Source organism: Acutalibacter sp. 1XD8-33, assembly GCF_003612555.1.
Taxonomy (GTDB): Bacteria; Bacillota; Clostridia; order Oscillospirales; family Acutalibacteraceae; genus Acutalibacter.
This window is the reverse complement of sequence record NZ_RAZF01000009.1, coordinates 1-57671: the sequence shown is the minus strand read 5'-3', so window position 1 is coordinate 57671 and position 57671 is coordinate 1. Positions and strand designations below refer to the sequence as shown.

Genomic DNA, 57671 nt, shown 5'->3' with positions numbered 1-57671 from the left:
TTGACACTGCGGACAGCCTGCGGGCCTATTACCGAGATTATAAGTTCCCCCAGGCGGGGCTGAAAATCGAAAAGACCTGGCAGGAGGGAAAAGACTTGCTCGTTACAGTTTCCGCAACTGGTTACACACCGGTGGCCTATCTGCGTGTGCCGGACGACCGGGTTCACTATAGCGATAACTATTTCAAGCTCTATCCAGGCGAGACAAAGACTATCCGTCAGGAAGGCTGCACGGAACTGCCTCAGCTTCTGGCGGCAGAGATGACTCCCAACGTCTGAGAGAAAAAGGCGAAAAAGGAATCCAGCGGCAGCATGCAAGGCAGCTAATATTTTTGTAAAAAGACTGCTGATATAGAAAAACAATAAAAAAGCCAGCCGGATCAGTTACAATAACTGACTCGACTGGCTTTTTTATCAGGGGAAAGCGCTCTCCCTGTCAGATATGGTGATGCTCTCAAATGGCAACACATGCTGTGGGAAAACCGGAACTTTATTGGGCGGGATTCTGGACTGGAACGCCGTTCACAGGCAAGGCTTGACCGCTTTGGGAGTTCCAGGAGGAGCCGGGAACTCCGCCTATGTTGGAGGAGGGCAAAATAGAGTAGACAAGATAGGCTCCGCCCAAAAAGAGAATTTCCACCCAGAGAATGAGGATCATCAGCACGACAAGGATGGTGCGCACCACGCCCAAACGAGGGGGAGGCGGCTGCCGGGAGAAGGGAGGGGCAGAGGAAAGAGGCTCATTCTTTTGGGGTTCAGTGTACATGAGAGGCACTTCCTATCAGAGAGATTTTCGCGGAATTTCGTGGCCAAATTCTGAGGGATGGATTCTTGCTGCAAACTTTCTATGCCCACTTCGTGGATGAGGAAAACTCCGAATGCATATTCTGCATATATTATAGTATAAATCTGCTTGGAGAAGTCCGGTGCTTTTCCGCAGGAAAAGAGAGATGCTTCGCATCTCAGGGCTTCTCCTAATGTATGCTTTGCATACATTATAGCACAAAAGCGCGAAATTTGCAACGGTGTTTTCCGCATAGATCGAAATCCGGATCCTCTAAAAAGAAGGGCCGGCGGCCGCAAGTCTGCGGTTGCCGGTCCTTTGAAATTGCCTTATACAGCGATTGGAAACTTAGCGGGCCAGATAGCGGTCGTAGGCGGCCTGGGTGATCTCAATGGCCCGCTGCACGCCGTGCTGCTCCAGCTCGGCCACGTAGGAATCCCAGTTCTGCTCAATGTCCAGAGCGCCGCTGATGAATTTGGCGGTGTTCTCCTTCACGCAGGTGCTGATATCAGCATACAAAGCCGCACGCTCGGTGGACTCTTCCTGGGTCAGGGAGATGCTGGGCAGACGCCAGTCGTCTTTGGCGTTGGTGGTCCAAACGGTGTAGCAGGTCTGATCCTTCTCAGGCACGCCGCCCAGTTCCCGGGTCCAGTCGGACCAGTTGGCAACGCCAGCGGAGGGGCACAGGTAGCTGTCCATGGTTTGGGCCAGGGTCCAGCCATTCTCATTGTTGGTAATCTTCTCAGTATAGACGGGCTTGCCGCCTTCAAAATTGAAGGTATCTCCCTCGCGGCCGTAGTTGGCCAGCAAGGCGCCTTCCTCGGTGAACAGGTAGTCCAGCCACTTCATGGCAACTTCCCAGTTCTCGCATTCAGCGGAGATGGCGGTGTTGCCGGAGGTATAAGAGTCGCGCAGGCGGATATGAAGCTCGTCGCCGGCGTTCTTCACGGGAGGATTGATGGGAGCCCAGTTCATGTTCTTGTCCTCAGAGGACTCCTCGTACAGGGAGGGCATGGTGTACACGGCGGGGATAGCTCCGGTTTTGCCGGTGACCACCGTGGCCATGTCGGCGGTGCGCTGATCGGTGGACATGAAGTCGGGGTCGATAAGCTTTTCCTCATACCACTGATGCATGATGGTTACATACTCTTTCCATGCCTCGTTGTAGGGGCCGTAGGTAACCTTGCCGTCGGCGTTCAGCTGCCAGCCGTTGAGCACGCCTAGGCCGGCGGACATCATGCCGAACTCGCCGTCACTACCGCTGAAGTTCAGGGTTAGGGGAGCGGTAGCGCCCTTATCGTCTTTGAACGCGGTGAGCACGTCATGCCACTGGTCGTAGGTCTGGGGAGTATCCAGCTTCAAGTCGTCCAGCCAGTCCTGGCGGATCCACAGACCCAGCCAGGGACCTTGCTTGGTCTGGCGCAGCTCATAGACAGCGCCCAGGCGGCCAGAGTCGGTGGTGGAAAGGAGCTCATAGTTGATATCAGACTTCCGGATGGCCTGATAGTTGGGCATGTACTCATCCACCTTGTCGGTCAGGTCCATAAAATAGCCGTCGTCAATGGCGGCATCCACACCCTCAGAGTAGTAGGAAGCGCCATAGCAGATCAGGTCGGGGAGGGTGCCGGAGGCGATCATCAGATTGAAGTTGGTCTGGTAGTCCGCAGAGGATACCATCTCAAAGTCCAGATGCACACCGGTGCGCTTTTCCATCTCCTGATAGAACTCGTTATCATTGTAGTCGGTGGTGACGATGGCAGCGTTGGTGCTGGCAGAGACGAAATAGCTCAGCGTGGTGGGCTCGTCAACGATAGGCAAGGTAAACTCGCCGGTGGGGGCGGCCTCTCCGCCGGACTCGGTGCTGGCCTCGGAAGATTCCTCAGAGCCGGATTCCTCCGTCTGGCTGGAGCTGCTCTCAGAGCCGGATTCGGAGCCGGAATCGGAATTCCCGCAGGCCCCAAGGGCCAGCACCAGAGCCAGGCTCAGCAGAAGAGCAATGATTTTTTTCAGGCTTTTCATGTTGGTTTTCCTCCTAGAGAAATTTTGTATCTGCAAAAGCAACAATGGCTGTTTGCACAAAGCCGTTATCCCTTAATGGCGCCGATCATCACGCCGGATTCAAAATATTTCTGGACAAAGGGATAGAAAATAAACATGGGCACGGTGGATACCACGATGGTGCAGTACTTTACTAACTGCTTGTAGAGCACTGCGTCGGCGGAATCTCCTGAAGAGGAGAGCACGCTGATGTCGATGTTGGAGTTGCTGTTGTTGGTGGTCACCAGAATCTCCTTGAGTACCAGCTGCAGGGGGTACTTGCTGGTGGTGCGCAGGTAGATCATGGCGCTGAACCAGGAGTTCCAGTTGCCGATGATGTAGTAGAGGATCACGGTGGCCAGGGTGGCCTTGATCAGAGGCAGCATAATCTGGAACAGAATGGTGAACCGGCCCGCACCGTCCAACATGGCGGATTCCTCCAGGCTGTCCGGCACGTTCTGCAGGGCCGTGCGAACCAAAATTAAGTAGAAAGCGCTCATGCAGTTGGGCAAAATCAATGCCCAGCGGCTGTCAAACAGGCCCAGATTCTGGGTGACAAGGATGTATAGAGGCACAATGCCGCCGGAAAACAGCATTGTAAATGAGATCAGAAACATGATGGGATTGGCCCAGAGAAAATCTTTGCGGGAGAGGGCGTAGGCCGCCATCACCGTGAGGAACATGCCCAGGGCGGTGTTGCCGAACACATAAATCAGAGTATTCAGATAGCCGGTCCAGATACGGCTGTCATGGAATACCAGCTTATAGCCGTTGACATTGAATTTTTCTATCTTCCAGATCAAGCCTGTCTGGTTCATCACCCAGCCCGCGTCGGAAAAGGAGGCGCAGATTACATGCCATACCGGAAGGATACACACCACGATAATCAGGGCGAAAAACAGGCAGTTGATTCCGTCAAAGATTCTGCTTCCCGCAGATTTGTTTTTTACCATAGCCATTGCGGCAGTTCTCCTTTCTTCAGTTAGAATAAACCGGACTCCGTATATTTCTTGCTGAAGGCGTTGGCAAACAGCAGCAGAATGAAGTTAATCACCGAGTTGAACAGGGAAACTGCGGTGGAGTAACCATAGTTAGCCTCCTGCAGGCCTTTGCGGTACACAAAGCTGGAGAGAATATCCGCCGTTTCGTATACCTGGGGGTTGTAGAGCAGGATCGTCTTTTCATAGCCAACAGAAAGCATCTGGCCTACCCGCAGGATAAGCATAATCATGATGGTGTCGATGATCCCCGGAATGGTGACCCGCAGGATCCTTTGCAGGCGATTGGCACCGTCAATTTCCGCAGCCTCATAGAGGGTTTGGTCGATGCTTGAGAGGGCCGCCACATAAATGATGGAGTCAAAGCCCAAGTTCTTCCACAGGTCAGAAACCACATAGATAGTCCGCCAGTTGGAGGGGTTGCCCAAAAGGTTATCGTAATTGCCGGTGATACTACCGATAAACGAGGTAATGGCACCGTCGGTGGAGCAGAAATCAATAATAATGCCCGCCACAACTACCATGGAGATAAAGTAGGGCATATAAGAGATCGTCTGGATAGTCTTGCGGTAGCGTTTGCTGCGCAGCTCATTGAGCAGAAGAGCGAAGAGGATGGTCAGAGGGAACTCAATGCCGATCTGCAGCAGGCTTAGAATCAGTGTGTTGCGGATGGTCCGTCCGGCGAAGGCGGAGCCAAAGAAATCCGCAAAATTCTCCATGCCTACAAAGGGGGAGTCGAAAAATCCCAGCTTTGGCTTAAAGTTCTCGAAGGCCATCAAAAGGCCGCCCATGGGGATGTAGTGGAAGATAATGTAGAAGGCCACGGCAGGCAGCACCATGACGAAGAGAGGCCAGTTCTTTTTGAAGTCCCTCTTGATGTTGGGCCATGTGAACTTGCGCGATTTGCGCAGCGGCTCAGATGCAATAGTGGAGTTTTGCATAACACCTTTCCTTTCCTGCTGTTTCGCTGGGCCAAAGCGCCGGTATACCGGCACCGCGCTCTGGGAACAGCTGTAAATTTTGATTCTATATTAACAAGATGTTTCTAAACTGTAAAGTGCCAGATTTTTGTATGAGGATCCGCGCAAATTTTGGTATTCTTCCGGTAAAGGTGCATTTTTTTGCGGGATTTCCAGGTCTGTGCGCAAAAAAAGAGAATGGCAGGGAGCGCTTTTCCAAACACTCCCTGCCATTCTTGGTCATAATAAATTCTTCAAGAAATTCCAGCGCTTTTTGCGTACTGTCCTGGCGTGATTCCCTCATATCGCTTAAAGGCTCGAATCAGGGACCTGGGGTCCACATAGCCGGTACGCTCTGCGGTCTCGCGAACGCTTAGGCCTTCGGTCAATAATGTTTTGGCGGTTTCCAGCCGGACCGCATGGAGCTCATCCAGTAGACCGCCTCCTGTGGCCGCCTTGTACTGGTGGCTCAGGGTGGACAGGTTCATGCCCAGATAGTCAGCGATCATGCTGGCGTTCAGGGCCGGGTTTTGATAATTGGCACGGATATAGTCCCTCACTTTGCTGGTCAGTTCTTTTTTGATTTGAGAGAGTTCCGATTGGGCCCCCCCTTCCCAGGAAATGCCGTTGAACAGGGAGAGAAGATCCTCCTCCATTTCCCGGGCGGTTGTTTCATATCCTTGGAATCGTCCGCTCCTGGTGGTACCGTCCAAAACATAGGGGAGAAGGATTTCCACAACATCCCCATACCGCCGCCGGAGTTTTTCCACCGACAGGCTCCTGTCGGAAAGATCCTCTTGGAGGATCTTTCGTAAACAACTCTCTGCCCGCAGTTTTTTCCCAGCTGCCAGGTACTCTGTCAAAGCCTTCTGCCGTGAGAGGAACTCCCGATAAGAAGCGAAATCCTGGTTTTCCGGCAAACCATTGACCGGGCAGACTCCCCGATCCCGACTGTGCCCCCAGAAATTGTCATGACGCAGAGCCTGGTAAACAGTCGCCCATGCCTGAGGCGCATCCTCCAGATGGGTGCAGGTGTCGCTTATGTAACAGACCAGCCCCATGGAAAGAGAATGTTCCGCCGCAAAATGAATCTGGACCGCTTCCTCATAGGTCAGGGCTTTCTGAACCAGTACTGCGGCGCACTGACGGAACTGCAGGCTGACGCCCCCGCTTTTGTCCAACAGGATCTCATCTAGGCATTCCCGCAGCCGCCGGAACACTGCCTCCTGAGAAGTTGTTTTTTCCGCCGGGGCAAAGGCCAGAAGCTGATAGGGCTGGCCTTCCTCCAGATATTGGGACAGGCCGGAAGAACTGGTTTGAAGGCCCAGCAGATACTGCACCAAGGCGGCGCTTCTGGCCTGTTGGGCAGATTGTTCCATCTGTGTTTCCAGGCTGGCTTTCTCTTGGGCAAAGCTCACCAAAGCGGATTCCAGCTCCGCAATGGACCGATACTCCGCCTGAGAGAAGCCTGGCTCCATAAAGGGCAGAATATTTTTAATCGGACGGTAGGTGCGCCTGCTCCAGAAAACCGCCAAAAGCACGCTTACGCCGAAGATTACAGCCACTTCCACCACCAGCTGGAACCAGATAATCCGCAGTTCCTGGTAATAGGCGTCCCGCCGGGTGAGAAAGCCATAGCGGACGCCGCTTAAACTGGAGTGATACTGGGAGTAGACATACCGCTGGCCCTCCAGATCCAGCTCCCCCTGGTCCGCTTTGCTTTGAGCGATGAAATCACAGGCGGCCGGAGCGCGGCTGCCGCCGCAGATCAGTTTATAGGCTTCATCAGTGACAAATGCTTCGAAGTCCGCTGTGTTCCAGGGAGAGAGGGTTCTATCCAGCTGCATGATGATTCCTGTACAGAAAAGAAATTCCCGGCTTCGTGAGTCATATTGGCTGCGTAGAACCAGAATCCAGCCGCCCCCATCCTTTTTATAAATGGTGGTGATATGTTCCGAGGAACTGCCGCCATCCAGTACCGGATAGAAGCTACTTGGGTCCAGCTGCAGGTCCCAGGGAAATAGATCTGTCGCCTGGGGATGGTAGGTCCGCCGGTCCGTAACCAAAAAACCGCTGCGGGCGAAATAGCAGAATCCCCGGTAAAATCCGGCGTTTTGACTGGTCGCCGCAGCGAGGCTTCCGCTCAGTTCACATAGGTCGAAAAGCTCCTCTGCATGCAGCGTGGTTTTTTCTGCCAGTCGGGAGGCCAGGGCGTTTCTGGAAAAGAGAGAGATAAGACTGGCCGCGTTTCCCAGGTTTTTATCGATTTCCTGTCGGACTGCCTGTATGGAACTCTCCTGGTTTTCCATGATAGATTCCTGCATCCGATGTTCCAGCCCGCCGATGGTAACCAGGGACAGCAGTAGCGGCACAAGGCACACGCATAGATAGGAAGCAAGGAACCTTCTGTATATTTTCATCTGTCCGCCTCCTTTCCGGAAATTTCAGCCTGCATGCGTGTAATATATTTTACTATACAGGAAAATCCGCCGGAATGCAAGAAATATCCGGGCAAAAAGTACAGAAAAACCGTTTTAGAACAGAAAAACCGGCAGATATCGATTTCCCAGCAGGCGGCTTTGCTGTCCAGTTTCAAAAAATCGGTATATTCCGATTTAGTAAGTTAATTTAAGAACCGATAAAGCGGTTCTTAAATTCGGCGGCTCAGGAGGTGTTCCCTCCTCGCCTAGTTAAAAAGATTCTTTTGAACTTAATAAACTATAATCCTTTTTTAAACCGGATGTCACTAAATTTAAAAAAGAACCCCTGGATGCCTGTTTGGTATCCAGGGGTTCTGGCTGATGACCGCTGCGCTTACTCCAAAGTGGAAGCCACCTTCTTTAAATGCTCGATAATTTCCAGGTGCTGGGGGCAATGGCCCTGACAGGCACCGCACTGAATACAGTCGCTGGCCTTACCGCCCTCGCCTACGGCGTTTTTATACTGGCCTTTGGCTCGTTTTTCGTCGCCATAAAGAATAAGCTGGTTCATGGCGGAAAGGAGGCCGGGAATATTGATCTTCTGGGGACAGCCGTCCACACAGTATTTGCAGCCGGTGCAGGGGATGGTAGGCAGGCTGTGGAGCACCTCCACCACCTGTTCCACTACCTGGCGCTCACCATCGTTCAGTGGCTTGAAGTCTGCCATATAGCTTAGGTTGTCCGCCATCTGGGCTTCATCGCTCATACCGGAAAGCACAGTGATCAGGCCGTCTAGGGAGGCCGCGTAGCGAACCGCCCAGGAGGCGATGGAGGCTTCGGGGTCAGCTTTCTTGAAAATCTTCTGAACTTCAGGGGTCATAGTGGCCAGTGCGCCGCCCTTGACAGGCTCCATGATGATCACCGCCTTGCCGTATTTGCGGGCAACTTCATAGCATTTCCGGGACTGCACCCCTTCACTGTCCCAGTCGGCATAGTTAATCTGCAGCTGGACAAACTCAGCCTCCGGGTGCTTTTGGAGAATATCCTCCAGCACTTCGGCGGAATCGTGGAAAGAAAAGCCGATATGCTTAGCCCGGCCTTCCGCCTTCAGGCGCTTGATAAAGTCCCAAGCACCCAGTTTGTCGGCCTTTTCGGCGCTCTCCTTGCCCAGGGCGTGGAGCAAGTAAAAGTCGTAGTATGTAAGCCCGGCACGATCCAAGGATTCCTGGAAGATCTTCTCCATCTCATCCTGGCCCTTCAGGTCCCAGATGGGCAGCTTGGTGGCGCACTGAAAGCTGTCCCTTGGGTAGCGCTCTACTACCGCCTCCTTCAGGGCAACCTCAGATTTTCCGCCAATATAGACGTAAGCAGTGTCAAAATAGGTGAAGCCCTTTTCCATGAAGGCGTCCACCATTTTTTTGGTCTGCTCAATGTCAATTTCTTCCCCGTTCATAGGCAGACGCATAAGTCCAAAGCCCAATTTCTTAATGTTCTCGCCGAGATACTGTTCAGCCATAGAATCATCCTCCTGTAGGTTTGTAAATCCATTATACAATATGGAGCAAGGTCCAAGTCAAGGGAAGAATGCAAAGTTTGCAAAAATTTATCGCAGGCTTCGTAGATCCTCCGGGGTGCAAGACCGGGCGCCGTAACGGGCCTGCTCATACAGATTATGGAGCAGCGGAATTTCTAGTCCGGCGTGCTTTTCCAGCTGAGTGGGGGTCAGGCTGGGAGAGGGGAGCTGGGGGCTGGACTTTTCAATGGCGCGGCGGTAGCGCCGGCGGATGGCGGCGTTGGGAGAGCGGTCCCAGAAGGAGGGCCTGCGTATTTTTCCAAACCCTTCCTCTCGGCTGCCTGACTCGTCCTGGTCCTCCTTAGTGAGGGATTGCACAAAGTCCCGGCTGCCATCGGTATAGCTCCGCCCGAATTCCTTGAAGAGCTTCCACACTGCGATGATGGCGACCACCAGAAGGCCGGCCAGAATAATCCCCAAGATCAGGTTGGTGACAAAAGGGGGGATTTGCCAGGCAGGCTCCAGGTTTTCCAAAAAATCTATCTGTGCCTGATAGCTGTTGTTGGCGGGAGGGTCCTCCGCCAAGCGGTATACGTGGGAGCCGCGGTCCTTGAAATCCGGCAGAATGATGCGGAAGCCGCCGGAGCTGCCCAAAGCCTGGGGCAAGAGGAGCGCGGCGGAAAAGAGCAGGTCGGCAAATACAGCCCCACCCGCGATTCGTTGAATGCGCCGGGCAGGCAGGTTGCGCATGTCCTGGTTCAGGGTGAGGTAGTCATCGATTCTGCTCAGCCCTCGGAAGCCTAAGCAGAGCAGAAAGTAGAGGGCCGCGCCCAAAAGGGAGAGGCGCTGTAAAGAGGGGAGAGCCATTCCCGCACTGAGCAGAAAGGCCCCCAGAAAGACCAGCAGTATCCAGTAGGTGGGTGCGTCGAAGAAGGAGCGCACCGGAGGCCCTCCTTCCGCCTCCTGCATCCGGTTTTCGCCCGGAACAGGGCCATGAGCGCCGTCAGTACAGGGCCGCCCGGGTGACCGATGAGAATCCAGCTGAGACCGCAGAGCAGGGCTGAGGCCAGCAGAAACTGCCACATGACGGGCAGACGTTTTGCGGCGTAGAAGCACAGAGCGCTGGGGAGCGCGAAGAGAATTCCCCGCCAGAAAGCGCTTTCCGGGGAGGCGTAGGAAATTCCCAGAAGAGAAATGGAGCTGAATGCGACGGCAAAGAGGATTCCTGCCACCAGGCCGCAGTGGAACCGGGCCAGCAAACGCAAGACCAATTGCCGGGGCGCGGCTTTGAGAATATGCGTGATTTTTTTCATGATAATTTCTCCTAGAACTCCATCCACTGGATTTCTACATTAGGGTATCCCAGCAGTTCCTGGCTGTTTTCTTTGGAAGTCCCCAGGCCGCAAGGAATGATCCGCAGCCCCTGCCCTTTGCCCACGGCCAGGGAGAAGGCCTCGCCCAGGTCCCCCCGCAGATTACGTGAGATTAGCACCAACAGGTCGCCAGACTCAGAGCCGGATGGAGGCAGGCATGAGCACAGGGGAGGCAGGTCCGGGCCGGATTGCAGGCAAGCCAATTTTTTCTGCAAAAACAGTAGGCTTCCCGCACCCGCCACGGATTCCAACCGCCAGACCTGGCCGGTCTGTACGTCGTGGCCGTTGCTGTAGAGCCCAAGCTCAATCCCCTCCCGGAGCAGCCGCCGGGCCAGGGTGCAGGCAATCCGTACTCCGGCCTCGTTGAGGAAATCCCCTTGATGCCCCCCGACCTCCATGTCGATGGCCAGCACCACCCGCTGGGACAGGGTAGACTCGTGAAGGTTTACCAGCAGCTGTCCGGCCCGGGCAGTGGCTTTCCAATTGATGTACTTCATGGGATCTCCCCGGGAGTACTCTCGAAGCCCGCCAAACTCGAAGGGATCGTCGCAGATCCGCTTGCGGCTGAGCACCGCACCCATAATCCGGGAATAGGGAATCTGGATTTGAGTGGCGGAAACCGGTCGGGGCAACACGTAAAAATCCGTATTCTGGGACCGGGAAGAGAGATATTTCCGGGTGAGAAACAGGTCCTGTGCCGCGACGCCCGCCTCGTCAATCCGGAAATACCCCCGCCCAGCGCACTTGAATTCCAGGGTGCGGGTAATCCTCTGCCGCATGGAGACGGCAAACACGTCCCGGCGGTAGGTCTGGTCGCTGAGGGAGGCGTTTTCTCCGCCACCGAACCGCAGTCGCCGGTCCATATGGAAGCTGATCTCCAGCACCGGCAGGGGGAGAAGGTTTCGGTTGACGATCACCTCCGAGAGAGTGGAGGTGTCGCCCTCCACAGCATAATCCTGGGTAAAGGCGATGCGGCAGCCAAGCCCTCGCTGCCAGAAGCGGTTATAAAGAATCCGCAGTCCCCAGAATCCCAGGGCCAATACCGCGCAGATGATAAGAATGGGCGCCATTGAATGCCCTCGCTTTCAAAAAATGTATTTTTAAGAGTAATACTGTGTGGCTACGGCAGGGAGGGGCTTCGAGTCTCGCCTGCCGGCTCGGTCAGCGACGGGAAATCGCCACTGGCGATTGTCCCCCCCCCCTTTAAAAAGGTGGACGAAATTTTTACCCTGGACGGCTTTGGCCGGTCTAGCTGGCCGAAACTTGGCAACGCCAAGTTTACAGCTGGTCAGGGGTCTGAGGGTGAAACCCTCAGCTGCCAGAGGCCAAAACATACTCTCAAAATCTATAGGTTTGGACGCAATGCGGGGCGCCCGCAGCCGCCTCCAGCAGCTGGGCTCCCTTGCGTGGAGAGGCCCTGGCTATTTTTCCCAGTTCTCTGTGGGCACAGGCACAGAATTCAACAGCTCCAGAGCTGCCTGCTTCTGGCTCTGAGAACCCATAGCCCCGCTGACGGAAAGCCTGTGGGCGATCACAGGCTCCGCCACGGCCTTGACATCTTCAGGGGTGACGAAGTCCCGGCCCTGAACCAGGGCAAAGGCCTGGCAGGACCGCAGCAGCGCCAAGCTGCCCCGGGGACTTACCCCCAGTTCCAGACCGCCGCGTCCCCGGGAGGCCTGGGCCAGGGCGGCTATGTATCCCAAAAGGATCTTGTGGACAAAGATTTCCCGGGATTTTTTCTGCAAGGCCGTGATGTCCTCCTGAGTGCACACGGGCTCCAGCTCCTCCAGGGGCTCGGCGTCCCGGAAGCGTTCCAGGATGGCCACCTCCTGGTCCTGGGTGGGGGGCGCCATGGAGATCCGCATGAGGAAGCGGTCCAGCTGGGCCTCGGGCAGAGGATAGGTACCCAGGGTTTCCACCGGGTTCTGGGTGGCGATGACGAAGAAGGGAGGCGGCAGGCGGCGGGTGACGCCGTCCACTGTGACCTGCCCCTCAGCCATACACTCTAGCAGGCTGGACTGGGTCCGGGGGGTGGCCCGGTTGATCTCGTCCGCTAGGAGGATGTTGCAGAACACCGGCCCCGGGCTGAACACGAAGGCCCCCTCCTGCTGGTCGAAGAAGTTCAGCCCGGTCACGTCGGAGGGCAGCAGGTCCGGGGTGAACTGCACCCGGCCGAAGTCAGCACCCACAGATTTTGCCAGGGCTCGGGCCATGACAGTTTTCCCCATGCCGGGCACGTCCTCCACCAGCACATGGCCTCCGGCCAGAAGGGCGGCGAGCATCAGATCCGCCACCCTCTCCTGGCCCACCAGGACCTTGGCGATGTTGACTTTTATAGCCTGCAGAACAGTTTCCATGTGGTTATCCTCCTGTGATTATTAAAAAATGCAGTTCTTGGAAAAATGCGTGAGTATTCGTGGGCCTCCTTTGAGAAAAGTAAGACGTTCGCTGCGCGAAGTCTACGAAACTTTTACCCTGGTTAGTTGTATGCGATAAAGCTAGACACATTGCTAGGTCCAGGGGTAGCGTAACCCCTGGCGTGGTGTGGAGCAGCGCTCCACGACCTTGCCGTACGTAGGAGGTGAGCGTTCTGCCGGATACTTGGCAAAGCCAAGTATTGCAGACTAAGCCACGAACCGACCGAACCGGCGGGCGAGACCGTTTCATTACCCCCGAAGGCCCACGAATACTCACATAACTATTTTCCGCAAGAGATCTATTGCTTCAGTAGTTCCTTGACGGCGGCGATATTTTCCCGCTCCACGGCGATGAGGCGCTGGGTTTTGGCCTTCAGCTCCGCCCGGCGGGGTAGTTGGGCATAGGCTTCCACGATGGCATTCCACAGCCAATCTTCCTTCATGTTTTCTAGATCTTGATATTTCCCATAGCCCAGATACCGCAGGTAAGAGCCAATCTTTGGATCATAGCTTACGCCCACCAGGGGCGCGCCGCTCAAGGAGGAGAAAATCAGCCCGTGCAGGCGCATGGAAACCACCACGCTCATGTGCCCTAGAATGGAAATTAGCAGCTCGGGGCTGGGCGTGCCGGAGAGGAGGATGCCGGGCGTCTGCATATATTCCAGCACTGTTTGGGCGGCAGCCTCGTCCTGGAAGGCGTTGATGGAGAGAAACACCGGCTCCAGGCCCAGCTCCATCCGAGCCCGCTGGGCGCATTTTGCCAGAATGGGAGCTTTTTCTGAGAAGCCCCGCCAGGTCCGCAGCAAAAAACAGATATACTTCCCGTCTGGGTCCAGATTTTGGGAGCGGAAAAACCGCTGGCACTCTTCCTCCGAGGCGGGGGAGAGGATCAGCGCCGGATCACTGCTGAGGACCCGGTGGGGCCGGGTGCCCCCGTAGCTGTCCAGCTCCCGGAGGGAGTCCGGCTCCCGAAGGGTGATCACGTCCACCGAGCTGTTCAGCACCCGGCGGACCAGCCGCAGGTTCCGTTTGCCGTGTACCGGGCCGATGCCGCAGCCGTACATGTCCACCTTGTTGCCCAGGCGCTTGGCGGCCCAGAGGGTCAAAAGATAATACCAGAGGCTGCGGTGGCTGGTGGCGTTCTGGATCAGGGTGCCGCCGCCGTTGATATAGAGCCGGGACTTCCCCATGGCCCCCAAGATTTTCGGCAGGTTGAAAGTATAGATGGAGTTCACCCGGTAGCGCTGCTTGATGCTCTGGGTGTTCTTGGCAAGCACCGTCAGGGGCACATAGCGGTCGGTTTCCCGCACCGAACGGATGATAGACTTGAGAATGGCGTCATCCCCGGCGTTGCCATGGCCATAGGCCCCGCAGATCACCACCCCGTCCCGGCCAGTATGGGCGGCCTTGCGGGCCTCCTCCGCCAGAATGCGCTGGTAGATCTCCAGCTGGCGGCGCACCATGCTCTCAATGGAGTACTCCGCCTGGGCCTTTTCATAGAGTTTGTCCCCCAGCAGGCGGCGGCGGGGCTCGTCTCGGGCCAGCTCCACCAGGCGGTGGGCTAGAGCCTCGTGGTCCCGGGGCTGGAAGAGGATGCCCGTCTCCCCATCTTGGATGAGGGCGGGGATGCCTCCCACGGCGGTGGATACGGTGGCCTTGTGCATCCGGGCCCCCTCGGTCAGGGAGTAGGGGAAGCCCTCGGAGAGGGAGGTGAGCAGGGCGATGTCGATGGCGTTGAAGAAGGAGTTTACGTCTTTGACCCAGCCCGCGAAGCACACCCGATCTGTAAGGCCCAGCTGCCCGGCCAGCTGCACCAGATTTTCCTTTTCCTCCCCGTCCCCGGCGATGGCCAGCTTCAGGTTGGGCTGCTGATCGCAGGCCAGCCGCATGGCCCGCAGCAGGGTGGGGATGTCTTTTACCGGGGAGAGCCGGGCCACAATGCCCGCTACCACGTCTCCAGGCTCCACGGCAAGGCCAATGGACCGGAGGAACTCCTCCCGGGGAATGCACTGGATGGGGGTGGAGAAGTCGATGCCGTTTCGGATATTCTCGATGCGGTCGGCAGGGAAGTTTCGCTGGATAAGCAGGTCGGTAATGTTGTCCGACACGCCGATATAGTAGTTCATCCGCCGCAGGGCCCAAAGATTGGTGGTGCCATAGCTCAGCCGGGCTACGGGCCTGCCCAGGTAGTCCAGTCTGTAGTCGCTATGCACGGTGGTGACCACCGGAGCATTCACCGTGCCCTTGAGCAGGTTGCCCATGAGATTGCCCCGGGCCCCGTGGCAATGGATGATGTCGATCTTCTGCCCGGCTACCAGCTTTTTCAGCTCCCGCAGCCCACGGATGGGGTCCCCGGTCTCGATTACGTGGATGGGCACGCCCATCTTGGCCGCGTCGTCGGAGAACTCCCCCTTGCGGAAGCACACCAGCTGGGCGTCGATGAAATTGTTCAGCTCCCGCAGCAGGTGGAGCACATGGGTTTTCGCGCCGCCGGTGTCGCCGCCGCCGATCAGGTGAATTACGCGCATACAGTTCATTCCTTTGTTTTTATTTCCTCTATTTTCAAACCAGCCCTGATCTCTTTTTTCATGTGGATGTGGGGGCAGTGCTCGTCCAGGTATTCTTCCCCCTCCTGGGCGTAGCCCAGCTTCCGGTAGAAGCCCGATGCCCGCACCTGGGCAGAGAGGACAATAGTTTCCCCGCCCCGGATAGCGGCAGCTTTTTCCGCCTCCGCCATCACCAGGGCCCCCAGGTTCCGCCCCCGGCAGTCCTGGCGGACCGCCACCCGGCCCACATGCCAGCGCCGGGGCCCCTCCGGGAAGATCCGACAACAGGCCACAGCATCGCCGTCCTCATAGAGGGTGATGTGCAGGGCGGCCAGGTCTGTCTCGTCGAACTCATAGGAAAAGCCCTGCTCATCCATAAAGACGGCCTGCCGCAGGGCGCGGGTCTCCTCTGGGAGATAGGGGGTGATTTCAGCGCGGAGCATGGGGATCCTTCCTCTCGTGGAAATTTTTGGGAAAGCGGCGGAATTCCTCCAGAAACCAGACGTTTTCCGCCTGGAATTCCTGACCGTTCAGGTAGTCCAGCTCCTCCGCCGGGGTGGTGAAGGCGAACCGCAGCTTGTAGGAGTACAGGGCCTGATAGGGGAAGCCGGAGGGCTTGTTCAGGGCGTTCCGGCCATATTTCCCGTCTCCGGCCAGGGGGTGGCCGATGGCCGCCAGATGGGCCCGGATCTGGTGGGTGCGCCCGGTGAGGAGCTCCACCTCCAGGAGGGAGTAGTCCCCCCGTTCCTCCAGGACCCGGTACCCGGTGCGGATGGTCTTGGCCCCCGGGCTGGGCTTTTTGCTCACGTAGACCCGGTTCTGGGCCTCGTTTTTCACAAGGTAGCCGGTGAGCAGGGCGGACGCCTCCCGCATCCTGCCGCAGACCACGCAGAGGTAGCGCTTGTCCAGTTCCCGGTCCTTGACCTTCTGGTTGAGAACCCGCAGGGCGGCGGCGGTTTTCGCCGCCATGACAATGCCTCCGGTGTTCCGGTCAATGCGGTTCACCAGGGCCGGGGAGAAGGAGTTCTCCTCCTGGGGGCGGTACTCGCCCTTTTCGTAGAGGTAGCGCTGGATCCGGGCGATGAGGGAGTCGAAGTGATAGTTCTCGTCCGGGTGAACGATGAGGCCGGGCCGCTTGTCCAACAGCAGAATCTGGCTGTCCTCGTAGACGATGTCCAGCTTTTTTGGGGCCTTGAGGAAGTCGTAGTCCTTGGGGGACTGCTGGAAGAAATCCTCCTGCCAGAAGAGGGAGAGCTGGTCCCCGACGGCAAGGCGGCTTTCCGGTTTACACCGGGCTCCGTTTAGGCGCACGTCCTTGGTGCGGATGCACTTGTAGAGCACGGTAGGGGGCAGATTGGGATAAGTTTTGGTGAGGAACTTGTCCAGGCGCTGGCCCGCGTCGTTAGGGGCTACCGTTAACAGTTTCCGGGGCATGGTCGTCCCGCCTTTCCTAGGTTATGGCTTTCAGAACACATTTTTCATGATATGGAGCAGTCTCCGCCATCAGAGGGTATCCCATATGCTACAATGAAATTTATCACCTGAGCGCACTGAAAATGGGGCCGGACACCTTTGCCTGGGAAATCCCATATAATGACACAGCGGCGCTGGCTTTGATGGAAGAGTAGGCGGGTACTGTGTCTCATTATACCCCAAATTTAAGAAACTTGCAAGCGCCTCCAGACTGTGACAAAATTTCCGGCCCAAACATGGTAACTTGTACCCAAAGTCAATTAGGCGGCGTCTGCGCCGGTGTTTACACAGGGCTTTGGAGTGTGGAAAAACATCCGCGATTTTGGGACCCGAGAGCCGGTAAAATGGCCCGGAAAATTCCCACAGGAAGCTCTGCAGATACTGCCTAAATCAATAGAAGTGAAAGGAGAATTGCCGTGAATTGGGAGCGTTTCAAAACATGGAAGAGAACCGCCGGGGCCCTGCTACTGGCGGCAGCAGTCTGTATAGGTGGGCCGGTGCTGGAGGCTTTTGGGGAGGAAGAGCCTCTTTGGGAGGAAACAGTGTTTCTGGGAGAGGCCGCGCCTTTGCGGATAGAAGGCGAGACACTGGAAGAGCGCCTGCGAAAGGAATTTCCGGAAGAGACAGGAGAGATGGAGTGCTGGTGGATGGGCCCGGGAGGACGTATGACTCTGGAAGATCTAGGCAGAGAGCGGCCCCGGGAGGATACGGATTATCAGCTTTCCGCAGTGCTCCATCGAGAGGATGGCAAAGACAGCTGGGCCAATCTTACTTACCGGGTGCGGGTGGTCAGCGGCACGGTGCGGGTGCGGGGTGTGGGATTTCCGGTACAGGCAGGGCATTCGGTTCTGTTCCAGCTGGAGAGCCAGGATTTGACCTTATTCCGTCGGGCTTGGGCAGAGGCGGATCCCCAGGGTGGTTCGCCCCGGCTAGAGGCGGAATTTACCGGCCTGCCTTTTGGCGTGTATAGGGTTTCTGTGCCAGAAGGGGGAGCTCAGCCGGAGGCGGTGGAATGCCTCTTGGGCGTGTGCCGGGAGAATGACACCGTGGATCCGGATTTGTCCGAAGCCATGGCGGAATTTACCGTGAACCAGACAGGCCGGGCTATTGGAGAGAGCTTCCGCCTGGGGGAAAAGCCATGAGGCGGGGGGGGCTGTTGGCCGCAGCCGGACTGATGCTGCTGGCTGCGGTATGGGGAGCCGTTTTTTTGCTCAAGCCCCAGGAAGCCCCGGTAAAGCTGGAAGTGATCTCCTTGAGTGGGGAGGATGGAGAGGCGGACCCGGTGCTGCTGCCAGGGGAGCTGGCCCAAGGGGGCGTGGCCTTCCGCAACAGCGGACAAGCAGGGTGCAGCCTGCGGATCCGGCTCTGTACAGCACAGCTGGGCGGAAAGCCCGTGCTGGAGGCGGGAAATCTGGAGGCAGGGAACTTCGTGGAAGCAGGCGTCCAAGGGGAAAAGAGCCCGGACGGCTGGATTCGCCGGGGGGAGTACCTGTGCTACCAAAATAACCGCACGGAGGACATTCTTTTGCCTGGAAGGGAAACGCCTCCCGCCTACTCTGCCGTCAGGATGAATCCGGTGCTGGAAGAGGAGGACTTGGAGGCTCTGCGGCTGATGGGAGAAGAGCAGCAGTTGTTTATTCTGGTAGAGGCAGAGACAAAATAGGCATGAGAAAAGGGGCCGAAGCCCCAGAATCTAAAACCAGGAAATTCCGCCCCTGCGGATGATATGGGCGATGACCGCGATGAGAAATCCCAGTCCAGCTCCACAGATGGCCTCCCGTACCCGATGGCCCAGGGACTCGTTCAGCTTGGGGATCAGCTCCCGTAAAGCCTGTCGGCCCTCCGTGGCGTCTTCCTGTTCCAGAAACTCCACAATATGGTTGATGGCCCGGGCATGAAGCCCGGCGGCCCAGCGCACGCCTGTGGCATCGTACATGACGATGAGGGCCAACACAAAGCTGAGGGCAAAGATGGGAGAGTTAAAGCCGTAAAGATAGTAGGAGGTGAGCAGCACGGAGCAGGTCACCGCCGAGTGAGAGCTAGGCATTCCTCCGGCCCCGGCCAACCGGTGGCGGTCGAACTGCTTGTGCTTTACCGCGTCCACCAGGGTTTTCAGAGCTTGGGCGGCGGCCCAGGAGATCACGCTGATATTGATCAGGGGGTTGGAGAGCAAAATCGAGAGGTCCATACGGGCCAGTCCTTTCCTGGTGAGATACTCTATGGCAAACGCCACTGGCTCAATTTACCGGTTTCGAAGCGCCTTTCTTAATATCATACCCGGTTTGCGGGGAGAAGTCAAGGGGAGTGTTTGGCCCTACCCCTGTTGAAATTTTTCCGGCTTTGTGTTATAATTCCCATATTAAAGAAGGAGGGCGCGCCATGGAGAAAAAACGAAATTATTCCAGGGAGCTGGAGGGGCTCATCGCCGGGCTGGGGGATACCGCCCCCAAGCTCCTCCTGCACGCCTGTTGCGCCCCCTGCTCCAGCGCCGTGCTGGAATACCTGGCCCCCCATTTCCGCGTCTACCTGCTCTACTATAACCCCAATATTGCCCCCCAGGAGGAGTACGAGAAGCGCCTTAACGAGCTGCGGCGGCTTCTCCGGGAGCTGCCCCTGCCCCGGCCGGTGGAGCTACTGCCCTGCGAGTACCGGGGGGAGGAGTTCGCCCAAATGGCCCAGGGCCTGGAGGCGGAGCCCGAGGGCGGGGCCCGGTGTATGGCCTGCTACCGCCTGCGCCTGCGGGAGGCCGCCCTGGCCGCCCGGGACCACGGCATGGACTACTTCACCACTACCCTGAGCATCAGCCCCCTGAAAAACGCCGGGGCCCTGAACCGGATCGGGGAGGAGCTGGCGGCGGAATTCGGGGTCCGGCACCTGCCCGCGGACTTCAAGAAGCGGGAGGGCTACAAGCGCTCCATCCTGCTGTCCCGGCAGTACGGCCTGTACCGCCAGGACTACTGCGGCTGCGTCTACTCCAAGGTCCAGCGGGACCGGCGCCGGGAAGAAAGGAATGAGGAAATTGCCAGTGATTCATAACGGGGCGAGCTATCTGGCGGCGGACGCCCACGCCCATATCTATCCGGAAAAGATCGCGGAAAAGGCCACCGCCTCCGTGGGGCGGTTCTACGACCTCGCCATGCGCTATGTGGGCACGCCGGGGGTTCTGGCGGAGGCCGGGGCCCAGGCGGGCCTGGACCGGTTCCTGGTGTGCTCCGTGGCCACAAAGGTGGAGCAGGTCCGCTCCATCAACGGCTTCATCGAGAGCGCCTGCCGGGAGTACCCCCAGTTTGTGGGCCTTGGGGCGTGGCATCCGGACGTGGAGGACATCGAGGGGGAGCTGGACGACATCCAGCGCCAGGGCCTCCGGGGGATCAAGCTCCACCCGGACTTCCAGGAGTTCGCCATCGACGACCCGAAGATGCTGCCCTTCTACCGGGCGGCGGAGTGCCGGGGCCTGCCCATTCTCTTCCACACCGGGGACAGCCGGAAGAATTTCTCCTCCCCCCGACAGCTGGCCCGGGTGCTCCAGAAGCTGCCGGGCCTCACCTGTGTGGCGGCGCATCTGGGGGGCTACACGGAGTGGAAGGCCGCCCGGGAGTGCCTTCGGGGCTCCGGCGTGTACGTGGACACCTCCAGCTCCTTCCCCTTTCTCTCAGAGGAGGAGGCGCTGGAGAGCATCGCCCTGTTCGGGGCGGACCGGGTGATGTTCGGCACGGACTTCCCCATGTGGCCCGCCGGGCCGGAGCTGCGGGCCCTCTTTGCCCTGGGCCTGACACAGGCCGAAAACCGCGGGATCCTGTTTGAGAATTTCGCCCGGCTATACCGCGTCTCCACACAAAAAGAAAGCCATGGATGAGAGCCGGTTTCTGGAGGCCTGCCGGGAGGTGCTGTCCGAGGGGACCCGCCCGGCGGGCATCGGCGCTTTGGGGGAGAAATCCCTCCATGCGGCGCTGAAGCGGTATCTGGAGCCACGGGAGGCCTGCCGGGAGGTGCTGGTGGGCCGGTACGTGGCGGACATCGTCAACGAGGCCGGGATCACGGAGATCCAGACAGCGGGCTTCGGCCGGCTGCGGGAGAAGCTGGAGTTCTTTTTGCCCCACTACCCCGTGGCCCTGGTGTACCCGGTGGCGGCGGTGAAATGGCTGATCTCCGTGGGACCGGACGGAAGCCAGTCCCGCCGGCGGAGAAGCCCCAAGACCGGCGGGGCCTGGGAGATGCTCACGGAGCTCTATTCCATCCGGGACCTGCTGAAAGAGCCTGGGCTGACCCTGTGCGCCATGCTGCTGGAGGTGGAGGAGTACCGCCTGAAGGACGGCCGGGGCCGCCGGGGCTACACCCGGTGGGAGCGGATGCCTGTGCGCCTGCTGGAGGAGGTCTGGGCCCGGGGCCCGGAGGAATTCCCCCGTCTGCTGCCCCCGGACCTACCGGAGGCGTTCACCTCCAAGGAGTTCCGGGCCTGCGGGCATTTCTCCCCCATGAACGGCTCCCTGGCCCTGAGCGCGGCCCGTGAGCTGGGGGCCGTGGAGCGGATCGGGAATCAGGGCCGGGCCTACCTGTACCGGAGTGTCCAAAACGCGTGTTTTTAGGACGATGTTTACGGCCTCCGGCGGTTCAGGGGTTCCACCCCTGAAAACCCCGCCACTTTTGAAAAAGTGGACAAAACTTTTTCCCTGGTCAGTTATGTGCGCTTTGTAATCAGCTTGGCAGAGTTTTGTGAAACAAAACTCATGACACACGGCGAAACCCAGCCATAACATCTTGCCATTCTTCGCGCCGTGTGCATTGGCCGGTCCAGCTGGTCTTAAGCTGGCGGGGGTGTGGGGCGCGGAGCCCCACGGCCTTGCCTCCGGCGGCGGGAGACTTGGCTTTGCCAAGTCTCCCGCCGCCGGAGGCCCTATATTACTCCCAAATTACTTTTTCTCAATATTATACCGGGCGGCCAGGAAGGACCAGTTCTGCTGGAAGGGGCGCATCACGTTCCAGTAGCCCCCGCCCAAAAGGGAGAATTCGTCCATCAGGTTGTATTTCTGCTCTACGCTGGCTACGTCCTCGAACCAGACCACGTGGTCCAGGCCGTCCCTGCTATAGCTGAACCAGGGGGACTGAGCGGCGGTGTCGAACTGGATGGCCGCGCCCTGGCGCTGGGCGATCTCCACCGCGTACTGGTTGCCGATGGCTGTGGCACGGGTGATCCCCCGCTGGAAGGGAAGGATCCAGTCGTAGCCGTAGTTGGGCAGGCCCATGAAGATCTTCTCCCGGGGAACCACAGACGCGCCGTACTCCACCACCCGGCGCACCTGATTGAGGGGGGCCACCGCCATGGGCGGGCCGTAGGTGTAGCCCCACTCGTAGGTCATCATCAGCACGAAATCCGCGATGGCTCCGATGGACTCATAGTCGTGGGCCTCGTAGAGCAGACCTTTCTGTTCGCCGGAGGTTTTGGGGGCTAGGTCCACATGGAGGAAGTACCCTCGGGCGTGCAGCTGGGAGGCGGCGTTTTCCAGAAAGCGCAGGTAGGCTTCCGCGTCCTCCTCCACAATGAACTCAAAGTCGATATCCAGGCCCCTATAACCTTTCTGGTCCATAACAGCCAGCAGATTGGCCAGTACCCGGTTTTGCAGGACAGCATCTTGAAAGAGCTGGCTGGCCAGCTGGGGACTGAAATTCCCGCTTCCGGTGATGGAGGAGAGCAGCATCACCGGCACGGCCTGATACTGCCGGGCCAGTTCCAGAAGGGGGCCGTCCGCCGGGGGGATCAGCCGCCCCTCGGGGGTGAAGCCGTAGCCGAAGATGGTGAGATAGGTGAGGTAGGGCAGCGCCCGCCGGAGGGTGTCCGGCTGGATAAAATCGTAGGCGTAGCCGTTGATGGCCACCTGGCGGCGCTTTCCGGCGGTAAAGCCGATAACGATTTCCTGGCCTACCTGAAGGGTGGGGGAGAGAATGAGTTGTGGATTGTTTTGCAGCAGGACCACCACAGTCACGCCGAATCGCTCCGCAATGGCAGAGAGAGTATCTCCCTGCCGGACAGTATAGGTGACGGCGGGGGTAAGCAGCAGAAGATGAAGGCCTACAGGCAGATTTTGGGGATTGGCGAGGCCGTTATCTAGGATGATTCGCTGAGGCGGAACGCCAAAGCGGCGGGCGATTTGGTAGAGGGATTCCCCAGACTGAACAGTGTAGAGAAGCATAAAGACCGCCTCATTTCCGGTAATTTGGTAGTACCAGAATATGCGGGGCGGGGCCGGAGGTATGCCGGCGGAAAGGAAGATCATGATGTTTGACATGCGGAAGCTGATTTTTTTTCAAGAGGGAAATGACTTTGCCGGGAGCCGGACAGAGGGGAGCCACCTTTTGCGCTATCGGGTGAATCCTGATAAGGAAAACCAGCTGCTGTTGGCCTGGTGCTGGAAGGAGGATAAATGCTTTGAGCGGGCAGGGGAGAGGGCGGAGAAGGATTTTCCCCTGAGCGAAGAGGGAATGGAGGGGCTACTGGCTTGGCTGGAGGAGAATTGGGAGGAGGCTTAGAGTCTGTTTATAAATGGACGCTTAGAGATTCTTTTCTGCCATCCACTGGCGACACGTGGTGGAAAAGCCCAGCCTGCCGTACCAGCTCTCCAGCCAGGTATACCGCAGCTCCGCCTGGGTGGAGCCCTGGGATTTGAGCCAGTCCGCCCCGTGAGCCACCATCCGCAGGCCGACGCCCTGCTCCCGCCGGTCGGGGACCACCCCCACGCAGCCGATGCTGCCCACCCTCTGGCGGGGGGGGGGGGGCGGAGAAATGGCCTCCCTCCGGGTCCAAAATCAGGAACCCGGCGATCTCTCCCTCTAGGACTGCCAGGAGCACCGGGTCCTGGCAGGTCTCGAAAATGCTGGTCCAAGTGGATTTTGCCTCCTTGACCGCAGCCAGCAGGGCTTCCCGATCGCCGGCCTCCGCGAAGCGATAGGAGAGCCCTTCCGGCCCGGGGGGAATGTCCAGCTTTTCCAGGGAAAACCCTCCCAGGGAGAGGGACATGTTCACGCTGGACCACTGGGCGCGGTAGCCCCGCTCCCGGAAAAAGTCCACAGCCGGACCCTCGGGCACGCCCTGGAACAGGTAGTGGGCCCCCTGTCCCAGAGACATCCGGGGCTCACTCTGCCTGCAGGCGGCTGCCTCCGCTTGAGCCATCAGCCAGTTTCCCATCCCCTGCCGGCGGTGGGACTCCTCCACGCAGAGCATGGCCATAGAGCTGCCGTGGGCCAGGGCATAGCCAGCGAGAGCGCCCCGGTCCCACTGGGCGAAAATCTGCCCCCTCTCCGGCCGCAGGGTCTGGAGAAAGGTCCGGTAGGTCACGGGAAATTCCGGAAAGCACCGGAGATACAGTTCGTAGTAAGGGTAACAGGTGTCCATCACAGCCTCCTTTGGGGAATCGAAACGGGGGCGTTCACGCTCTCCGCTTCATCTCAACAACACTGTAGATTCCTAAAAAGACGTACAGGGGTACCACAATCCATAGGGTTACGTTGGCGTATCCGCTGACGCTGGAAAAGCAATATGGCAGAGCGCCAACATCCACCCAGAAATGCAGGAGAACCGGCACCCACAGGTTCCCGGTTTTCCGATACGCCATCCCGAAAAACAGGCCCATGCCCACGGTCCAGAGGATTTTGCTCACGATCACCAGGGGCGGCTGGCCCAGCACGCCGAACACATGCCCCAGCCCAAAGACCACCGACGACAGCGCCACGGCAAGCAGAGCGCTGTTTTTTCTCTTGGCAAACAGCCTCTCCATCAGGTTCAGCAAGAGGCCCCGCACATAGAGCTCCTCGATGATCGCGACGCCCACATAGTACAGGATGCCTTCCACCAGCACTTTCCCGATGGAGGGCTGGCGGTCAAAGGGCGACAGGCCCAGATAAAACGCCGCGAATCCCACGACCGCGGCCGCCGCTCCCATGGCTCCATACTGTTTCAGCCCTGCGGCCAGCCCGGTTTTTGTGAACCCCAGCCTCCACTGAGGACACAGCGTTCTCAGATACAGGAAGGCGAAGAGTCCGATGATCAGGAAATTGACCATCAGCGTGAAATAGAAAGGCTCTATGTCCGCAAGATGGATCTCCACAAAAAACGCGCTTGGAATGCCCGTGATCTCCATGCACGTAATCAGCAAAGTCAAAACCCCGATAGAAATGAGCTCCCGCCTGTTCATCAACGTTGCCTCCCAATCGATTCCACGTCTGTTTATGTATAGTCTAAAGCGTGTTTTTTGAAGTAGTGAAAGGCCTTCGGGCCAAAGGACGGCCCTTCGGCAAGACCTTGGGGCGTTGCCCCAAACCCCACCAAACTTTTACCCTGGTTAGCGGTGTGCGCCCCAGTGAAACACATTGCGCGGTCCAGGGGCGTTAGGCCCCTGGCAGGGTGTGGGACAGCGTCCCACGACCTTGCCGTAGCCGCGCCCTTTGCGGCGAAGGCCTTCTATTACTCAAAAAAATACAATTCAGCCCCATAAAACGCAGCCCTCTGAAAAGAAACCACTTTTCAGAGGGCGCCTGCTTTCCTGGGACGACCGCCCCAGGAATTTGCCTGTTCAGTTTTTATTTCACCATGCTGGCAATCTCTTCCGCGAAATTGTCCTCACGCTTCTCCAGGCCTTCGCCCTTCTCAAAGCGGGTGAACGCAGCGATCTTGATGCTGCCGCCCAGTTCCTTGCCAACGCTCTCGGTATACTGCTTCACGGTCATATTGCCGTCCTGCACATAGGCCTGATCCACAAGGCAGATCTCCTTGAAGAACTTGCCCAGACGGCCAGCCACGATCTTCTCCGCGATGTTGGCGGGCTTGCCCTCGTCCACAATCTGCTGGGTGAGAATCTCCTTCTCCTTCTCCACCCGCTCGGCGGGCACGGAGGCCTCATCCAGATACTCGGGGTTCAGGGCGGCGATCTGCATAGCCACGTTGTGGGCATAGGTCTTAAAGCCCTCGGTGGCGGCCACGGCGTCGTCCACATCGAACTTCACAATGACGCCGATGCGTCCTCCGGCGTGGACATAGGAGGTGACGACTCCCTCGTACCGGGCAAAACGGCGGACCTTGATGTTCTCGCCGATAGTGAGGATCTTGTCCTTCAGCAGGGCGTCCACGGTCATGTCACTGCCATGGGCCTTGGCGGCCAGAAGAGCGTCCAGGTCGGCGGGGTTCTCATAGATCACAGTGTCAGCGCAAGTCTTGACAAACGCCTGGAATTCGGCGTTCTTGGCTACGAAGTCAGTCTCGGCGTTTACCTCAATAGCTACCGCTACTTTGCCGCACTCGCTTACTTCGGCAAAAGCTACACCCTCGGCAGCGATACGCCCGGCCTTTTTCACAGAAGCGGCCAAGCCCTTCTCCCGCAGCAGGTCAATGGCCTTTTCCATGTCGCCGCCGGCCTCGGTGAGGGCCTTCTTGCAGTCCATCATGCCGCAGCCGGTTTTCTCCCGGAGAGCGGCTACATCCTTGGCGGTAAAATTCATGTTAATCTCTTCCCTTCGTTATGGTATCATCTGTTTGCACTGGCCAGACAGGCACGCTTTAGCATAATATTGCTCTGGAATAGATCCTTAGGCCGTTAAAGGCTTAAAAATCTTCCCCCAAACACCGGAAGCGCCCTATGCTGTGCTGAAACAGCGTGACTGGTTATTCCTCAGTATTTTCCTCAGCGGTCTCTGCCTCTTCAGGCTCTTGGCGGGCTGCGGCGCCCATCTGGCCCTCACGGCCTTCAATAACGGCATCGGCCATAGCGCTGGCAATGAGTTTGACCGCGCGAATGGCATCGTCGTTGCCGGGGATCACATAATCGATCTCATCTGGATCGCAATTGGTATCCACAATGGCAACAATGGGGATCTGAAGTTTACGGGCCTCGGAAACCGCAATACGCTCCTTTCGGGGGTCCACAATGAACAAAGCTCCGGGATAGGACTTCATCTCTTTGATACCGCCCAGGTATTTTTCCAGTTTTTCAATTTCCAGCTGGAGCTTGGTTACTTCTTTCTTGGGAAGCAGCTCGAAAGTTCCATCCTCTTCCATTTTCCGCAGCTGCGCAAGGCGCTGGATCCGGGTGCGAATGGTGGAGAAGTTGGTAAGCATACCGCCCAACCAGCGGGCGTTTACATAGTAAGCTCCAGCGCGGACGGCTTCTTCTTTCACAGACTCCTGGGCCTGTTTTTTGGTGCCTACGAAGAGCAGGCTCTTACCCTCGGCGGACAGGTCGCGGACAAAATTATAGGCCTCTTCCAGCTTCCGCACGGTTTTCTGCAAGTCAATAATGTAGATGCCATTGCGCTCCGTGAAGATATAGGGGGCCATTTTGGGGTTCCAGCGGCGGGTCTGATGGCCAAAATGAACGCCGGCCTCCAGCAGCTGCTTCATAGATACTACTGCCATTTAATATTACCTCCTGGTTTTTCCTCCGCCGGAAGTTTCTTCGGGTTAACCAGAACCACCCCCAAAAATGCGCGGGGGGAAGCAGTGGACCAGAGCCGAACTTCCGACGTGTGATTTTGCGGTAATATCATAGCACAAGATATGGGAATTGTCAAGCATTCTAAAAAGCAGGGAGTGTCCAAGCGTGTAGGAGTACAATACAAATTGGCCAGAAGCCCTACGAGAAGATGATCTATCTCAGAGAGCGTATCCAGGTAGATGTGAAAGTGGTCCCCAGAGCTTATATCGCCGACCCAGAGCTATGCCTGCTTCAATATACTATACTGCCATTGACGAATTTTCCAGGCTCCGTTTCCTGGCGGCTTATCCTAAGCAGTTCACTTACTCTTCCGCCGACTTCCTCAAACGCCTGGTGAAGCGGTATTTCCGCAGGGGAATAAAGGCAGAGTGCGTCCAGATCGATAATGGTTTTGAGTTCACCAACTGCCACGCCAACAACTTACCGATGAGACCTCTTAACTGGTTTTCTCCCTCCCAATTCATCGTCTAATTTATTTGATAAACCTACAAAATGATTGATTCCATGAAGGGCAATATGTTGAAACGAGCTAAAATGTATGGTATAATAATGAAAACGTGTCGTATCAAGGATTGTTTCAGAAATGGTGCTTTGGTAGAAGAGATGCTTCCCCAGGTTCTGGAACAAAAGTCCATAAGATTCTAGGGCAAGAATTAAAGAAAACGGAGAGACGAAAAGTATTATGAATGTGAAAAAAGCGGAACAATTCATCCTGGAGAATGCCCGGCCTGTGGAACTGGCAAAGTTTCAGCGCCAATTTCAAAATGGATCAGTAGATGCGGTGATCCAGGCATTAAAGCCTTTCCAGAATCCAGATGGAGGTTTTGGACACGCCCTAGAACCTGACAACTGGAATCCCAATTCCAGCCCTATGACCACAAACAACGCGCTATTCCATCTATTTGAAGCCGGAGCTCTAAAGGAAGCCGAAGATATGGCTCGGGGTATGGCGCAATATTTGAAATCCTCCGTGGACCCGGAGAAGTTGCTTTGGCCTGGCTCCATTGACAGCAATAAGGATTATCCGCATGCCATCTGGTGGGAGAGACAAGAGGATGACGAGGTCACCTGGAATCCAGGAGTGTCTTTGGCGGCTTTTCTTGTGTGCATGGGAGAGGGAGAACCCTGGCGGGGGCAGGTGCAAAAGGCGTTTCAGGAGTTGGAGAAGGAGAGGGATGATAACACTTTGAAATGCTTCATCCTGGCCTACGGATTGCTGAAACAATCAGGAGTAGAGGAAATTGTGGATTTTGACCATGCCCGGCAAGCCATTCAGATATGTGTGCAGAAGGCCGTCTGCACAGACGTTTCCAAATATGGAGTGGAGTATGTGCCAACACCATCTACCTTCCCTGGAGAATTTCTCCCAGAGAGCCTGGTGCCTCAAATTCGAGCGGAACTGGCTGTGCTGGACAGGCTGCAAATGGAGGACGGAGGCTTTGATATTCCTTGGCAGTGGTACACACCCTATGAGAAGGAGTTTCAACAGGCGCGGGCTTGGTGGCGGCCCCGGATTACGATAGAAAAGCTGAGTTTTTACCGGGAATGGGCCAGTCGGGTCTAATTTCCTGTCTTGTGGGAGGCGGGCCCATACCATAAATGAATCTTCGCGGCATAAGACAAGGCAGATATCGCTCCCCTGATTTTAGGGATGATATCTGCCAAATATTTATGTTCCGATGACCATATCATATAATGTCTGCTCTCAAGGCAGTTGTAGAGGGCGGGATCTTCCAAATTCATCCTGACTAGAGGGGAACAGCTGGATATGGATGGCCCACTCACGATTCAAGGAGAGTCCTCTGTGAAATTATGAGTGCTGGTGGAGGAGCTTTTTCAGCTCCTGGACACTCATGGAAGAGCGGTAGACAGTGTCATCATCGGGATAGCGGAAGTCCACAAAGTCTCCATTGAGGTCCACAATAGCGCTGGTTTTCTGCCCGTCCCGGGTAATCTCCATCAGGTAATCAGGGTAATAGGCAAATAAGGAGAGATCCTTTTCCAAGGGCTGGGCGTTTTCCAGGATAGAGGCGAATTCCTCAATCCGCTGGCGCTTAGCTTCTGTTCTGGCATTCAGATGCAGCAGTTTGACTTGTGCGCCGCAACCCTGGGAGAGGTCCAGCTGCAAGGAATCCGGGGTGGAACAGCCGGAAAGTAGGGCTGCTGCGCAAAGCACACACAATAATCCAAAGATTTTTTTCATCGTAAAATTCCTTTTATATTAGCAAATTTTGTATGGATTCTTTCATTGAATTAAATTGCACAAAAACGGGAAAGGAGAAATTACCTTTATTCTACCTGATTCCCCCAAAAATGTCAAGCGTTCTCCCGACTGACTAGGCCTATTGAATACGTTTCAGTTTTCCCCCGCAGGGGCAGCGGTAGCGCCAGGGGTACTTCACTGCCTTGGACAGACGTTTGCGCTGGATATGAGCTCCACAGCTTTCACATTCCAGAACATATTTCACCTCTTCCCGGCGCAGAGGTAGGGGAAGTTCCTGCATTTGCACCGTGCGGCTGATCTCATAGTCCAGGCTTTGGTTCACGATCTGGGCGTAAGCTTTCCACCGTTCGCCATGATTCCGGCAGCCAGGGCAGGTGTGCAGGAGCTCGTGAGCCAGAGTCTGGCGCAGGAGAGGTTCATCTTCCGTCAGAATGGAAGAAATCTCAATGGAATATTCACCGTTTTGAAAAAAGCAGCACCCTAGCCGTCTCTTGGCCCGGGTGTTTATTTTAAGCACAGGCTGGATTTTTTTAGACACGGGAATTCCCAGCTTCTTCAATATTTCCCACATTTGAGCGAGCGTCTCGTCCAGGTCTTTTTGCTCCATTACCGCCGCCTCCTGCCAATAGAATAACTGTATTATACTGAAAAATCGACGGCCGCGCAATGGGAAAGAAGGTCTACTTTTGAGGTTTCGGTGACTTTTTAATAATCTGCTGCTTGCCGTCTGTACGAACCGTCATAATAAACACCTCGGAAAGCTCGGCGCCCTGATTTTTCAGCTGCTCCCGCAGCCAGGCGGGGTCGTGGCCGCAGAGCTTCAGGGAGTTCTGGGAAATGCGGCCGTCGCTGACCACCACCACTTCCAAAGCCTCCTGCGGTGCTTTTACACCGGCTTGTTTTGGGGTAAGATAGTCTGCCGAAGATTTTTTTAAAACGCTCATCTGGCCGTTGGTTTCCACAATGGCATAGGCCACGTCCTCCAGGGCGAAAGCTCCTGCCCGGCGGAGTTCTTCAAAGAGGTCCTCAGTGCTTAGGCGCAGACGGCGCATCTGGTTTTCCAGGACTTTCCCGTTTTCTATCACAATAATGGGATTACCAACCACCGCCTGCCGGAATTTGCCGCTTTTCAGCATGAACAGCGAAATAATAATTTCGCAGGCAACCAGAACCACCATGGGAATCAAGCCGTTCCACAGGGGATCGTCGTGCTGTTGGATGGGCATGACCGCCAGCTCGGAGATCAGAAGGGTTACCACCAGCTCGGAGGTTTGCAGTTGGCTAATCTGCCGCTTTCCCATCAGCCGCACGCTGATTAGAATTGCTCCGTACATGATCAAAGTCCGCACCAGAGAAACTATCATCGAATCCCTCTTTCCACTGATTTTTGAATTCTCTGCCCCTATTATCACTCGCTTTCCCAGGTTTATCCGCATAAACGGGCGGGTTCCGTCAACACTATGCTCATGATTTGTTGGATTGGAGGCGGGATGGGTGGAGATAATTTCCGCAAATTTGGAGGAAACCAAACGGTATCTCCAAAAAAAATTTGAGAATGCCATGGACTTTATGGCTCGTGATTTGGAAGTCGGGGGAGGAAAAGCCGCATTATTTGCTCTGGATGGATTAGTAAGCAAGCAGATCATCACCCTCAGTATCTTAAACCCGCTGATGGAGGCGGGAAGCATCCCTGGCGATGGATCCGCCCGGCTGAACTATATCGAGAAGGCCGTATTGGGCACAATGGAGCAGAAGCGGGAGGCCAGGATGGACCAGATTCTGGTTCTGCTTATGAGCGGCTTTGCGGTGCTCTGCCTGGACGGATGTCCGGAGGCCTTGGTATTCGGGGTGCAGGGATTCGAAACCCGGGGCCCGGATGAGCCTCAAAATGAGGTGATGCAGCGGGGAGCCAAGGATGGCTTCACAGAAAGCTACCAGAATAATATCTCCATGATCCGGAGAAGAATGAAAACCGCCGCTCTGAAATTTGAAAAGGCGGAGGTCGGAGGCCAAAGCCGCACGCCCTTGGCTCTGTGCTATCTAGAAGGCGTTGCCAGCCCGCAGATTCTGGAGCAGGTCCGCCGGAGGCTGAAATCTTATGATCTGGATACCGCCTTGGGCGCGGGGTATCTGGTGAGCTTTTTAGAACGAGGGGGCGTGTTCAGCGGAGTCGGCATGACGGAACGCCCCGATGTGGTCTGCGGAAAAATTGAAGAGGGCCGGATCGCCATTTTGGTCGAGGGAACTCCCAGTGCCATTCTGGTTCCTTTCCTCTTTGTGGAGAACTTTCAAACACTGGATGACTACCTCACCCGACCCTTTTACGGTACCTTCATCCGCTGGTTGAAATACGCGTCTTTTTTTCTCAGCGCCTTTCTGCCAGGACTTTACGTGGCCATCGCTACCCATCACCCTGAGATGCTTCCTGAGGCCCTGCTGCTGAAAATCGCGGAATCCGAAGCCCAGACCCCCTTTCCGGTGATGGCGGAAACCTTGATTCTGTATTTTCTCTATGAGGTGCTGCGGGAAGCGGGCCTGCGGGCGCCCCGGTCCCTTTCCACTACGGTGAGCATTGTGGGCGGGCTGGTCATCGGAGACACCGCCGTGTCCTCAGGGCTGGTGAGCGCCCCATCTCTGATGGTGGTGGCCCTGACCGCTATCGCCGGCTATGCGGTACCCAGGCTATATGAACCCCTGGCCCTGCTGCGGCTGGCATTTTTGCTGGCAGGAAATTTCTTAGGGGTATGGGGTGTGATGATTGGTCTGGTACTGCTGCTTATGGACCTGTGCGGAACGGATAGCTTCGGGGTGCCCCTGCTTTCTCCGGTGGCCCCTTATAACAGACGGCTGGCCTTTCGGGATGTACTGGTTCGGGCTGGCTGGCGGCGGCTGGCAAAGGGGAACGCCAAGGTACAGGATATGCCCGGCAGCCGGGAGATAGGAGAATGATTGCCATGGAGCGGACAAAGATTAGCTCAGCCCAGTTTTTTATCGCCATGTTTGTGTCCCGGGTGGTGGTGACCATTGCTCTCAATGCCCACTATACTGGGGGAGAGAATATGCTGGACACCATTTTTTCCTATCTGATTGCCATGGCTATAGGGGCGGTTCTGGCCGTCCCAATCTGGATGGCCCTGGGACGTAGCGGAGAAAGAGGTGTGCCGGAGTTGGCCATGGAGAACATGGGCTGGGCCGGAAGGCTCGTGCCAATCTGCTATGGGCTGTATTTTGTGCTAGTAGGAGGAACCTCCCTGGCGCTGTTCCAGATCTTTCTCATGGACACGGTGAATCCTGGATTCTCAGCGGGAATGGTGATTACAGCCCTGGTGGGTGTGGCTCTATACGGAGCCATGCGGGGGATTGAAACCGTGGCGCGGTGCGCTACCTGTGTATTCGTGGTGCTCCTGCTGGGCTGCGGGCTGGTGTTTTCCATTGTGGCCAGGCGCTTTTCCTTGGACAATCTGGAGCCGCTGTTCTGTGGGGGGCTTTCTCAGACGGGGCAAGGGGTGGTGCTGTTTTTAGCCAGGACGTCTATTTTCGCGGACATGGCGGTTCTGCTGCCCCAGGTAAAGGGCCGGAAGAAGCTGGGTTTTTTTGGCTGGATGGCGGGAACCTCCCTTTTCGTAGGGGTGACGGTGCTGCTGATCGTGGGGTGCTTGGGACGGTACGCCTACACCCAGAACTTCCCGGTCTATGTGCTGGCCTCCATTACGGAAGTACGTTCCCTGCAAAGGCTGGACGCGGTGTTTACCGGCGTCTGGATGATGGGATTGGTGATTAAATTGGCCTGCGATCTCTATGCTTGCCGGGTATGCTTTTCCGCCTTGACGAAAAGAAAAGAGCCCAAATGGGCTCTTTGGGCCACTGGCGTGGCTGTTTTGGTATTGGCTTTGGCCATCGCCGGCCAGTCCCGAATGCAGCGATGGTTTTTGGATACGAAATTTCTGTTCTGGTGCACAGTAATCAGCGGTGGAGCAATACCGCTGATAATCTGGGCGGCGGGAGCATTGGGAAGAAAGAGGAGGGGCAAATGAAGCTGTGGAAAAGAATCTTTCTGGGTGGGATGGTTCTGGTATTGGTTGGGATGTTCAGCGGCTGCGGATATCCTGAACTTTACGAGAGAGTGCTCATCCATGGGATCGGCGTAGATTGGGACGGGCAAAACTACCGGGTAACCGTGCGGTCCTCTATCTCAGCGGAGGATGAGGGAGAAGAGCTGTTTGTCTGCCAAGGCTCCACCGTACTGGAGGCTCTGTCCAGCCTGTCGCTTTCTACCGGACGCGACCCCTTTTACGCCCACAATTATCTGGTGGTATTCGGCATGGAGTGCGCCCAAAGAGGACTGGATCAATGTCTGGATTTTTTTGTGCGCTACTATAACACTAGGCCAGCCGTAAAACTCTTTTTGGCGGAGAATACGGCGGAGGAGGTACTGTCCTCAGAGAAAGATGGAAAATTGATGAGAATGTCGGAGCTCCAGGCTTTGGGCAGTGGGGGCCGGTATAACGGCCAAGTGGCGGACGTGGATATCCTGGACTTCGTAAACAGCGCCAAAGGTGAGGGCGAATCGCCGGTGCTGCCAGTATTGCGGGCCACTGACTCCGGCGTAGAAGTGGCGGCTACCGGATACTTTTCCGGCACCCAGATCAAAGGATTTCTCTCTCTGGAGCAGACACGGGGGTATCTGGCGGCATTGGGTAAGCTGGAACATGGGGAATTGGCAGTTTTTGGAGAACAACTGGGATCCGTCACCCTAAGCCTGCGCAATGTTGAGGGAGAGATTCAGGCGGGTCTTAGGGAAGCGCCCGATTTTCAGATCTCTATCCAGATTGACGCGGATGTGAGCGCGGCTGCGGGAAACCATGAAAAAGAGAGGGAGTTCTATCCTGCCTTGGAGGCCGCCGCAGCCCAGCTTTTGCGGGAGGAAGCGGCCTCTGCCATTGAACAGAGCGCGGTACGGGATGGCTGTGATATTTTTGGATTTGGTAGGCGGCTGTACCGCCATTATACTGGCTTTTGGCAGGAGAATTCTCAGGATTGGCCGCAGATTCTGTCCCAGTGCCACTATGAGGTAGAAGTGAATGTTAAAGTGCGCCGGTTGGAGGAGGAAAATCTATCCGGGTGGAGCTAAGAACTTATATTCACAATCTGTGGCCGCCGTTAAATATGAATACCGGCTTTAAATGTCCAGATAGATGTTATAGTGAAGCATCCAGTAGTTAATCTGGATCAAATAGGCCAGCATCTGGGGCCCGGCCATGAGCTGACCGAACCAGGGCTTGCCGTAGTCAAAGTTTTGATTCAGCAAGCCCTGCACCACTTCTTCTGAAAGGATTTTGTGGATAGGCTGTAGGCCGTCACGCAGAATAAAGGAAAGCCGCTGCTTCAGAATCTGCTCATAACCAGGGTTATGGGTTTTGGGGTAGGGGCTTTTTTTCCGTTGGAGAATCTCCTGGGGCAGCAGGCCCTTGGCGGCGTCCCGCAGCAAGCCTTTTGGAATGCCGCCCGGGCATTTGAAGTCCCAGGGAATGTTAAATACGTATTGGGCAATCCGATGGTCGCAGTAAGGCACGCGCACCTCTAAACCGCTTGCCATGCTGCACCGGTCCTTTCGATCCAAAAGGGTTGACATAAACCATTTCATGTTCAAATAGGATATTTCTCGCATTCTCCTCTGTTCTGCGGATTCTCCAGAAAGAACTGGGACAGAATCTAAGGCCTCCTGTAATCTTAAGTTTACGTAATTTTCAATCTTCAACTGTTCCGCCAGCTCAGGCTTCAGCAAGGATTGACGGACATCAAGGTTATTGCTCCAAGGGAAATGAGTGCCGTCGAACATTTCCCGCCGGTGGAACCAGGGGTATCCTCCAAAAATTTCATCCGCGCATTCCCCGCAGAGGGCAACTACATGATTCTTTTTTACCTGGCGGCAGAAATGAAGCAGAGAACCGTCAATATCGGCCATGCCAGGCAGATCTTTGGCAATTACACCTTCAAAAAGAGAGTCCGCCAGTTGGTCGTTGCTGCAAAGAAGTGTAGTGTGATAGGTGCCCAGCAGTTCACTGACCTTTTCCGCCCAGGCCTGGTCACGGTCCGGTTGAAAAGAGGAAGGGGTAAAGAATTCTTCGTTGCCCTGAAACTCAAAGGAGTAGGTGGAAAGGGATTTCCCCTGCTCTTTTAAAAGACGCGCTGCGATAGCGGTCACGACGCTGGAATCCAGCCCGCCGGACAGAAAGGTGCATAGAGGCACATCAGAAACCATTTGCCGTTCTACGGTATCCATCAGCAATTCCCGCAGGGTGGTCACAGTGCTTTCATAGTCCTCCATGTGGGGCATAGCGGTCAGATCAAAATATTGCTGATCCCGAAAACCCTCTCGGTCAAAGAACGCCATATATCCAGGTTTTAGCTCATAAATGCCCTGAAATACGCCGCAGCCGGGAGTGCGGGCCGGCCCTAGGCCAAAAATTTCACAAAGCCCATCTCTGCCCAGGACAGGGTTTACACCGGGATATTCGAACAGCCCTTTGATTTCCGAGCTAAAGGCCAGCCGATCGTTTTGGAAGGTATAAAAGAGCGGTTTTACCCCAAAGCGGTCCCGGCACAGGAAAGTGCGCTCTTTGGCGCAGTCATCTACCGCGAAGGCGAAGATTCCGTTGAGTTTTTCCGGGCATTCTTCTCCGTAGCAGAGGTAAGCGTTAAGCACAACTTCGGTGTCGCAGTCGGTGTAAAAAGTAAATCCCCGGCTTTCCAGGTCGACGCGGAGTTCTGCGGCGTTATAGAGTTCGCCGTTATAGACGACAGTGCACTCCTTGCCATCTCGAACGGTTGTCATGGGCTGATGGCCATTTTGCGGGTCAATTACCGCCAGTCTCCTATGTGCCAAGGCGCTATGGGCAGAAACGTGAGCGCCTTGATCGTCTGGACCCCGGTGAGAGAGCCGGCGGGCCATACGCCGAACTAAGGCCATCCAAAGATATTTTTCATCCAACAGATTTCCATCATAATCGCTGAAGCCTGCAATTCCACACATAAAACCAGACCCTTTCCAAAAAGTATGCTCTTTTATTATATGCGGACGGCGGTTTGGATTTCCTTGCAAACTGTCGAAAAGCGGATGAAACAGGTTCTATTGCGAAACAGTATTTGCATAGAGGAGATTTTTCGACTCTGGTAGTCCTCGCAAAAAGAGAAGCTAGGATAAGAAAACCCTATGTCCTGTCAGGAAGCTATTGACACTAAAATGAAGAAAATAGTATAATAGATAAACAGATCTCTCTCAATATGAAAGCGCAAAGAAGCCTTTTCAAGAGGAATGTTCTGGCGTGCTCCCAAAATATCAGAATGGTGATTTATCTATGAAAGAGAAGCAAAAGAAACAAGAAAAGCGCAAGGGGATATCCCTGCTCCTCTCTATCCTGCTGATTTTCTGCGTTTTAGGGACAGTGGTATATACTGTCTCACAAAAAATCACCCAAGAGATGTCGTCATCAGCGATTCAGAATGTAAGCGAGAGTTTGGATCTGATCCAATACACCATTGAGGCAATCTTGCGCAGTGAGGCGGACTTTCAGACGTTGATTGCCCATGAGATCGCTCGGGCAGAGGATCCGGAAGCCTATATCCGCGCATGTGAAACAAACCAAACCATGTCGAAGATGTCTTTGATCCTTTCTGGAAAAACAGAAGGGATTTCCAATACAGGAGAACGGTTCACCGAGGAGGGGCTGGACTTTTCTGCCGGCGGAACGATAGGTGGACTGCCGGTTTCCCAGTCCTATTTAAACTATATGGGCACATGGGCATATACAGCCAAATGTCCAGTGGAGCGCGATGGCAAAGAAATTGGAACTCTTTATGCGGAATATATCTATGACGTTATTGACAGATCGCTGCCAAACGGGTTCTACAATAAGCAGGCGTCGCTCTATATTATGGACGCAAAAAGCAGGCGTTTTGTTTTGAAGCCCAAAGGAATGGGGCAGCGAAGCGCCGGTCATCTGAATCTGGCTGATTTTTATCGTGCAAACAATATTATGGACACGGAGATTCAAGCAGGCGTGGAGGAATGCCTGAAAAGCGGGAATAATATTTTGTTTTACCATGATATTCGGGAGATCCATGCTCTCAACTATATGTGGCCGGTAAATGACGGAACAATCTATCTGGTGGGCTATGTACCAGTGGAGGCTATCCAGCAGGAAGGGCGGACGGTTAACCAAAATATATTTATTGTTGTGGCCTCTATGATGGTGGCATTTTTCCTATGCATTGTCCTGTACTATTTTAATTGGAGGCAGCAAGACAGAGTAAGAAAAGAAAGAGAGGCAGAGCGGAAGCTGCACAACCAACAGCTGGCGGAAGCACTACAGGCTGCTCAGATTGCCAGCAGGTCCAAGACCACCTTTCTTTCAAATATGTCCCACGACATCCGTACCCCCATGAATGCGGTACTTGGATTTGCTGCGCTCCTGGACACAGACGCGGAGAGCCCGGCAAAGGTGCGGGAATATACAAAGAAAATTATGGCTTCCGGACAACATCTTCTCGGCCTGATCAACGATATTCTGGATGTGTCAAAAATTGAAAGCGGGAAAGTTGTACTGAATTTTGACAAATTTGCCCTCAGTGATATAGTCTCCTCTGTGGATGCCATCATCCATCCAATGGCGAAAGCCAAGGGGCAGGAGTTCTGTCTGGAGGTAACGGGCATCCGGTATGAATATCTGGTAGGAGACGAAACGCGAATTAACCAGATTTTGATCAATCTTCTTTCCAACGCGGTGAAGTACACACCGGATGGGGGGCATATCTGGTTTCGAATCATTGGGCTGAAGCAGCATTCCAAACAATACGAGCATATCCGTATTGAGGTGGAAGATGACGGCTATGGAATGACGCCAGAGTATCTGGAGACAATTTTTGACGCTTTTACCCGGGCGGAAAACAGTACCACCAATAAAGTTCAGGGCACTGGGCTGGGCATGGCGATTACTAAAAGTATTGTGGAACTTATGGGAGGAACGATTGAAGTCTTTAGCCAAGTGAACCAGGGGTCCCTTTTCCGGGTGGACCTGGAGCTCCGGATTTTTGAGGAACAGGAGAACCGGCAGTTCTGGAAAAAGCATGGGCTCTTTTGCGCTTTGCTGGTGGACCGGGATTCGGAGAGCCGGAAGAATATTCAAACATTGATGGAGGATGCCGGTGTCCGGCTGGATGTCGCGGAGAATTTGGACGAGGCTATGGAGCGGTTACAGGATAGAGGCGGGGACTGCCAGCTGGTACTGCTGGACTGGGATGTTCGCGACCTTCCGGTCGCCCGAGAGCTGCGGAAAGCGCTGGGCAACTCTATACCAATGGTGTTTTTGGTAGATCCCGACGCGGCGGGGACAGAAGAGGCTCTTATGATGGAGCGTACAGGGATTCTGCCAAAGCCGTTCTTTGTCTCTGCGCTTCAGAAGAAACTGGAAGAAATGTGGATGCAGCCGAGAGAGGATAGCGCAGAAGCTCAGGAGAGCGGTGCCTTGAAGGATTTGCACTTTCTTGCTGCGGAAGACAATGAGATCAACGGCGAAATTCTTGTGGAACTTCTGGAAATTGAAGGCGCTTCCTGCGAAATTGTGGAGAATGGCCGTTTGGCGGTAGAGCGCTTTCAACAGGCGGAGGAAGGAGAGTTTGACGGGATCCTGATGGACGTGCAGATGCCGGTGATGAATGGCCATGAGGCGGCAAGAGCAATCCGCACTTTGGAAAAGAATACTGGACAGCACATCCCCATCATTGCCATGACAGCCAACGCCTTTGCTGAAGATGAGAAGGCGGCTTTGGACGCTGGAATGGATGCTCATATAGCAAAGCCATTAAATATGGAACTTTTAAAGAAGGTGATCGCGCAATGTATCCGAAAACGAGAAGCACAATGACAAAGAGAATCTCAAAGTGGTCGATTGGCTGCTTGGCAATATTGACCGCTCTGACACTGGCGTCCTGTGGAACCTCCCAAGATCCCAAGAACCTGATTTCCCGGGAAAAGGAAGAAGAACAACTGGTGAACCTGTTCAGCCCCATGGAGAAAACTGACCCCAACGCGGAGAATGTTGCCAGAAATGCTTTAGATTTGACAGTGGCGATGGCGGAGGACGCTTTGGGTGTGACCGTGGCATATAAAACGTATACGGCGGAAAACTATCAGGATAAAACCTATGATGAAGTCTCTCTTGACAGAGCCCGCAATAATATGGATGATATATACCTGCTGAACCCGGACACCATCCTGCTTCTGGGAGAGGAGGAGAGACTGATGGATCTGTCAGGCTTGGACAGCGCGCAAAATCTGCGGGATATTATCCGCACGGCCAATACCGTGAATGGAAAGCTAGTTGCCATTCCCCAGGAGGTAGTGGCCTATGGACTGTTCGTCAACAAAGACATGTTTGACCAATACGATCTCAGCCTGCCGCAGACGCCGGAAGAATTTCTGGAATGCTGCCGGATATTCAAAGAAAATGGGATTGAGACGCCGGTGGGCGCCAATCGCTGGTGGCTGGAAACCTTTGTTTTTGCTCAGGCCTATGCGGATTTGTATAATGCTGGAAATACAGAGGCGGAGATTGCGGCGCTGAATAGCGGCGAAGCCAAATACAGCGACTATATGCGCCCGGGCTTTGAGTTCCTTCAGACGCTAATTGACCGTGGCTATATCGACAAGGAAAAAGCCAGTGTCAGTGAAGCAATTGAAGGGGAAAGGGCGGATTTTCTAGCCCAGAAAACGCCCATCGTCATGGCTTATTGGGGAGCGGCCAATACGGAAACGGCTTATGGAAAAACAGATTTTGAGATGCAGGTGATTGGATTTCCCAGCAGTCGGGGCCAGATGCCGGTAATGCCCATGACAGGGTTTGCTGTGGGTGTGGAGGCAGAGCACAGAGAAGATGCGGCCCGGGTGCTGGATGTAATGGTTTCCGATAAAGCACTTAAGACTTATGCCGAAACAAACCGAGTGATCTCGCCTTCAAAAAATGTATCGGTGGACTGTGCACCTTCTTTAAAACCTCTCAATGACAGGATTGAGGAAGGCATTTATGTTTTGGGCTCTAACGCAGGTATGACGGTAGAGCAGTGGGGCAATACCTGTTTGATTGTACGGAAACTGCTAAACGGCTCTACGGTAGAGCAGTGCATGGAAGAGTTTGACGGGCTCCAGGCAAAGGCACTGGGGCAGAATGTAGCTTCTTGAAATGAAAGATAATTCAGCGCGGGGAGCCAGTCTACAGCCTAACTCCGTTTTTTCGCGGTAGATATGCAAAAATTGACAGTTATAAAGCCGGAGAAAACAGTCACAATAGATAATGCAAACGCGAAAAAACTTTATGAAGGAGACGAGAATCATGAAAAGCAATTCTGTTATGGTCCCCGAGGCCAAGGAAGCTATGGAGCGTTTTAAGATGGAGTCTGCCTCTGAGGTTGGCGTGAACCTGAAGCAGGGCTACAACGGCGATATCACCGCCCGTCAGGCTGGCTCTGTGGGCGGCCAGATGGTGAAGAAGATGATCGAGAGTTATGAGAAGGGTATGAAGTAATCATTCTCTTCCGCGAAGGACCGCTTGGCCGGAATTTCCGGCCAAGCGGTCCTTTTGTCCGCTTCCATATAATAATCTTCAGCTATGCTGGTGGGATAAAAATATTTTGATACAAACCGGAAAAGACGGAATCTGGTGTTGAAAAGCTGGCCCGTCTTTGATAAAATGGATTTTGATAAAGCTGGTTGCTTGTCGCTTATTGGAGGTGCTTTTATGAAACTTTTATATGCGGAAGACGAGCCGGCCATGTCTGAAGCGGTTGTGGACATTTTGGTCTACCATAACTATATCGTTGATGCTGTATATGACGGAGAAAAAGCACTGGATTACGCTCTGGCGGAGGAATATGACGGTATTGTTTTGGATATCATGATGCCGAAACTCAGTGGCTTGGAAGTTTTAAAGAGGATTCGCGGCACAGGCTGCCGTACTCCGGTATTGTTACTTACAGCAAAAGCAGAGGTAGAGGATCAGGTGGAAGGCCTGGATTTGGGAGCGGACGATTACCTGCCCAAGCCTTTTTCTACTCAATTGCTTCTGGCAAGACTGCGAGCGATGCTTCGCCGCCGGGAGGAATATATTCCGAATGTGCTGAGTTGTGGAAATATTACGCTTAATCAAAAAACTTGCGAACTCTCCAGCGGCAAGCAATCGTTTGTGCTGACGAAACAGGAGTATCTTCTCATGGAGACGCTCATGCTGAACCAAGGAATTTATCTTTCAACAGAAGATTTGCTCTGCAAGGCATGGGGCTATGATACGGAAGCAGAAGTGGGCGTGGTTTGGGTCTACCTTTCCTATTTGAGAAAAAGGCTTTCCCTGCTGCACGCCAATGTGGCGATTGCGGTGAAACGAAATATCGGCTATACATTGGAGGTACGCCAATGATCCGGACTCTCCAATGGAAATTTGTGGCAACGGCGATGATCGCCATAACCGGGCTTATCCTGGTTTTGCTTGGAGCCATCAATATCATCAATTTTGCCATCGTCAGTGGGAGATTGGACCATACTCTGGAAATGTTGGGAAGGACCGGGGGAGACATCGGGCAGCTTCCTCCTATGCAGCCCCAACCCTTCCGAGAAGCTCCTTCTGAACTGCGGGATATGGGGCCCAATGATTATGACACCTTTATGGCCTCCAACTATTTTGTAGTACGGTTTGATCTTGAGGGAACGGTAGTGTTTGTGGATGTGAGCCGGACTTCTCAGGTCACAAAAGAAGAGGCGCGGGCTTTGGCTGAGTCTGTGTATAGAGAAGAATCGGAAAGAGGTGAAAAAGGATGTTTTCGATATCTCATGAAGGAATCTCCAGCCCATACAGGCGTGTCTATTGTGTTTTTGGATACTTCAGTAGAGATTCTTTCCTATATCCGCGTACTGTTTCTCTCTGTTGGGGCAGGCCTGGTATCTTGGGTTCTGATGCTGCTCTGCGTCATTTTGCTGTCCAAAAAGGCGATTCGGCCTATCGCGGAAAATGTAGAGCGTCAAAAACAGTTTGTCACAAACGCCGGCCATGAAATTAAAACGCCTGTGGCCATTATCCAGTCCAATACGGAGGCTCTGGAGCTATATAATGGGGAAAGCAAGTGGAGTAAAAACATTAAAGAGCAAACGGTAAGACTGAGCAGGCTTGTCAACGATTTACTGTTTTTGGCCCGCATAGACGAGGAAACGATGCAGGCTCATCCAACGAATTTTTTCTTTGATGCGCTTATAATTCAGATGCTGGAAGAATTTTCCCAGCTCATAAAAGGGAAGGACCTCCAGGTGTCAAAAAGCATTAAGGCTGGAACCACCTTGTGGGCGGATAAGAATCAGATCCGTCAGGCGCTTTCCATCTTGCTGGATAACAGTATAAAGTACGCGGATCAGGGAGGAAGTCTGGAAATCCGCCTGTATGGGGAAAAAGGACAGGCTACGCTGCAAATTCAGAACACCTGTGCCAGCTTGCCAGAGGCCCCGCCAGATAAGTTGTTTGAAAGATTTTACCGGGACGACACCGCAAGGACCCAGAAGTCCGGAGGGTATGGCATCGGGCTTGCTGCTGTTCAGTCCATTGTTCAAATGAATAAAGGCTCTGTTTCCGCTCAATATATCCAGCCCAATATAGTGCGGCTTACAGTACGATTCTATAAAAAGAAGGAGGGACCACATGCGAACGCTCAGCCTGCTGATTAAGCCCGCATCTGGAGGATGTAATCTCCGCTGCCGGTACTGCTTCTATCATGATGAGCAGGAGAACAGAGACACCTTTTCCTATGGGTTTATGTCAGAGGAGACTTTGGAAATCCTGGTGCAAAAGGCTTTGGATGCCGCGACTGGATTCTGCTCATTTGGCTTTCAAGGAGGAGAACCCACGCTGAGAGGGCTGGATTTTTTTCAAAAACTCATTTTCCTGCAAAAAAAGTATAACGTCCATCATATAAAAATCGCCAACGCGATTCAAACCAACGGCCTGGCTATTGACGATGAGTGGGCGGAGTTTCTCCATGATAACCATTTTCTGGTGGGGTTATCTTTGGACGGGGTGAAAGAGGTTCATGATCGGAATCGTTTGGATCCAGAGGGGAAGGGCACGTTCAACAGGGTACTGAAAACAGCTCAAAAGTTGACTGCCCATCAAGTGGACTTCAATCTGCTTACAGTAGTGACAAACCGCACGGCAGACTCCATTAGTAAGATATATTCTTTTTATCGCCGGTCCAATCTGCTTTATCAGCAGTATATTCCTTGTCTGGACCCCATAGAGGCGGAACGGGGAACGTCTCCCTATTCTTTGACTCCGGCTCAATATGCCAAATTCCTGAAAACACTTTTTGACCTTTGGTATCAGGATATCATGGCTGGACGGTTTATTTATATCCGATATTTTGAAAATCTGTTGGCCATGCTTTTGGGCCGGCGTCCGGAAAGCTGCGGACTGTGGGGAGAGTGTATGCTTCAAAATGTGATAGAGGCTGACGGCTCGGTTTATCCCTGCGATTTCTACTGCTTGGACCAGTGGCGGCTGGGAAATATCCGGGAGGATTCCTTTGCGTCCATGGCAGAGAGTGAAACTGCCCAGAGGTTTTTATCTCAGGGCGTTTCCCGCCGGGAGCGTTGCCAGGGATGCCCTTGGAGAAATATTTGCAGGGGAGGATGCCGGCGGGACCGGGAGCCTCTAGCGCAGAACGGCGGCAACTATTTTTGTCCGGCTTATCAAGAATTTTTCCCTTATGCCTTGCCCAGGCTGCAGGAGATTGCCTGCCGGCTGTTGTGATAGGAGTACAAGGACGGATTGCACGTTATCCGAATGATCGCCGCAGGCCTTCTTGAAAAAGCATTTTTTATCCAGCGGCGTTCATCTTAGACACCCGTAAATTTATTTTCCTTGCAAGCCCAGTCTCTAGCTGGTATAATAAGAAACATATACAGTTTCTGAAAGACAAGCGTGCAAAGCCCTTTTCTTTCAAAAAGTATATGTTAACAATAGAACGGCATCACGAATGAAGGAGATTGCCAGATGTATCAGGTAAAGTATGGCTCCCATTTTTCTGGAGGGAAAGTGACAGTCCCCCCCAGCAAGAGCGCCGCTATCCGGGCTTTGCTGTGCGCGGCTCTCACCCAAGGGGGATGTTTGCTGGAAAATATAGAGCTCAGTGATGATGTGTTAGCTACAATGAAAGCAGTAGAGGCTCTGGGAGCAAAAACAGCGGTCGATCCATCCCAAAAGAACGCCTGGGTGAAAGCAGGAGATTTTGCTGGAGGCTCTGAAGTGGATTGCGGAGAATCCGGCTCTCTTTTGCGGTTTATCATTCCTATTGCGGCGGCGTTGGGTGGCTCCTGGCGGTTTGCCGGCCGGGGACGGCTGCCTCAGCGGCCAATCGGCGTTTATCAAGATCTGCTTCCAACCCATGGCGTGAATGTTTCTACCCAAGGAGGGCTGCCGCTGGAAATTGAGGGCCAGTTGAAGCCTGGGCGGTTTGAGTTGCCGGGAGATATCAGCTCTCAGTTTGTGACCGGTTTAATGTTTGCTCTGCCGCTTTTGGACGGAGACAGCGAAATTGTGCTTACTTCTCCCTTGGAATCTTGTGGATATGTGGACATGACCTGGGACATTCTGGGGGATTTCGGCGTAAAGCTCATTTCTACCCACAAGGGTTGGCGTGTTCCGGGAAAGCAGCGCTATCGCGGTGTTTCCTACTCTATAGAAGGAGATTGGTCCCAGGCGGCGTTCTTTTTAAATATGGCAGCGCTGTCTCCCCAAGGAAGCGAGGTTCGTATTGCGGGATTGAACCCGGAATCCTTGCAGGGCGACATGGCCTGCCTGGAAGTTTTTGGTGGATTCGGCCTGGAGACCTGCTGGGAGAAAGGGGAGCTGATAGCTCGGAATCCTCGGGCGGGAGAACCCTTTGGCGGCCTTACGGGACAGGACATCGATGTATCCCAGATTACAGACATGGTTCCGGCGGCGTCTGTCTGCGCGGCTCTTAGCAAAGGCGAGACGAGATTCGTGAATGGCCGGCGTTTGCGCCTGAAGGAGAGCGATCGTCTGGCAGCTATGAAACAGGCAATTAACGCTTTGGGCGGGCAGGCTCGGGAAGAGGGAGACGATCTGATTATTCAGGGCGTGGAGAGCCTCGCCGGAGGAGTTGCCCAAGGCTGTAATGATCACCGGGTATTGATGGCACTGGCTGGGGCGGGGCTGCGAAGCCAGGCTCCTGTCCAGGTGACGGACGCTTGGAGCATCCAAAAAACGTATCCGAATTTTTATGATGATTTCAGAAACTTGGGAGGCGAGGCAGATGTCATCCAGCTGGGGTGAAAGAATTCGAGTTTCCATTTTTGGAGGCAGCCACACGAAAGCGATTGGCGTAAATATAGACGGTTTACCCGCAGGCGAGGCAATTGATTGGGAAGAGATTTTAAAACAGATGTCCAGGCGGGCGCCGGGACAGGATCTGACCGCTACTACCAGAAAGGAAGAGGATTCCCCTGAGGTGCTCTGCGGCTTGTTGGAGGGAGTGACTACCGGCGCGCCTCTTTGCGCCATCATAAAAAATACCAGTCAACGTTCCAAGGACTATAGCCAGCTGAAGAGATTGCCCCGGCCAGGACATGCGGATTATACGGCGTTTGTGAAGTATGGGGGCCATAACGATGTGCGGGGCGGGGGACATTTTTCCGGACGGCTGACAGCCCCTCTGGTTTTTGCTGGAGCGATTGCCAGACAGATGCTGGCCCGGCGGGGAATTACAGTTGGTTCTCATGTGACTCATATTGCCGCCTGTGGCAGAGACGACCCGCGTTTTGATCCTGTAACCGTTTCCCCAGAGCTGCTGAAACGGTTAAGTGAATCCTATTTCCCAGTGATTGATCCGGAAGTACGGGAAGAAATGCGCACTGCCATTAACCAGGCTCGCATGGACCAGGACAGCGTAGGCGGCCTTGTGGAATGCGCCATTCTTGGTATGCCGGTGGGGGTAGGAAATCCCATGTTTGGGGGAACGGAAAACCTTATCGCCTCTCTGGTTTTCGGTATTCCGGCAGTAAAGGGAATAGAGTTCGGCGCGGGCTTTGCTGTGGCGGATATGCGGGGCAGTGAAAATAACGATCCTTTCTATATGGAGGAAAGTGGTCTGGTGCGCACTGAGACCAATCATTCCGGCGGTATTTTAGGAGGGATTACCAACGGAATGCCGCTAATTTTTACGGTAGCTCTAAAGCCGACTTCTTCCATTAGTCGAGAGCAGGACACGGTGAACCTGGAAACAGGGGAAAACAGCAAATTAGCCGTTACTGGACGGCATGACCCCTGTATTGTGCCACGGGGAGCTCCGGCAGTAGAAGCGGCGGCTTGCTTGGCGGCTTTAGAACTGCTTGCTCAAAGCGGGATGCTTTCGTAATCAAAAAACTTTGGGGGAACTTATGAATGAACGGGAATTTCAGGAAAAATTAGATGTGGAGCGGGAAAAAATCGACCAGATTGACGCTCAATTGCTGCCGTTGTTTCTTCAGCGGATGGAGTGCTCCCAGAGAGTGGCGGAGCTGAAAGGTCAGGTTGGCGCACCGGTGCTAAACGCCCAGCGGGAACAGGAAATTCTGAACCGTGTCAGCGCCCAGGCGGGAGATTTTGGCGGCAGCGCGGTGGCTTTATACCAGACGATTATGGCTATCAGCAGAGCCCGGCAGCATATACTGCTGGACAACAACTCTACCCTTCGGGAACTGGAACGCTCCGCCAGGCGCCGATTGCCCCAGCCTATAGGCAAAGTGGTTTGCCAAGGCGTAGAAGGCGCTTATTCTCATCAAGCGGCCCGCAGCCTTTTTAATCAGATTCCGGTTGAATTTGTGCCGGAATTTGACCAAGTGTTCCAGCAGGTGGCAGAGGGCGCTTTAGGCGTGCTCCCTGTGGAGAATTCTGCGGCAGGTTCCGTGACGGCGGTATACGATCTGATCCTGCGCTACCGATTCTTTATTGTGGGAGCGGTAGACGTAAAGGTAGAACACTGTCTGGCCGCGGCTGGGGAGGGAGAGATCACTCGAGTTGTATCTCATCCTCAGGCACTCTCCCAATGCTCATCCTATCTTACTGCCAGAGGAATAACTCCTGTAGAGTATTCCAATACGGCCGCTGCCGCTCAATATGTGGCTCAGGAATGCCCGGCGGGGGTGGGAGCTATTTGCTCTGCAGAGGCGGCCCAGCGCTATGGACTAAGGGTTGTGGAGCGGGGGATTCAAAACGAGAAGAATAATACGACCCGGTTTGTGGCAGTTTCCCGGGAGGCTGTGCTGTCTCTGGATGCAAATAAAATCAGCCTGTGCTTCTCTTTGCCCCATACCACGGGTTCCTTATATCATATTTTACAACGGTTTGCCTTAGGCGGGCTGAACTTGACGAAGATTGAATCTCGACCTATCCCCGGCAGTGAATTCGAATATGATTTTTATTTGGATTTTACCGGCTGTATCCATAATCCGGAAACACTGGAATTGATCTGCGCGTTGAACGCGGAACTGCCCAGGTTCTCCTTTTTGGGAAATTACAGCGAATTCACAACGGCAGAATTATGAGATTGTTTTGCGTCCCAGGAAACTATGCAGAAAGGGAAGAAAAATGCAGATTGAGCTGAAAAAGGTGGACACAGACCAGGAACTTCAGTCGATGTGTCAAGTAGCGGAACAGGTGTGGCATCTGACCTATGACCAGCTTTTGCCAGAGGGACAGACGGAATACATGATTGAAAAATTCCAGTCTCCTCAGGCCGTGCGCGAGCAACAGGCTCGGGAGGGCTATGAATACTATATGGTCTACGGAGATGGAGTCCCAGGTGGATTTATAGGGTTCTCTCCCCAATATGAAGGCCGGGATGAAATGTTTTTAAGCAAACTCTATCTGCTGCCCGCACTACGGAGCCAAGGCGCGGCAAAGCGTGCTTTTCAGCTGGTAGAGGCAGAGGCCCGCTGGCACGGATTGCCCGCTATACGTCTGACGGTAAACAAAGGAAATACTCATGCGGTGGAAGTATACCGTCACTACGGCTTTACAATTGTAGACAGTGTCGTAACAGATATTGGCGGCGGCTATGTAATGGATGATTACATTATGGTAAAACGCCTATGATTTTGACGTTGGATTCTTTGTAGCTTTTCCATCTGTTCTCTTAATAGAAGAAGGAATTGCACAAAGAAAGCTGTTTTGAAAATGCATATAATTTGATTGTGTGTCAATATAAAAAGCGCACGACAAACCTTTGTGGTCTGTCATGCGCTTTTTTCTTTAATGGTAGGCCATTTTTGTGCAGTTTATTGTGGAATCAGATGCATAATATTGGGACGATTATTACCAGTGAAATGCAGGATGCCTTTTGAAGGCGCGGTATAGAATTCTCTCAGCCAGGAATTCCTCGGCACCAGTTGAGGTAGTTCAGGGCATGCCGCTGTCCGGCCAGCTCGAGGCTGCCATGGAAAATGGGATCGTGGAAACCCTCCACGCACAAATCTCCGCAGAAATCGTGCATGTAAAGCACATGAAACACATCCCTCCAATCGGTATCTCCATAACCAGGCGTACGGGCTAGAGCAAACTCTTCCGCGCCGAAAACACCGAATTTTTTCACCCGATTCCAGTCAATGGTGGCATCCTTGCCATGCAGGTGATATATTCGGCTGATCCATTGCTCCAGCTGGGGAACGGGATCGATAAGCTGTACCATCTGATGGGCTGGTTCCCACTCCAATCCGATGACGGGGCTGTCCACCTCTTGGAACATCATCTCCCAGGCTTTGGGATTAAAGCCAATGTTGCAGGCAGCACTCTGCCAGGTGCCGCCCATGGGACAATTCTCAATGGCAAGACGCACGCCATTATGCTCAGCTCGCTTTGCCAGTTCGCTGAAAACAGCCTTATACCTGGGCATCGCTTCTTCTACCGGCCGGCCTTCCAATCCTCCGGCAAAGGTTGTAACTAAATCCGTGTGGAACAAATTGGCGTTGTCGATAAAATGCTCCAGTGTATGCAGCTGCTCCTCATTTTCCAGAGGATTGCAGTAGTAGCCGATGGAGGACACCTCCACTGGCATACCGTCCGCAGCGGATTTCACCCTCTCCGCAAAAGCCGCCAGATCCTTTTCTGGGAATACCATGTGGAAATTAAACGAGATACACTCATAACCATACTTCAGAAATTCCGGCAAAAATTTTTCCACAGCCTCACCGGGGACAATGCTTCCAATCCGAATTTTATGCATTTACACGAACCTCTTTTCTATAAGAATATTGAATCGTTTTCTTTCAGAACGCCGCTTATCCTTCATCAATGGCTTTTGAAGATCATACCTGAGATACTCGAGGACCCGTCAAACAGCAATCCAATACCGCCGCAGACTTTCCACAATGCTTTCTAACTTACCGCCGCAGTCCTCAATAGTGCGGGCGGATGCTGGATTATTTTCATCGCAGCAGACCAGTGCCTTTTCCAATCCCAGCTCTTTGATCTTCTCCATCCCCAGACCCAGCATATAGGGAGCATAATGCTTTCCGCGCAGACTGGGACGGATACCATAGCCAATGTTTCCGCCGCCGCTCAGCAACCGCTCGGTGAGATAGTGGCGCAGGTCAATGGCTCCCGCAGAACGGCCTTGAGGGCTGTCAAGAATGTAGAGGGTGGATTTGGCGTAGGTGGGCTTGGGGACCGCGAAGCGCCAGGCGATCGTTCGTTCCAGCCAGCGTTCGAAACTGGCTCCTTTGGGATCCAGTCCAAAGGGAGTTACATCTCGATCCACTTCCACAAATTCTTTTTGCATGGCTTCCAGATCATCCCGCTCCATATTTTCCGGCAGTTTCAGGGAGAATCCGGCCTTTTTTGCCCGCATACACCAGTATTCCCAGGCCTGCAGGGAGTAGCAGCAGAGATCCCGTTCTTCACCATTGTAGATGGTTGTGGCCGTGCGAAGCCTGCCCTCATAGGAAAAGCCTGCTTTTTCGATCACTCGCTTGGAGCGCAAATTTTGCGGGTAATGGGTGACGGTCAGTAGCCGCAGCTTCATTACCTGAAAGGCATAATCCATGGCGGCCTGGACCGCCTCGGTCATCAGTCCACGGCCCCAGTAGTCCTTGCCCAGCACATAGCCCAGACTTTTGCAGCCCTCCACATGGGACCGCCGCCCGTCCTCCTCTATGCCGATGGAGCCAATGGCCTTGCCGGAGGCCTTTTCCTCCAGAGCCAGACGGACTGTGCCTTCCTGAGGTTCCACCCACCTGCTGAGGATTTCCCGAGATTCCTCCCTGCTCGCATGGGGCTTCCAACCAGCCCAAGGACCTACGTCCGGATTTTTGGCGTAGGCGTAAAAATCCTCCAGGTCCTCCATGCGCCAGGGCCGCAGCCGCAGGCGGGGAGTCTCCAAAATATTCATACAATCACGTCCTTTCCATAGGTTTGTGGTAAACTTTTAAATAGGCTTTGCAGTTGAGTTCGGAAGTCTGCTGGAATCCCATGGACTTATAAAATCGAGAAGTTTTCAGGGTGTGGTCCGCCAGAAGGACCCGTTGGTAAACATCCTTATAGGTGTCCATCATCCTCATGAGTAAGGCCCAGCCAATGCCATTACGCCTGATATTGGGATGTACCAGCAAATCCTGAATATACACGATAGAGTGGCCATCGCCTACCGCGCGAATGATGCCCATGGGACGCATACAGACATAGGCCGCATAGATTTTCAAGGAATTCTCAAAAGCCTTCCGCAGCATTTCAGGGTTAGAAGTATAAGTAGTCCAGCCAACGCTTTTATAGAGTGGCAGAATTTCATTTTCATTATATTTTTTTATATTCCAGAATTTCGTACTCCAATCTCGATTCCTCCATTTTTTGAACTCGTACAAACAACAGGACTTCATGCTGAATTATGGTCGGTAGGGGACGCCGCGTTTCTATGAGAGTCAGGAAAAGTCACAAAGCATATTGGCCTTATCTGCAACTTGAAAAAACACTTTTCAAGTTAATCGGCGATATCCCTTCGGGCGCTTAGCGCCATGGCGATCCAGCCATGGTCCTCCTTTCGACTGACGACGGTAAATCTGTCCTGTAGAGCGTCCAGCACATCCTGTTCGCGGGTGTCAATGATACCACTGATAATATAGATTCCACCGGGGGCCAAAAACTGCGGCACATCTTTTGTCAATTGAATCACCACGTCCGCCACAATATTGGCGGTAATCATTTGATACTGTCCGGTTACTTTTTCTGCCAAATTTCCACAGATTCCAGTGAAGTTCTTTTCCATTTTGTTTAACCGGGCATTCTCCTGCGCTGTTTTTACAGCTAGAGGGTCTATGTCGATTCCTACAGCGGATTCAGCGCCCAACAGCAGCGCGGCCACAGAAAGAATTCCACTACCGCAGCCCATATCTAGAAAACGAGATCCAGGGGAAAGGTTCTCTTCGATAAACTCCAAGCACAACCGGGTGGTTTCATGGGTGCCGGTGCCAAAGGCCAAACCGGGCTCCAGATTCAGGACAGCCCGGCCCATGGGGTTGAAATCGGTTTCCCAGATAGGACGGATCAGTAATTTTTGGCCTATAGGAACTGGCTTAAAATATTTCTTCCAATTATTCAGCCAATCGTCTATTACGCAGTCGGCGCAATCAATAGAATATGCGATATCACAGGCGAGGAACCGTTCTTCCAAGAATGAAATGACTTCAGCAGGATTATCTTCTTGGCTTATATAAATGTGAACTATGGCATGAGCACGGTCTTTTGCCAGCAGTTCTTCATCAATCAGGTCAATGTGGGCAATTTTCATGGCCTCATCTTCTAAATTGGAGTAATCCTCAATATAGATACCATATGGGACAGTCATGTTGGCAATGTCCCCGGCCAGGTCTGCTTTACTTGAGGGTACGGTGATCCTGATTTCCGTCCAATTTTCGTTCATTTCATCACTCTTTCTTTATAAGGTTTTCAGAAATATGGATTGTGCCCGGGGTATGGCAAAAGCAACGTTGTGAGGTAAACTTACTTTAACCTAATGGCTTTGTATGTTATTTTATACCGTAATGAGGTTTTTGTCAATATATGTGAAATGGAGTGACCCCATGACGAAACAAAAATTTTTCTTACAAGGGGCCGTGCTCACCTTGGTTTCCCTCTTTCTGCGGATAACTAATATGGGCTACCGTTCCTACCTTTCCCAGCACATTGGTTCAGAAGGTATGGGGCTCTATCAGCTGATCTTATCTATCTTTATGCTGACGGTGACGCTGTCCACCTCGGGGATCAGTTTAGCCGTTACCCGTATGGTAACGGCGGCAATGGCAGCGGGCAGAGGACGCACTGTCCGTTCGGTGGTGGCAAAGTGCTTTGGCTTTTGCTTGACGATCAGCCTGTGTATTGCCATGTGTTTGTTTTTTCTGGCAGATTTTGCTGCGGGATTCTTTTTAGGAAATCCTTCTGCCGCGCCTTGTTTACGCATTCTGGGCCTAGGCCTACCGTTTATGTCCTTGTGCACCTGTATGAAAGGATATTTTCTTGCTGTAGATGAATCCCTCAGCACAGCCGCCTCAGACGCTTTAGAGCAAATTCTTACCATAGCGGCTACAGTCTTTCTTTTCTGGAGATTTGTGCCCCAGGGGATAGAGAACGCTTGTCTGGCGGCTATGTGTGCTTCCACTCTGGGAGAGGCCGCGTCCTTTCTGACCAGTTGGACCGCATATCGCAAAAGCATAAAAAGGAATACGCCGTCTCAAAAGGAAAGAAGTGCCGGAGTCCTCCACGGTTTGTCCCATATTGCTCTGCCATGCACACTTAGTTCCGCTGCCAAAAGTTTGCTGAATACGGCGGAAAACCTGCTTATTCCCCGAGAGCTGCAAAAATCCGGCCTGGGCTATTCCGACTCCCTTTCTCAATACGGGCTTTTGCAAGGAATGGCCATGCCCATGCTGTACTTTCCTTCCTCCTTCCTTACCTCCTTTGCTTCACTGCTTATTCCTAAAATTGCTAAAGAGAGAGAACTCAGCCATAAGAATGCCGTGGCATACATTTCCGGCAGGGCCGTCCAGGCCGCCTTGGCCTTTGGTATCTTCTTCGCGGCGCTGTTCGTGGCTTTTGGAGGCAGCTGGGGGCAGGCCTTTTATCACAGTGAAAGCGCCGGGGACTATTTGCGCATATTAGCGCCTTTGGTTCCGCTAACTTATCTGGATGTGGTCGTTGACAGTTTGCTGAAGGGGATGGATGAACAGTTCAATTCCATGAAGTATAATTTTGCGGATTCTCTAATCCGGGTTGTGCTGGTGCTCTGCCTTTTACGATTCTTTGGGATGGAAAGCTATGTAGCCATCCTGTTTTTCAGCACAATTTTTAATGCGTCAATGAGCTTGCACCGGCTGATGAAGGTGAGTCATTTGCAGATACTTTTGGTCCGGGATATTTTAGTTCCGCTGCTCTGTGCGGCACTGGGGATTACTTTTGCCCGGTGGGTGCTGTCAGATATCGTGATCCTCAACGATTTTTTGCGAGTGTTCGTTCAGGCAGTTCTTTCTGGGAGTGTTTTTGTTGGGGCATTTTATGGGATAATGCAATGGAATGCAAAAAAGAAATCAAAAAAATGCCAGGCAAATGCTGATTTTTAGTTGAAAAACCTGGAAGGATGTGGTAAAATTTTTGTGTGACCTGCAAAATGAAAATAGAAGGAGAAAGAATATGAGTGATCAATATGTATTCCAAAATACTGCCCTGCCTCCCCGTAAACGGGCGGAAGAATTGGTGGCTCTGCTTACCAGGGATGAAAAGGTCCGCATGGTAACCAACCATTTGGACGGTGTTCCACGGTTAGGAATTCCAGAAGTAGGATTTGGAGTGGAGATTGCCCGAGGCCTGGTGCAGCGGAATGGCCAGAGGGAAACCACCATACTGCCCCAGCCCTGGGGCATGGCAGCAATGTTTGACAGCGAGCTGATGGAAAAACTAGGCGATATGGCTGGCGATGAGGTACGCATCAGCAATCAGATGGATCCGCCCAGCTCGCTGGCCCTTTTTGGACCAACGGTGGATATGGAGCGGGACCCCCGCTGGGGACGCAACGAAGAGGCCTATGGAGAAGACCCCTGCCTGACGGGCAAACTGACTGCGGCTTATACCAGGGGCCTGCGGGGAGAACATGTGTATTATTTGAAGTCTGCGCCTCTGCTGAAGCATTTCTATGCAAATAACTACGAAAATGAACGCCAGACCACGAATGCCAATATCACTCCCCGGCTGAAGCGGGAATACTATCTTAAAGCCTTTGAACCTGCCATCCGGGAGGGTGGAGCCGTAGGCTTGATGACCGCCTATAATTGTATCAACGGCGTAGAGGGAGTAAACAATCCTGATGTTCGGGAGATCTGCAAAAAAGAGTGGGGGATGGAGTTTGCCCTGAGTGATGGGGGAGACTTTGGTCAAAATGTGGGAGCCCACCGCAGCTATGAGGACCATGCCCACTCTATTGCGGATATCCTGGGTGTAGGCGCGGACATGATGCTGGACAGCCAGGATATGGTGAATCCGGCAGTAGCGGAAGCCCTGGAAAAAGGCTATCTGGCGGAATCCCAGCTGGACAAGGCCTTGATAGACATGTTTACTATCCGTTTCATGCTGGGAGAATTCGATCCCCAAGAGAATCCTTACGCCCATATGAATAAATCCAAACTGGCCTGCAAGGAACATAAAAAACTGGCGGTTCAGGCGGCCGAGGAGTCCATGATTCTTCTAGAAAATAATGGTTTGCTGCCGTTCAAGGACGATGGAAAGTGCAAAGTAGCGGTGGTTGGCCCTCTCGCCGATAAGAACTATACCTGCTGGTATTGCGGCTATGCTCCGAACCAGACCTCGGTGGTGGCTGGACTGCGCCAGAAGCTGGGGGAGAACCGGGTGCTCTTTGACGAGGGATTGGACCATATTGTTTTGAAGTCTCAGAAAACGGGAAAATACGTCCGCCTGGATAAAAACGGCGCTTTGATGGCAGACGCAGATACTGCCAATAGCGCTGAGGTTTTCGAGCGCACGGACTGGGATTATGGTTCCTGGACCCTGCGCTCCCTGAAAACGCGGAAATATGTCACGGAAGGGGCGGGATTTGCCGCCATGCAGGAGGAGGCTCATCGGATGCCGGTTAACCCCGGACTCAACTGTGTTTCCGACGAGGCCTTTGGCTGGTTCGTGATGGAGCTTTTCACCGCCAAAGAGGAGGACGGTGTTCTGTATCTGTCTACCTGGCAGGGACGAGATGTGGCTGTTGATGGAGAAGGCCGAGTAATCTCGGCGGTGACTCATGGAGACTGCGGTGACGTAAAGTTCACGGCGGAGGTGGTTTCTTCTGGCGCACAGCGGGCCGCGCGGCTGGCGGTTCAGGCGGACTATGCCGTGGTCTGCGGCGGCAATCAGCCTCTCATTAACGCACGGGAGGAATATGACCGTCCGGACATCAACCTGCCTCTGTCGCAGGGTGAGCTTCTTCGGGCTGTGTGGGAGATGAACCGAAATACGGTGCTCTATATGATTACTGGCTATCCTTTTGCCATTGCAGAGGAGCGGGAACATGCCGGTGCAGTGCTGTGCTCCAGCCATCTGGGGCCTTGTCTGGGACATGTGGCGGCCAATACCTTGTTTGGAGAAAATGTTCCCGCCGGACGTACGCCGTCTACATGGTATCGCTCTATTAAGGACCTTCCGTCTCTGGACGACTATGATATCATGAAGAACAAGACCACCTATCTTTATTTTGATGGCAAGCCACTGTATCCCTTCGGCTATGGACTGAGCTATACAGATTTTGCGTATTCCAATGTGGCTGCCGACCAGAGAAGTTATTCCTGCGGGGACGAGGTGCATGTTTCCGTAGATATTGAAAATGTGGGCAGCTGGGATGGTGACGAGGTAGTGCAGTTGTATGTAGTGCCGCCTAAGTCTCTATTTACCCGGCCCAGGAAAATGCTGAAGGCATTTTCCCGCTTGGCTGTGAAGCAAGGCGAGAAAGTCACTGCTCACTTATCTTTCCAGGTGGAGGACCTTGCCTTCTGGGATACAGACTCAAACAGCTATGTGGTAGAGGATGGGGAGTATATTCTGGAGATCAGCGCGTCCTCTGAGGATATCCGTTGCCGTTGTACCGTGTATATTGAAGGCCAACAATTAGTTGGCCGGGATGGACGAAAGCCCATCAACCCTTTGGACGTCATCGACTATCGGAATGTGGAGTTCCTGACAGACAAGCGGGATTGGCAGGAGTATCTGGAAGCCAAGGATTTTCGCAGCTATGCGGTATATCAAGCGGTGGATCTCCACGGCTGCGATGGGTTTGAGGTCTTGGTGTCCTCCGTTTCCGGCACGGTGGATTTGATTTTGGCGGATAATGCCACAGGAGAAATTCTGGGATCCTGTTCTGGGCCGGGCACCGGCGGCATGACCCGTTTTGCCCCTCTGTATGGTACTGTGGTTTCCAAGCAGGGACCGATAGATTTGCGGGTTTGCTTTACTAAACAGACTGCTTTAAAATCATTGCGTTTCTTTATCCGCGAAAAATAGGAAACAAAAAGGAACCGTAAATCGGTGATTGTCTCGGGAATTTTGAGCTGTACGTTGGCTGGAAATATACTATTTTCTGCCAAAAAATGAGATGAGGATTTTCGGCAAGATATTGTAATTGCACCTTTTTTCCGGACAGGCATATACTGGAATAGGCCCTGGTTCATGAGAAGAGCCGGGGCCATACCATTTTTGGAGGTAATCCCAGCATGAATATGAAAATTTATTCGGGTTCCTCGGCATCCGGCGATGGTTGCTGCTGCGGCGAGCTTCCACCCTGTCCGCCTCCTTGCTGCCCTCCGCCTTGTCCGCCATATCCTGTGGGTGGCCCAACTGGCCCGACTGGTCCCGTTGGTGCTACTGGGCCGACAGGAGCTACAGGTGCTACAGGTCTGATTGGACCTACTGGCCCTACAGGAGCCAACGGCAGTACCGGGCCTACTGGGGCTGTGGGGCCTACCGGAGCAAACGGCTTGGCCGGGCCAACAGGCCCCAGAGGTGATACGGGGCCGACTGGAGCTCCGGGTATGGACGGAGTTACAGGCCCTACTGGTGCGACTGGCCCCACCGGTGCGGCTGGTCCTATGGGAGCTACCGGCGCTGATGGAGCAACCGGTCCCACCGGACCTACAGGAGCGGCGGGAGCCACGGGCGCGGATGGCGTAACCGGCCCTACGGGGGCAACGGGAGCTACCGGCGCTGATGGAGCAACCGGTCTCACCGGACCTACAGGAGCGGCGGGAGCCACGGGCGCGAATGGCGTAACCGGCCCTACGGGGGCAACGGGAGCTACCGGCGCTGATGGAGCAACCGGTCCCACCGGACCT

50 protein-coding genes and 1 pseudogene (1 of these 51 running past the window's edge) are annotated in these 57671 nt (G+C 54.1%); 25 read left to right on the top strand and 26 right to left on the bottom strand.

Annotation, left to right across the window (positions count from 1 at the left end; translation table 11 throughout):
* Positions 1-278, top strand: the 3' portion of a protein-coding gene (locus tag D7X94_RS08495; protein ID WP_120427298.1) for a glycoside hydrolase family 2 protein. Its footprint begins 2272 nt before the window's first position; 278 of the gene's 2550 nt are visible here — the last part of the coding sequence; its start codon lies off the left edge, out of view; it ends in the stop codon at positions 276-278.
* A gap of 211 nt (positions 279-489) precedes the next feature.
* On the opposite strand, the gene D7X94_RS08490 is transcribed toward D7X94_RS08495, so the two are convergent.
* The 5 genes from D7X94_RS08490 to D7X94_RS08470 all read right to left on the bottom strand — a co-directional run bounded on the left by D7X94_RS08490 (position 490) and on the right by D7X94_RS08470 (position 7197).
* Positions 490-765: a hypothetical protein gene (locus tag D7X94_RS08490; protein ID WP_120427297.1), complete on the bottom strand. Its 276-nt coding sequence runs from the start codon at positions 763-765 to the stop codon at positions 490-492.
* A gap of 366 nt (positions 766-1131) precedes the next feature.
* Positions 1132-2802 carry an extracellular solute-binding protein gene (locus D7X94_RS08485; RefSeq protein WP_120427296.1) on the bottom strand — a complete coding sequence of 557 codons (1671 nt, stop codon included), beginning with the start codon at positions 2800-2802 and terminating at the stop codon, positions 1132-1134.
* Between the two features lie 65 nt (positions 2803-2867).
* A complete protein-coding gene (locus tag D7X94_RS08480) occupies positions 2868-3779 on the bottom strand; it encodes a carbohydrate ABC transporter permease (RefSeq protein WP_199715050.1) in 912 nt (303 codons plus the stop codon).
* A gap of 23 nt (positions 3780-3802) precedes the next feature.
* Positions 3803-4759, bottom strand: coding sequence for an ABC transporter permease (locus tag D7X94_RS08475; RefSeq protein ID WP_120427295.1), 957 nt, complete (start codon positions 4757-4759; stop codon positions 3803-3805).
* A gap of 272 nt (positions 4760-5031) precedes the next feature.
* On the bottom strand, positions 5032-7197 hold the full coding sequence (locus tag D7X94_RS08470; RefSeq protein ID WP_120427294.1) for a helix-turn-helix transcriptional regulator: 2166 nt from the start codon (positions 7195-7197) through the stop codon (positions 5032-5034).
* Positions 7198-7271: 74 nt separating this feature from the next.
* On the opposite strand from D7X94_RS08470, the gene D7X94_RS18400 reads away from it, so the two are divergent.
* Positions 7272-7409, top strand: a complete 138-nt coding sequence (locus D7X94_RS18400) for a hypothetical protein (RefSeq protein ID WP_158590958.1) — start codon at positions 7272-7274, stop codon at positions 7407-7409.
* A gap of 182 nt (positions 7410-7591) precedes the next feature.
* Here D7X94_RS18400 and D7X94_RS08460 read toward each other — a convergent pair whose 3' ends face one another.
* The 7 genes from D7X94_RS08460 to D7X94_RS08425 form a co-directional block, all read right to left on the bottom strand.
* On the bottom strand, positions 7592-8713 hold the full coding sequence (locus tag D7X94_RS08460; RefSeq protein WP_120427292.1) for an aldo/keto reductase: 1122 nt from the start codon (positions 8711-8713) through the stop codon (positions 7592-7594).
* An 87-nt stretch (positions 8714-8800) separates the two neighbouring features.
* Positions 8801-9652 carry a DUF4129 domain-containing protein gene (locus D7X94_RS08455; protein WP_147401686.1) on the bottom strand — a complete coding sequence of 284 codons (852 nt, stop codon included), beginning with the start codon at positions 9650-9652 and terminating at the stop codon, positions 8801-8803.
* Between the two features lie 382 nt (positions 9653-10034).
* Positions 10035-11153, bottom strand: a complete 1119-nt coding sequence (locus D7X94_RS08445; protein ID WP_120427289.1) for a DUF58 domain-containing protein — start codon at positions 11151-11153, stop codon at positions 10035-10037.
* A gap of 351 nt (positions 11154-11504) precedes the next feature.
* Positions 11505-12440: an AAA family ATPase gene (locus D7X94_RS08440; protein ID WP_120427288.1), complete on the bottom strand. Its 936-nt coding sequence runs from the start codon at positions 12438-12440 to the stop codon at positions 11505-11507.
* Positions 12441-12799: 359 nt separating this feature from the next.
* Positions 12800-15028 carry a polysaccharide pyruvyl transferase family protein gene (locus D7X94_RS08435; protein WP_158590957.1) on the bottom strand — a complete coding sequence of 743 codons (2229 nt, stop codon included), beginning with the start codon at positions 15026-15028 and terminating at the stop codon, positions 12800-12802.
* A gap of 5 nt (positions 15029-15033) precedes the next feature.
* Complete coding sequence (locus tag D7X94_RS08430; RefSeq protein ID WP_120427286.1) at positions 15034-15489, bottom strand: GNAT family N-acetyltransferase; 456 nt, start codon at positions 15487-15489, stop codon at positions 15034-15036.
* Positions 15476-16480 (bottom strand): RluA family pseudouridine synthase, encoded by a 1005-nt coding sequence (locus D7X94_RS08425; protein WP_120427285.1) that lies wholly within the window; start codon positions 16478-16480, stop codon positions 15476-15478. Before D7X94_RS08425 ends, D7X94_RS08430 begins: the two co-directional genes overlap by 14 nt.
* A 455-nt stretch (positions 16481-16935) precedes the next feature.
* Here D7X94_RS08425 and D7X94_RS08420 point away from each other — a divergent pair, with 455 nt between their 5' ends.
* On the top strand, positions 16936-17661 hold the full coding sequence (locus D7X94_RS08420) for a hypothetical protein (protein ID WP_120427284.1): 726 nt from the start codon (positions 16936-16938) through the stop codon (positions 17659-17661).
* Positions 17658-18182, top strand: coding sequence for a hypothetical protein (locus D7X94_RS08415; protein ID WP_120427283.1), 525 nt, complete (start codon positions 17658-17660; stop codon positions 18180-18182). Before D7X94_RS08420 ends, D7X94_RS08415 begins: the two co-directional genes overlap by 4 nt.
* Before the next feature lie 30 nt (positions 18183-18212).
* On the opposite strand, the gene D7X94_RS08410 is transcribed toward D7X94_RS08415, so the two are convergent.
* Positions 18213-18707, bottom strand: a complete 495-nt coding sequence (locus D7X94_RS08410) for a divergent PAP2 family protein (RefSeq protein ID WP_120427282.1) — start codon at positions 18705-18707, stop codon at positions 18213-18215.
* 191 nt (positions 18708-18898) lie between these two features.
* Between D7X94_RS08410 and D7X94_RS08405 the strand changes: the two genes are divergently transcribed.
* From D7X94_RS08405 to D7X94_RS08395, 3 genes are read left to right on the top strand one after another with little or no spacing between them, the layout of a single operon-like run.
* Positions 18899-19555 (top strand): epoxyqueuosine reductase QueH, encoded by a 657-nt coding sequence (locus tag D7X94_RS08405; protein ID WP_120427281.1) that lies wholly within the window; start codon positions 18899-18901, stop codon positions 19553-19555.
* On the top strand, positions 19530-20375 hold the full coding sequence (locus D7X94_RS08400) for an amidohydrolase family protein (protein ID WP_120427280.1): 846 nt from the start codon (positions 19530-19532) through the stop codon (positions 20373-20375). The genes D7X94_RS08405 and D7X94_RS08400 overlap by 26 nt, the downstream gene beginning before the upstream one ends.
* Positions 20368-21105, top strand: coding sequence for a hypothetical protein (locus D7X94_RS08395; RefSeq protein WP_120427279.1), 738 nt, complete (start codon positions 20368-20370; stop codon positions 21103-21105). Before D7X94_RS08400 ends, D7X94_RS08395 begins: the two co-directional genes overlap by 8 nt.
* A 324-nt stretch (positions 21106-21429) precedes the next feature.
* On the opposite strand, the gene D7X94_RS08390 is transcribed toward D7X94_RS08395, so the two are convergent.
* Positions 21430-22707, bottom strand: a complete 1278-nt coding sequence (locus D7X94_RS08390; protein ID WP_158590956.1) for a LysM peptidoglycan-binding domain-containing protein — start codon at positions 22705-22707, stop codon at positions 21430-21432.
* Positions 22708-22789: 82 nt separating this feature from the next.
* On the opposite strand from D7X94_RS08390, the gene D7X94_RS08385 reads away from it, so the two are divergent.
* The gene (locus D7X94_RS08385) at positions 22790-23044 is read left to right on the top strand and encodes a hypothetical protein (protein WP_147401685.1); all 255 of its coding nucleotides are present in this window, start codon (positions 22790-22792) and stop codon (positions 23042-23044) included.
* A 7-nt stretch (positions 23045-23051) separates the two neighbouring features.
* Here the strand turns inward: D7X94_RS08385 and D7X94_RS08380 are convergent, their stop codons facing one another.
* The 4 genes from D7X94_RS08380 to rpsB form a co-directional block, all read right to left on the bottom strand.
* On the bottom strand, positions 23052-23906 hold the full coding sequence (locus D7X94_RS08380) for a GNAT family N-acetyltransferase (protein ID WP_120427276.1): 855 nt from the start codon (positions 23904-23906) through the stop codon (positions 23052-23054).
* A 34-nt stretch (positions 23907-23940) separates the two neighbouring features.
* On the bottom strand, positions 23941-24705 hold the full coding sequence (locus D7X94_RS08375) for a CPBP family intramembrane glutamic endopeptidase (RefSeq protein WP_120427275.1): 765 nt from the start codon (positions 24703-24705) through the stop codon (positions 23941-23943).
* Between the two features lie 385 nt (positions 24706-25090).
* The gene (gene tsf / locus D7X94_RS08370) at positions 25091-26005 is read right to left on the bottom strand and encodes a translation elongation factor Ts (protein ID WP_120427274.1); all 915 of its coding nucleotides are present in this window, start codon (positions 26003-26005) and stop codon (positions 25091-25093) included.
* Between the two features lie 163 nt (positions 26006-26168).
* Complete coding sequence (gene rpsB, locus D7X94_RS08365; protein ID WP_120427273.1) at positions 26169-26918, bottom strand: 30S ribosomal protein S2; 750 nt, start codon at positions 26916-26918, stop codon at positions 26169-26171.
* A 761-nt stretch (positions 26919-27679) separates the two neighbouring features.
* Here rpsB and D7X94_RS08355 point away from each other — a divergent pair.
* Positions 27680-28561 (top strand): hypothetical protein, encoded by an 882-nt coding sequence (locus tag D7X94_RS08355; RefSeq protein ID WP_120427271.1) that lies wholly within the window; start codon positions 27680-27682, stop codon positions 28559-28561.
* A 246-nt stretch (positions 28562-28807) separates the two neighbouring features.
* Here D7X94_RS08355 and D7X94_RS08350 read toward each other — a convergent pair whose 3' ends face one another.
* The 3 genes from D7X94_RS08350 to D7X94_RS08340 form a co-directional block, all read right to left on the bottom strand.
* The gene (locus D7X94_RS08350) at positions 28808-29200 is read right to left on the bottom strand and encodes a hypothetical protein (RefSeq protein WP_120427270.1); all 393 of its coding nucleotides are present in this window, start codon (positions 29198-29200) and stop codon (positions 28808-28810) included.
* 139 nt (positions 29201-29339) lie between these two features.
* Positions 29340-29828, bottom strand: coding sequence for a SprT-like domain-containing protein (locus D7X94_RS08345; RefSeq protein ID WP_120427269.1), 489 nt, complete (start codon positions 29826-29828; stop codon positions 29340-29342).
* Positions 29829-29901: 73 nt separating this feature from the next.
* A complete protein-coding gene (locus D7X94_RS08340) occupies positions 29902-30585 on the bottom strand; it encodes a DUF421 domain-containing protein (RefSeq protein ID WP_120427268.1) in 684 nt (227 codons plus the stop codon).
* Positions 30586-30715: 130 nt separating this feature from the next.
* Here D7X94_RS08340 and D7X94_RS08335 point away from each other — a divergent pair, with 130 nt between their 5' ends.
* From D7X94_RS08335 to D7X94_RS08325, 3 genes are read left to right on the top strand one after another with little or no spacing between them, the layout of a single operon-like run.
* Positions 30716-32170, top strand: a complete 1455-nt coding sequence (locus D7X94_RS08335) for a spore germination protein (RefSeq protein WP_120427267.1) — start codon at positions 30716-30718, stop codon at positions 32168-32170.
* 5 nt (positions 32171-32175) lie between these two features.
* Entirely contained in the window at positions 32176-33255 is a 1080-nt protein-coding gene (locus tag D7X94_RS08330; RefSeq protein WP_158590955.1) for a GerAB/ArcD/ProY family transporter, read from the top strand.
* Positions 33252-34352, top strand: a complete 1101-nt coding sequence (locus D7X94_RS08325; RefSeq protein ID WP_158590954.1) for a Ger(x)C family spore germination protein — start codon at positions 33252-33254, stop codon at positions 34350-34352. The genes D7X94_RS08330 and D7X94_RS08325 overlap by 4 nt, the downstream gene beginning before the upstream one ends.
* A gap of 48 nt (positions 34353-34400) precedes the next feature.
* Here D7X94_RS08325 and asnB read toward each other — a convergent pair whose 3' ends face one another.
* Positions 34401-36254, bottom strand: coding sequence for an asparagine synthase (glutamine-hydrolyzing) (asnB, locus tag D7X94_RS08320; RefSeq protein ID WP_120427264.1), 1854 nt, complete (start codon positions 36252-36254; stop codon positions 34401-34403).
* A gap of 325 nt (positions 36255-36579) precedes the next feature.
* Between asnB and D7X94_RS08315 the strand changes: the two genes are divergently transcribed.
* The 10 genes from D7X94_RS08315 to D7X94_RS08270 all read left to right on the top strand — a co-directional run bounded on the left by D7X94_RS08315 (position 36580) and on the right by D7X94_RS08270 (position 48405).
* A complete protein-coding gene (locus D7X94_RS08315) occupies positions 36580-39144 on the top strand; it encodes an ATP-binding protein (protein WP_120427302.1) in 2565 nt (854 codons plus the stop codon).
* Positions 39141-40457, top strand: coding sequence for an ABC transporter substrate-binding protein (locus tag D7X94_RS08310; protein WP_120427263.1), 1317 nt, complete (start codon positions 39141-39143; stop codon positions 40455-40457). Before D7X94_RS08315 ends, D7X94_RS08310 begins: the two co-directional genes overlap by 4 nt.
* A gap of 151 nt (positions 40458-40608) precedes the next feature.
* A complete protein-coding gene (locus tag D7X94_RS08305; RefSeq protein ID WP_120427262.1) occupies positions 40609-40800 on the top strand; it encodes an alpha/beta-type small acid-soluble spore protein in 192 nt (63 codons plus the stop codon).
* A gap of 213 nt (positions 40801-41013) precedes the next feature.
* Positions 41014-41688: a response regulator transcription factor gene (locus tag D7X94_RS08300; protein WP_120427261.1), complete on the top strand. Its 675-nt coding sequence runs from the start codon at positions 41014-41016 to the stop codon at positions 41686-41688.
* Positions 41685-42980 carry a sensor histidine kinase gene (locus D7X94_RS08295; protein ID WP_120427260.1) on the top strand — a complete coding sequence of 432 codons (1296 nt, stop codon included), beginning with the start codon at positions 41685-41687 and terminating at the stop codon, positions 42978-42980. Before D7X94_RS08300 ends, D7X94_RS08295 begins: the two co-directional genes overlap by 4 nt.
* The gene (locus D7X94_RS08290; protein ID WP_120427259.1) at positions 42955-44061 is read left to right on the top strand and encodes an anaerobic sulfatase maturase; all 1107 of its coding nucleotides are present in this window, start codon (positions 42955-42957) and stop codon (positions 44059-44061) included. The genes D7X94_RS08295 and D7X94_RS08290 overlap by 26 nt, the downstream gene beginning before the upstream one ends.
* Before the next feature lie 243 nt (positions 44062-44304).
* Positions 44305-45606 (top strand): 3-phosphoshikimate 1-carboxyvinyltransferase, encoded by a 1302-nt coding sequence (aroA, locus tag D7X94_RS08285; RefSeq protein WP_120427258.1) that lies wholly within the window; start codon positions 44305-44307, stop codon positions 45604-45606.
* On the top strand, positions 45587-46687 hold the full coding sequence (aroC, locus tag D7X94_RS08280; protein ID WP_120427257.1) for a chorismate synthase: 1101 nt from the start codon (positions 45587-45589) through the stop codon (positions 46685-46687). The genes aroA and aroC overlap by 20 nt, the downstream gene beginning before the upstream one ends.
* Before the next feature lie 22 nt (positions 46688-46709).
* Entirely contained in the window at positions 46710-47855 is a 1146-nt protein-coding gene (locus D7X94_RS08275) for a bifunctional chorismate mutase/prephenate dehydratase (RefSeq protein WP_120427301.1), read from the top strand.
* Between the two features lie 43 nt (positions 47856-47898).
* A complete protein-coding gene (locus tag D7X94_RS08270) occupies positions 47899-48405 on the top strand; it encodes a GNAT family N-acetyltransferase (protein ID WP_120427256.1) in 507 nt (168 codons plus the stop codon).
* A gap of 268 nt (positions 48406-48673) precedes the next feature.
* Here the strand turns inward: D7X94_RS08270 and D7X94_RS08265 are convergent, their stop codons facing one another.
* The 4 genes from D7X94_RS08265 to prmA all read right to left on the bottom strand — a co-directional run bounded on the left by D7X94_RS08265 (position 48674) and on the right by prmA (position 52219).
* Positions 48674-49531: a sugar phosphate isomerase/epimerase family protein gene (locus tag D7X94_RS08265; RefSeq protein ID WP_120427255.1), complete on the bottom strand. Its 858-nt coding sequence runs from the start codon at positions 49529-49531 to the stop codon at positions 48674-48676.
* A gap of 108 nt (positions 49532-49639) precedes the next feature.
* Complete coding sequence (locus tag D7X94_RS08260) at positions 49640-50695, bottom strand: GNAT family N-acetyltransferase (protein ID WP_120427254.1); 1056 nt, start codon at positions 50693-50695, stop codon at positions 49640-49642.
* 4 nt (positions 50696-50699) lie between these two features.
* Positions 50700-51179, bottom strand: coding sequence for a GNAT family N-acetyltransferase (locus D7X94_RS19110; RefSeq protein WP_120427253.1), 480 nt, complete (start codon positions 51177-51179; stop codon positions 50700-50702).
* Positions 51180-51280: 101 nt separating this feature from the next.
* Positions 51281-52219 (bottom strand): 50S ribosomal protein L11 methyltransferase, encoded by a 939-nt coding sequence (gene prmA, locus D7X94_RS08250; protein WP_120427252.1) that lies wholly within the window; start codon positions 52217-52219, stop codon positions 51281-51283.
* Positions 52220-52379: 160 nt separating this feature from the next.
* On the opposite strand from prmA, the gene D7X94_RS08245 reads away from it, so the two are divergent.
* The 3 genes and pseudogenes from D7X94_RS08245 to D7X94_RS08235 all read left to right on the top strand — a co-directional run.
* The gene (locus D7X94_RS08245; RefSeq protein WP_207667180.1) at positions 52380-53912 is read left to right on the top strand and encodes an oligosaccharide flippase family protein; all 1533 of its coding nucleotides are present in this window, start codon (positions 52380-52382) and stop codon (positions 53910-53912) included.
* A gap of 70 nt (positions 53913-53982) precedes the next feature.
* Entirely contained in the window at positions 53983-56844 is a 2862-nt protein-coding gene (locus tag D7X94_RS08240; RefSeq protein WP_120427250.1) for a glycoside hydrolase family 3 C-terminal domain-containing protein, read from the top strand.
* A gap of 320 nt (positions 56845-57164) precedes the next feature.
* Positions 57165-57671, top strand: a pseudogene (locus D7X94_RS08235) (collagen-like protein); the annotation flags it as partial.

Bases quoted from the DNA above. Each gene is read 5' to 3' on its own strand.
- D7X94_RS08260 (WP_120427254.1), bottom strand. From the start codon at position 50,695: ATGAATATTTTGGAGACTCCCCGCCTGCGGCTGCGGCCCTGGCGCATG.
- D7X94_RS08490 (WP_120427297.1), bottom strand. From the start codon at position 765: ATGTACACTGAACCCCAAAAGAATGAGCCTCTTTCCTCTGCCCCTCCC.
- D7X94_RS08315 (WP_120427302.1), top strand. From the start codon at position 36,580: ATGAAAGAGAAGCAAAAGAAACAAGAAAAGCGCAAGGGGATATCCCTG.
- asnB (WP_120427264.1), bottom strand. From the start codon at position 36,254: ATGTGTGGAATTGCAGGCTTCAGCGATTATGATGGAAATCTGTTGGAT.
- D7X94_RS08340 (WP_120427268.1), bottom strand. From the start codon at position 30,585: ATGATAGTTTCTCTGGTGCGGACTTTGATCATGTACGGAGCAATTCTA.
- D7X94_RS08295 (WP_120427260.1), top strand. From the start codon at position 41,685: ATGATCCGGACTCTCCAATGGAAATTTGTGGCAACGGCGATGATCGCC.
- D7X94_RS08355 (WP_120427271.1), top strand. From the start codon at position 27,680: ATGAATGTGAAAAAAGCGGAACAATTCATCCTGGAGAATGCCCGGCCT.
- D7X94_RS08410 (WP_120427282.1), bottom strand. From the start codon at position 18,707: ATGGACCTCTCGATTTTGCTCTCCAACCCCCTGATCAATATCAGCGTG.
- D7X94_RS08345 (WP_120427269.1), bottom strand. From the start codon at position 29,828: ATGGAGCAAAAAGACCTGGACGAGACGCTCGCTCAAATGTGGGAAATA.
- D7X94_RS08430 (WP_120427286.1), bottom strand. From the start codon at position 15,489: ATGCTCCGCGCTGAAATCACCCCCTATCTCCCAGAGGAGACCCGCGCC.
- D7X94_RS08475 (WP_120427295.1), bottom strand. From the start codon at position 4,759: ATGCAAAACTCCACTATTGCATCTGAGCCGCTGCGCAAATCGCGCAAG.
- D7X94_RS08350 (WP_120427270.1), bottom strand. From the start codon at position 29,200: ATGAAAAAAATCTTTGGATTATTGTGTGTGCTTTGCGCAGCAGCCCTA.
- aroA (WP_120427258.1), top strand. From the start codon at position 44,305: ATGTATCAGGTAAAGTATGGCTCCCATTTTTCTGGAGGGAAAGTGACA.
- D7X94_RS08310 (WP_120427263.1), top strand. From the start codon at position 39,141: ATGACAAAGAGAATCTCAAAGTGGTCGATTGGCTGCTTGGCAATATTG.
- D7X94_RS08240 (WP_120427250.1), top strand. From the start codon at position 53,983: ATGAGTGATCAATATGTATTCCAAAATACTGCCCTGCCTCCCCGTAAA.
- D7X94_RS08435 (WP_158590957.1), bottom strand. From the start codon at position 15,028: ATGCGCGTAATTCACCTGATCGGCGGCGGCGACACCGGCGGCGCGAAA.
- D7X94_RS08460 (WP_120427292.1), bottom strand. From the start codon at position 8,713: ATGGCTGAACAGTATCTCGGCGAGAACATTAAGAAATTGGGCTTTGGA.
- D7X94_RS08385 (WP_147401685.1), top strand. From the start codon at position 22,790: ATGATGTTTGACATGCGGAAGCTGATTTTTTTTCAAGAGGGAAATGAC.
- D7X94_RS08290 (WP_120427259.1), top strand. From the start codon at position 42,955: ATGCGAACGCTCAGCCTGCTGATTAAGCCCGCATCTGGAGGATGTAAT.
- D7X94_RS08325 (WP_158590954.1), top strand. From the start codon at position 33,252: ATGAAGCTGTGGAAAAGAATCTTTCTGGGTGGGATGGTTCTGGTATTG.
- D7X94_RS08390 (WP_158590956.1), bottom strand. From the start codon at position 22,707: ATGCTTCTCTACACTGTTCAGTCTGGGGAATCCCTCTACCAAATCGCC.
- D7X94_RS08300 (WP_120427261.1), top strand. From the start codon at position 41,014: ATGAAACTTTTATATGCGGAAGACGAGCCGGCCATGTCTGAAGCGGTT.
- D7X94_RS08330 (WP_158590955.1), top strand. From the start codon at position 32,176: ATGGAGCGGACAAAGATTAGCTCAGCCCAGTTTTTTATCGCCATGTTT.
- D7X94_RS08305 (WP_120427262.1), top strand. From the start codon at position 40,609: ATGAAAAGCAATTCTGTTATGGTCCCCGAGGCCAAGGAAGCTATGGAG.
- D7X94_RS08485 (WP_120427296.1), bottom strand. From the start codon at position 2,802: ATGAAAAGCCTGAAAAAAATCATTGCTCTTCTGCTGAGCCTGGCTCTG.
- D7X94_RS08445 (WP_120427289.1), bottom strand. From the start codon at position 11,153: ATGGCGCCCATTCTTATCATCTGCGCGGTATTGGCCCTGGGATTCTGG.
- D7X94_RS08265 (WP_120427255.1), bottom strand. From the start codon at position 49,531: ATGCATAAAATTCGGATTGGAAGCATTGTCCCCGGTGAGGCTGTGGAA.
- D7X94_RS08275 (WP_120427301.1), top strand. From the start codon at position 46,710: ATGAATGAACGGGAATTTCAGGAAAAATTAGATGTGGAGCGGGAAAAA.
- D7X94_RS08425 (WP_120427285.1), bottom strand. From the start codon at position 16,480: ATGCCCCGGAAACTGTTAACGGTAGCCCCTAACGACGCGGGCCAGCGC.
- tsf (WP_120427274.1), bottom strand. From the start codon at position 26,005: ATGAATTTTACCGCCAAGGATGTAGCCGCTCTCCGGGAGAAAACCGGC.
- D7X94_RS08405 (WP_120427281.1), top strand. From the start codon at position 18,899: ATGGAGAAAAAACGAAATTATTCCAGGGAGCTGGAGGGGCTCATCGCC.
- D7X94_RS08245 (WP_207667180.1), top strand. From the start codon at position 52,380: ATGACGAAACAAAAATTTTTCTTACAAGGGGCCGTGCTCACCTTGGTT.
- D7X94_RS08415 (WP_120427283.1), top strand. From the start codon at position 17,658: ATGAGGCGGGGGGGGCTGTTGGCCGCAGCCGGACTGATGCTGCTGGCT.
- D7X94_RS19110 (WP_120427253.1), bottom strand. From the start codon at position 51,179: ATGAAGTCCTGTTGTTTGTACGAGTTCAAAAAATGGAGGAATCGAGAT.
- D7X94_RS08400 (WP_120427280.1), top strand. From the start codon at position 19,530: ATGAGGAAATTGCCAGTGATTCATAACGGGGCGAGCTATCTGGCGGCG.
- D7X94_RS08270 (WP_120427256.1), top strand. From the start codon at position 47,899: ATGCAGATTGAGCTGAAAAAGGTGGACACAGACCAGGAACTTCAGTCG.
- D7X94_RS08440 (WP_120427288.1), bottom strand. From the start codon at position 12,440: ATGGAAACTGTTCTGCAGGCTATAAAAGTCAACATCGCCAAGGTCCTG.
- D7X94_RS18400 (WP_158590958.1), top strand. From the start codon at position 7,272: ATGCAAGAAATATCCGGGCAAAAAGTACAGAAAAACCGTTTTAGAACA.
- rpsB (WP_120427273.1), bottom strand. From the start codon at position 26,918: ATGGCAGTAGTATCTATGAAGCAGCTGCTGGAGGCCGGCGTTCATTTT.
- D7X94_RS08380 (WP_120427276.1), bottom strand. From the start codon at position 23,906: ATGGACACCTGTTACCCTTACTACGAACTGTATCTCCGGTGCTTTCCG.
- prmA (WP_120427252.1), bottom strand. From the start codon at position 52,219: ATGAACGAAAATTGGACGGAAATCAGGATCACCGTACCCTCAAGTAAA.
- D7X94_RS08395 (WP_120427279.1), top strand. From the start codon at position 20,368: ATGGATGAGAGCCGGTTTCTGGAGGCCTGCCGGGAGGTGCTGTCCGAG.
- D7X94_RS08375 (WP_120427275.1), bottom strand. From the start codon at position 24,705: ATGAACAGGCGGGAGCTCATTTCTATCGGGGTTTTGACTTTGCTGATT.
- D7X94_RS08470 (WP_120427294.1), bottom strand. From the start codon at position 7,197: ATGAAAATATACAGAAGGTTCCTTGCTTCCTATCTATGCGTGTGCCTT.
- aroC (WP_120427257.1), top strand. From the start codon at position 45,587: ATGTCATCCAGCTGGGGTGAAAGAATTCGAGTTTCCATTTTTGGAGGC.
- D7X94_RS08480 (WP_199715050.1), bottom strand. From the start codon at position 3,779: ATGGCTATGGTAAAAAACAAATCTGCGGGAAGCAGAATCTTTGACGGA.